This is a genomic window from Streptococcus sp. HMSC061D10 (assembly GCF_001808865.1).
Taxonomy (GTDB): domain Bacteria; phylum Bacillota; class Bacilli; order Lactobacillales; family Streptococcaceae; genus Streptococcus.
The window spans coordinates 22,121-67,254 of sequence record NZ_KV795018.1 but is presented as its reverse complement, the minus strand read 5'-3'; the positions used below and the strand labels follow the sequence as shown (position 1 = coordinate 67,254).

Annotated in this window: 42 protein-coding genes and 1 tRNA gene; 39 read left to right on the top strand and 4 right to left on the bottom strand. The window is 40.0% G+C overall.

From position 1 onward, the window contains the following. The first annotated feature begins 137 nt into the window (after positions 1–137). From gltX to rpmH, 3 genes are all read left to right on the top strand, one after another. Positions 138–1,598: a glutamate--tRNA ligase gene (gene gltX, locus HMPREF2728_RS05985; protein ID WP_075227342.1), complete on the top strand. Its 1,461-nt coding sequence runs from the start codon at positions 138–140 to the stop codon at positions 1,596–1,598. A gap of 692 nt (positions 1,599–2,290) precedes the next feature. Continuing rightward, positions 2,291–3,505, top strand: a complete 1,215-nt coding sequence (locus HMPREF2728_RS05980) for a pyridoxal phosphate-dependent aminotransferase (RefSeq protein ID WP_049548208.1) — start codon at positions 2,291–2,293, stop codon at positions 3,503–3,505. Between the two features lie 144 nt (positions 3,506–3,649). Next, on the top strand, positions 3,650–3,784 hold the full coding sequence (gene rpmH, locus HMPREF2728_RS05975; RefSeq protein WP_000831905.1) for a 50S ribosomal protein L34: 135 nt from the start codon (positions 3,650–3,652) through the stop codon (positions 3,782–3,784). A 182-nt stretch (positions 3,785–3,966) separates the two neighbouring features. Here rpmH and HMPREF2728_RS05970 read toward each other — a convergent pair whose 3' ends face one another. After that, positions 3,967–5,811, bottom strand: coding sequence for an APC family permease (locus HMPREF2728_RS05970; RefSeq protein ID WP_075227341.1), 1,845 nt, complete (start codon positions 5,809–5,811; stop codon positions 3,967–3,969). 154 nt (positions 5,812–5,965) lie between these two features. On the opposite strand from HMPREF2728_RS05970, the gene HMPREF2728_RS05965 reads away from it, so the two are divergent. The 18 genes from HMPREF2728_RS05965 to HMPREF2728_RS05880 all read left to right on the top strand — a co-directional run bounded on the left by HMPREF2728_RS05965 (position 5,966) and on the right by HMPREF2728_RS05880 (position 22,337). After that, positions 5,966–6,742 (top strand): TatD family hydrolase, encoded by a 777-nt coding sequence (locus tag HMPREF2728_RS05965; protein WP_075227340.1) that lies wholly within the window; start codon positions 5,966–5,968, stop codon positions 6,740–6,742. After that, positions 6,739–7,302: a ribonuclease M5 gene (gene rnmV, locus HMPREF2728_RS05960; protein ID WP_075227339.1), complete on the top strand. Its 564-nt coding sequence runs from the start codon at positions 6,739–6,741 to the stop codon at positions 7,300–7,302. Before HMPREF2728_RS05965 ends, rnmV begins: the two co-directional genes overlap by 4 nt. Before the next feature lie 132 nt (positions 7,303–7,434). Then, positions 7,435–8,862: an SseB family protein gene (locus HMPREF2728_RS05955; protein ID WP_075227338.1), complete on the top strand. Its 1,428-nt coding sequence runs from the start codon at positions 7,435–7,437 to the stop codon at positions 8,860–8,862. A gap of 89 nt (positions 8,863–8,951) precedes the next feature. Next, positions 8,952–9,665 carry a dimethyladenosine transferase gene (locus HMPREF2728_RS05950; RefSeq protein WP_075227337.1) on the top strand — a complete coding sequence of 238 codons (714 nt, stop codon included), beginning with the start codon at positions 8,952–8,954 and terminating at the stop codon, positions 9,663–9,665. A 19-nt stretch (positions 9,666–9,684) separates the two neighbouring features. Continuing rightward, positions 9,685–10,557, top strand: a complete 873-nt coding sequence (gene rsmA / locus HMPREF2728_RS05945; RefSeq protein WP_049509632.1) for a 16S rRNA (adenine(1518)-N(6)/adenine(1519)-N(6))-dimethyltransferase RsmA — start codon at positions 9,685–9,687, stop codon at positions 10,555–10,557. 1 nt (position 10,558) lies between these two features. Further along, positions 10,559–11,437, top strand: a complete 879-nt coding sequence (gene rsgA / locus HMPREF2728_RS05940; RefSeq protein ID WP_075227336.1) for a ribosome small subunit-dependent GTPase A — start codon at positions 10,559–10,561, stop codon at positions 11,435–11,437. Positions 11,438–11,447: 10 nt separating this feature from the next. Continuing rightward, complete coding sequence (gene rpe, locus HMPREF2728_RS05935; protein WP_075227335.1) at positions 11,448–12,104, top strand: ribulose-phosphate 3-epimerase; 657 nt, start codon at positions 11,448–11,450, stop codon at positions 12,102–12,104. Beyond that, entirely contained in the window at positions 12,067–12,729 is a 663-nt protein-coding gene (locus HMPREF2728_RS05930; RefSeq protein ID WP_075227334.1) for a thiamine diphosphokinase, read from the top strand. Before rpe ends, HMPREF2728_RS05930 begins: the two co-directional genes overlap by 38 nt. 1 nt (position 12,730) lies before the next feature. Next, positions 12,731–13,987: a DNA recombination protein RmuC gene (gene rmuC / locus HMPREF2728_RS05925; RefSeq protein WP_075227333.1), complete on the top strand. Its 1,257-nt coding sequence runs from the start codon at positions 12,731–12,733 to the stop codon at positions 13,985–13,987. Next, positions 13,977–14,918 (top strand): 3'-5' exoribonuclease YhaM family protein, encoded by a 942-nt coding sequence (locus HMPREF2728_RS05920; protein ID WP_000703215.1) that lies wholly within the window; start codon positions 13,977–13,979, stop codon positions 14,916–14,918. The genes rmuC and HMPREF2728_RS05920 overlap by 11 nt, the downstream gene beginning before the upstream one ends. Before the next feature lie 102 nt (positions 14,919–15,020). After that, on the top strand, positions 15,021–15,845 hold the full coding sequence (purR, locus tag HMPREF2728_RS05915) for a pur operon repressor (protein WP_049528290.1): 825 nt from the start codon (positions 15,021–15,023) through the stop codon (positions 15,843–15,845). A gap of 72 nt (positions 15,846–15,917) precedes the next feature. Continuing rightward, positions 15,918–17,171 (top strand): diaminopimelate decarboxylase, encoded by a 1,254-nt coding sequence (locus tag HMPREF2728_RS05910; protein ID WP_049529739.1) that lies wholly within the window; start codon positions 15,918–15,920, stop codon positions 17,169–17,171. Positions 17,172–17,304: 133 nt separating this feature from the next. After that, positions 17,305–18,099 (top strand): pyruvate formate-lyase-activating protein, encoded by a 795-nt coding sequence (gene pflA / locus HMPREF2728_RS05905; RefSeq protein ID WP_001287990.1) that lies wholly within the window; start codon positions 17,305–17,307, stop codon positions 18,097–18,099. Positions 18,100–18,308: 209 nt separating this feature from the next. Next, entirely contained in the window at positions 18,309–19,019 is a 711-nt protein-coding gene (locus HMPREF2728_RS05900) for an ABC transporter ATP-binding protein (protein WP_060627165.1), read from the top strand. A gap of 1 nt (position 19,020) precedes the next feature. After that, positions 19,021–19,806 (top strand): ABC transporter permease, encoded by a 786-nt coding sequence (locus HMPREF2728_RS05895; RefSeq protein ID WP_075227332.1) that lies wholly within the window; start codon positions 19,021–19,023, stop codon positions 19,804–19,806. Between the two features lies 1 nt (position 19,807). After that, on the top strand, positions 19,808–20,527 hold the full coding sequence (locus HMPREF2728_RS05890) for an ABC transporter permease (protein WP_075227331.1): 720 nt from the start codon (positions 19,808–19,810) through the stop codon (positions 20,525–20,527). Between the two features lie 62 nt (positions 20,528–20,589). After that, positions 20,590–21,276, top strand: coding sequence for a response regulator transcription factor (locus tag HMPREF2728_RS05885; protein WP_049528276.1), 687 nt, complete (start codon positions 20,590–20,592; stop codon positions 21,274–21,276). Further along, on the top strand, positions 21,246–22,337 hold the full coding sequence (locus HMPREF2728_RS05880; protein WP_075227330.1) for a sensor histidine kinase: 1,092 nt from the start codon (positions 21,246–21,248) through the stop codon (positions 22,335–22,337). The genes HMPREF2728_RS05885 and HMPREF2728_RS05880 overlap by 31 nt, the downstream gene beginning before the upstream one ends. A gap of 140 nt (positions 22,338–22,477) precedes the next feature. Here the strand turns inward: HMPREF2728_RS05880 and yidC are convergent, their stop codons facing one another. Both yidC and HMPREF2728_RS05870 read right to left on the bottom strand, forming a co-directional pair. Then, the gene (gene yidC / locus HMPREF2728_RS05875; protein WP_075227329.1) at positions 22,478–23,404 is read right to left on the bottom strand and encodes a membrane protein insertase YidC; all 927 of its coding nucleotides are present in this window, start codon (positions 23,402–23,404) and stop codon (positions 22,478–22,480) included. 77 nt (positions 23,405–23,481) lie between these two features. After that, entirely contained in the window at positions 23,482–23,760 is a 279-nt protein-coding gene (locus HMPREF2728_RS05870; protein WP_049502928.1) for an acylphosphatase, read from the bottom strand. Between the two features lie 33 nt (positions 23,761–23,793). Here HMPREF2728_RS05870 and HMPREF2728_RS05865 point away from each other — a divergent pair, with 33 nt between their 5' ends. The 11 genes from HMPREF2728_RS05865 (at position 23,794) to HMPREF2728_RS05815 (ending at position 32,970) form a co-directional block, all read left to right on the top strand. Then, on the top strand, positions 23,794–24,534 hold the full coding sequence (locus HMPREF2728_RS05865) for a TrmH family RNA methyltransferase (protein WP_075227328.1): 741 nt from the start codon (positions 23,794–23,796) through the stop codon (positions 24,532–24,534). Positions 24,535–24,587: 53 nt separating this feature from the next. Continuing rightward, entirely contained in the window at positions 24,588–25,271 is a 684-nt protein-coding gene (locus HMPREF2728_RS05860) for a Bax inhibitor-1/YccA family protein (RefSeq protein WP_049502926.1), read from the top strand. Between the two features lie 96 nt (positions 25,272–25,367). Continuing rightward, positions 25,368–26,360, top strand: coding sequence for an aspartate--ammonia ligase (asnA, locus tag HMPREF2728_RS05855; RefSeq protein ID WP_000747986.1), 993 nt, complete (start codon positions 25,368–25,370; stop codon positions 26,358–26,360). Between the two features lie 60 nt (positions 26,361–26,420). Next, on the top strand, positions 26,421–26,960 hold the full coding sequence (gene rsmD, locus HMPREF2728_RS05850; protein WP_075227327.1) for a 16S rRNA (guanine(966)-N(2))-methyltransferase RsmD: 540 nt from the start codon (positions 26,421–26,423) through the stop codon (positions 26,958–26,960). Further along, positions 26,950–27,438, top strand: a complete 489-nt coding sequence (gene coaD, locus HMPREF2728_RS05845; RefSeq protein WP_075227326.1) for a pantetheine-phosphate adenylyltransferase — start codon at positions 26,950–26,952, stop codon at positions 27,436–27,438. The genes rsmD and coaD overlap by 11 nt, the downstream gene beginning before the upstream one ends. Beyond that, complete coding sequence (locus tag HMPREF2728_RS05840; protein WP_075227325.1) at positions 27,422–28,459, top strand: SepM family pheromone-processing serine protease; 1,038 nt, start codon at positions 27,422–27,424, stop codon at positions 28,457–28,459. Before coaD ends, HMPREF2728_RS05840 begins: the two co-directional genes overlap by 17 nt. 56 nt (positions 28,460–28,515) lie before the next feature. Beyond that, positions 28,516–28,746, top strand: coding sequence for a DUF1146 family protein (locus tag HMPREF2728_RS05835; RefSeq protein WP_000615324.1), 231 nt, complete (start codon positions 28,516–28,518; stop codon positions 28,744–28,746). Between the two features lie 25 nt (positions 28,747–28,771). Continuing rightward, positions 28,772–30,058, top strand: coding sequence for a UDP-N-acetylglucosamine 1-carboxyvinyltransferase (murA, locus tag HMPREF2728_RS05830; RefSeq protein ID WP_075227324.1), 1,287 nt, complete (start codon positions 28,772–28,774; stop codon positions 30,056–30,058). Continuing rightward, positions 30,045–30,239 carry a DNA-directed RNA polymerase subunit beta gene (locus HMPREF2728_RS05825; protein ID WP_080979309.1) on the top strand — a complete coding sequence of 65 codons (195 nt, stop codon included), beginning with the start codon at positions 30,045–30,047 and terminating at the stop codon, positions 30,237–30,239. The genes murA and HMPREF2728_RS05825 overlap by 14 nt, the downstream gene beginning before the upstream one ends. Before the next feature lie 316 nt (positions 30,240–30,555). Continuing rightward, the gene (locus HMPREF2728_RS05820; protein WP_049503082.1) at positions 30,556–31,386 is read left to right on the top strand and encodes a DNA/RNA non-specific endonuclease; all 831 of its coding nucleotides are present in this window, start codon (positions 30,556–30,558) and stop codon (positions 31,384–31,386) included. 252 nt (positions 31,387–31,638) lie between these two features. Beyond that, a complete protein-coding gene (locus HMPREF2728_RS05815) occupies positions 31,639–32,970 on the top strand; it encodes a hemolysin family protein (RefSeq protein WP_075227323.1) in 1,332 nt (443 codons plus the stop codon). 86 nt (positions 32,971–33,056) lie between these two features. Here the strand turns inward: HMPREF2728_RS05815 and HMPREF2728_RS05810 are convergent. Further along, positions 33,057–33,127 (bottom strand) — tRNA-Cys (locus tag HMPREF2728_RS05810). A gap of 181 nt (positions 33,128–33,308) precedes the next feature. On the opposite strand from HMPREF2728_RS05810, the gene HMPREF2728_RS05805 reads away from it, so the two are divergent. The 7 genes from HMPREF2728_RS05805 to HMPREF2728_RS05775 all read left to right on the top strand — a co-directional run. After that, the gene (locus HMPREF2728_RS05805; RefSeq protein WP_075227322.1) at positions 33,309–35,288 is read left to right on the top strand and encodes a peptide ABC transporter substrate-binding protein; all 1,980 of its coding nucleotides are present in this window, start codon (positions 33,309–33,311) and stop codon (positions 35,286–35,288) included. Between the two features lie 65 nt (positions 35,289–35,353). Beyond that, the gene (locus tag HMPREF2728_RS05800) at positions 35,354–36,850 is read left to right on the top strand and encodes an ABC transporter permease (protein ID WP_049528232.1); all 1,497 of its coding nucleotides are present in this window, start codon (positions 35,354–35,356) and stop codon (positions 36,848–36,850) included. Further along, positions 36,850–37,776: an oligopeptide ABC transporter permease OppC gene (gene oppC / locus HMPREF2728_RS05795; protein ID WP_075227321.1), complete on the top strand. Its 927-nt coding sequence runs from the start codon at positions 36,850–36,852 to the stop codon at positions 37,774–37,776. Before HMPREF2728_RS05800 ends, oppC begins: the two co-directional genes overlap by 1 nt. A gap of 8 nt (positions 37,777–37,784) precedes the next feature. Further along, the gene (locus tag HMPREF2728_RS05790; RefSeq protein ID WP_049528226.1) at positions 37,785–38,852 is read left to right on the top strand and encodes an ABC transporter ATP-binding protein; all 1,068 of its coding nucleotides are present in this window, start codon (positions 37,785–37,787) and stop codon (positions 38,850–38,852) included. 10 nt (positions 38,853–38,862) lie between these two features. Beyond that, positions 38,863–39,789: an ATP-binding cassette domain-containing protein gene (locus HMPREF2728_RS05785; protein ID WP_061863809.1), complete on the top strand. Its 927-nt coding sequence runs from the start codon at positions 38,863–38,865 to the stop codon at positions 39,787–39,789. A 449-nt stretch (positions 39,790–40,238) separates the two neighbouring features. Continuing rightward, positions 40,239–41,222, top strand: a complete 984-nt coding sequence (locus HMPREF2728_RS05780; protein ID WP_061863810.1) for an acetylxylan esterase — start codon at positions 40,239–40,241, stop codon at positions 41,220–41,222. 375 nt (positions 41,223–41,597) lie between these two features. Then, positions 41,598–45,134, top strand: a 3,537-nt coding sequence (locus tag HMPREF2728_RS05775) for an SIALI-17 repeat-containing surface protein (RefSeq protein ID WP_075227320.1), incomplete at its 3' end; no start/stop codon positions are given.

Genomic DNA, 45,134 nt, shown 5'->3' with positions numbered 1-45,134 from the left:
CTGTCTAACTTTTGGGGTGCAGTACATTTTCCACTCTTTTTACTTTTTCTCGAAAAGAGAAATTGGACTCTGGCAAGACTTGTGATATAATATAGAGAGCAAAAAGGCAGACGCCTAGAGACTTTATAGGAGAAGATATGTCAAAAGATATTCGTGTGCGTTATGCACCAAGTCCAACAGGACTATTACACATCGGTAATGCCCGTACAGCATTGTTTAACTATTTGTATGCACGCCACCATGGTGGAACTTTTATTATCCGTATCGAAGATACTGACCGCAAACGTCATGTCGAAGACGGAGAACGTTCACAGCTTGAAAACCTTCGTTGGTTAGGCATGGACTGGGATGAAAGTCCAGAAACTCATGAAAACTACCGCCAGTCTGAGCGTTTGGAACTCTATCAAAAATATATCGACCAACTCTTAGCTGAAGGAAAAGCCTACAAGTCTTATGTGACAGAAGAAGAGTTGGGAGCAGAACGTGAACGCCAAGAAGCAGCTGGTGAAACACCTCGTTACATTAACGAATACCTTGGTATGAGCGAGGAAGAAAAAGCAGCTTATGTTGCAGAACGTGAAGCAGCAGGAATCATCCCAACGGTTCGTTTGGCAGTTAATGAGTCTGGTATCTACAAATGGCATGATATGGTCAAAGGTGATATCGAATTTGAAGGTGGCAATATCGGTGGGGACTGGGTTATCCAAAAGAAAGATGGCTACCCAACTTACAACTTTGCCGTTGTGATCGATGACCACGATATGCAAATTTCTCACGTTATCCGTGGAGATGACCACATTGCTAATACACCAAAACAACTTATGGTTTATGAGGCTCTTGGTTGGGAAGCTCCAGAGTTCGGTCACATGACCTTGATTATCAACTCTGAGACTGGTAAGAAGTTGTCTAAACGTGATACCAATACTCTTCAGTTCATCGAAGACTACCGTAAGAAGGGCTACCTGCCAGAAGCAGTCTTTAACTTTATCGCTCTTCTTGGTTGGAACCCTGGTGGGGAAGACGAAATCTTCTCTCGCGAAGAACTGATCAAACTTTTTGATGAAAACCGCCTTAGCAAGTCTCCAGCAGCTTTCGACCAAAAGAAAATGGACTGGATGAGCAATGAGTATATCAAGAATACGGATCTTGCGACCATCTTTGAAATGGCCAAACCATTCCTCGAAGCAGCAGGACGCTTGACAGATAAGGCTGAAAAATTGGTGGAACTCTACAAACCACAAATGAAGTCAGTGGATGAAATCGTTCCATTGACAGACCTCTTCTTCTCAGACTTCCCAGAATTGACAGAAGCTGAGAAAGAAGTCATGGCTGATGAAACGGTGCCAACTGTACTTGAAGCCTTCAAAGCCAAACTTGAAGCTATGTCAGAAGATGAGTTTGTGGTAGAAAATATCTTCCCACAAATCAAAGCAGTCCAAAAAGAAACAGGTATCAAAGGGAAGAATCTCTTCATGCCAATCCGTATCGCCGTTTCAGGTGAAATGCATGGTCCTGAATTGCCAGATACCATCTACTTGCTTGGACGTGAAAAATCAATTCAACACATTGAAAAAATGTTGGCTGAAATTGCGAAATAATCTGGCGAAATTAAATTTCGTTCTAGATATTTGTAGAAGTAAAATCTGAGAGAATCACCTGGTTCTCTCTTTTTTCTTGCCAAAGCAGAATCATATTCAATTAATACTCTTCGAAAATCTCTTCAAACCACGTCAGCTTTATCTGCAACCTCAAAGCCGTGCTTTGAGCAGCCTGCGGCTTTTCCTAGTTTGCTCTTTGATTTTCATTGAGTATAAATTTTTAAGTGACGCTTTAAAAAGAGTTCTTTTTATATGTACTTATTTGAAAATGCAAAAGTTTTAGTGTATAATACTAAGTGACAGGGCAAGGGAAAGAAGTCAGTGATATGGTAAAATTCTTTACAAACAGACTCGAATTAGCCCAGACATCGTCTATGTTGTTTGTTGAGTCGACTTATTTTTTCTTTGCGTTTTGCTGGACACAGGAAGAAATTCATGAGTTCATGCAACTATCATCCATAACGATGCCTTCGTTTTCGATTCGAAGTTTATATGCGAGACTTTAGATTTAGATGTATATCTTACTAGAGGTGCATATTTTTCTCTTTCTTCTCCCAAAAATAGAAAGAAATCGACCTTGCTCTGTTTACCTTGCGTTAAGCAAGGTTTTTTTGTGGAATAGTAGTGGGCGATTTACGATTTTTCTATCAAGTGGTATAATATTAACTATCCTGATGAATTGAGGAAATCAAATGAAAGAATTTAACAAATCAATCAAATTAGAGCATGTGGCTTATGATATTCGTGGACCAGTTCTTGAGGAAGCCATGCGTATGCGAGCAAATGGAGAAAAAATCCTCCGTTTGAATACAGGGAACCCAGCTGAGTTTGGTTTTACCGCACCAGATGAGGTTATCCATGATTTGATTATGAATGCGCGTGATAGTGAAGGTTATTCAGATTCAAAAGGTATCTTTTCAGCCCGCAAAGCGATTATGCAGTACTGTCAGCTCAAAAAATTCCCAAATGTAGGTATTGATGATATCTATCTTGGAAATGGTGTTAGTGAGCTAATTGTTATGTCCATGCAAGGTCTCTTGGACAATGGCGATGAAGTCTTGGTTCCAATGCCTGACTACCCACTTTGGACAGCTGCAGTTAGCTTGGCTGGAGGAAATGCCGTTCACTACGTCTGTGATGAAGAAGCTGAATGGTATCCAGACCTAGATGACATTAAGTCTAAGATTAGTTCAAATACTAAGGCTATCGTTTTAATCAATCCAAATAATCCAACGGGAGCCCTCTATCCTAAAGAACTCTTACTAGATATCATTGAGATTGCTCGTCAAAATGACTTGATTATCTTTGCGGATGAAATCTACGACCGTATGGTTATGGATGGCAATGTTCATACACCGGTAGCTAGTCTAGCACCAGATCTTTTCTGTGTCAGCATGAATGGTCTGTCTAAATCTCACCGTATCGCAGGATTCCGTGTGGGTTGGATGGTTTTGTCTGGACCTAAGAAGCATGTCAAAGGCTATATCGAAGGGCTTAATATGCTCTCAAATATGCGTCTCTGCTCTAACGTCCTAGCGCAACAAGTTGTTCAAACTTCACTAGGTGGTCACCAGTCAGTGGACGAATTGCTCTTGCCAGGTGGTCGTATCTACGAGCAAAGAAACTTCATTTATAATGCCATTCAAGATATCCCAGGTTTGTCAGCTGTTAAGCCAAAAGCGGGTCTTTATATCTTCCCTAAAATTGACCGCAATATGTATCGTATCGATGATGATGAACAATTTGTCCTTGATTTCTTGAAGCAAGAAAAAGTACTTTTGGTTCATGGACGAGGATTTAACTGGAAAGAACCAGATCACTTCCGTATCGTTTATCTGCCACGTGTAGATGAGTTAGCCCAAATTCAAGAAAAGATGACTCGTTTCTTGAAGCAGTATCGTAGATAAGGCTTTCATAGCAAAAAAGCTGGAAACATTTGCCAGAGCTATTGACAAATGCGAAAGAATCAGATAGAATAGTAAAGTATGTTTAGTAACTGATCACTTTATAGCCGGCTAAACGAATACAAAATCTATGAGGAGGTATTCATCGTGAAACGTACTTATCAACCAAGTAAACTACGTCGTGCGCGCAAACACGGATTCCGTAACCGTATGTCAACTAAAAACGGTCGTCGCGTATTGGCAGCTCGTCGTCGTAAAGGACGCAAAGTTTTGGCTGCATAATCCAAACGAATTCAACAAAGAAGTCAGTAGGAACTCGAGTCTACTGGCTTTTCTGTTGCCTAAAAAAGTGAATTTTCTAAAATACCTTTTTTAGAATAAAAACTTCAGCAGATGTATTGGAAAGACAGTATATAGAAAAAAGCTCAAAATCAGAAGGTGAATTTCTGATTTTGAGCTTTTCTTTATTCTTTCAAATGATAAGAGTAGCTAGCAACGACGACATCTTCGTGCCATCTGAGAGCATATTTCAATTTGAGGCTCATTTGATTGTGGAGGATATTTTGCCAAGGTTTGTTAGGGATAAATTGGGGTACTAGAACTGTAACTGTGTAGTTCTTTTTCTTGGCTTCTTGAGAGATTTTTCGAACATAGCGAACGGTAGGTGTGATGATATCGCGATAGCTAGTAGTAATGTTTTTTAGAGTGATATTTGGGAAGTAGTCGGCAAATTCTTGGAGGATTTCTTGGTCTTTTTCCTCTGTTTCTTTGGTGGAAATGTGCATGGCCAAAACCTCATCTCCAATACTTTGAGCATAGTTAATCGCTCCAACGCTGACTCGAGTAACATTTCCTACTAAGACAAGGACGACATTGCCATCGTAGGTTTTCTTTTGAATTCCTTCATAAAGTCGAAGCTGTTTGGCCACTTTTTGGTAATGACTGTGGATGGACAAGAAGAGGAAGGTTAGGACCAGGATAATAGGGAAGAATGGCCAGATATCTCCAAGTCTGAAGAAGAGTAAGATAAGAACGATAGCGTAACAAATGGTGGCTCCGAGGATATTTGCAAAAGCTGACTTCAAGAATTGAGAACCTTTTTCTTTTTTCCAGTGGCGAATCATCCCTGTTTGAGAAAGAGCAAAGGGGACGAAAACTCCGATTGTATAGAGAGGGATCAAGCGTTCTGTATTTCCGTTAAAAATGAGCAGAAGGATCATGGCGCCAAAGGCTAAGGTCAAAATACCGTTTGAATAACCAAGGCGGTCTCCTTTTTCCATAAAGAGATGGGGCATGTATTTGTTCTTAGCCATATTGTAAGCCAACATCGGAAAGGCAGAAAAACCAGTATTTGCAGCTACGGCAAGGATGAGGGCTGTTGAAAATTGGAAGAGATAATAAACAACTTGACCGAGAGCTGAATCCCCTAAAATTCCTTTAGCCATCTGTGAAAGGATTGTTTCTCCGTGTTGAGGAGTAATCCCCATCCAGTAGTTTAGGAAGGTAATTCCTGCAAAGAGAAATCCAAGAATAAGAGACATGATGGTCAGTGTTTGAGCTGCATTCTTTTCTTTTGGGGTCTTGAAAAATGGAACAGCATTTGAGATAGCTTCAACTCCAGTTAGTGAAGCTGAACCGCTGGTAAAGGCTCTTAAAATCAGGACGATTGAGAGACTCGGGACAGTTTGACCAATTGCAGAAGTTGCATGATAGCTGAGAGAACCAGTCAATAGTTGGAAGATACCAAACAATAAGAGGAAGACCGTGCTAAAGATAAAGAGATAGACAGGGATCATCAGAGAACTAGCAGATTCCCTCAAGCCTCGCAGATTCAAAAGCATGAGCAAACATACTAGAAAAATGGAGATGTGGAGGTTATAAGGATGGAGGACAGGAAGTGCAGCTGTGATCGCATCAGCTCCTGCAGCCACCGATACGGCTACTGTCAGCATGTAGTCAACAAGTAGACTTCCCCCAGTAATCAAACCTAACTCAGGGGAGAGGTTTTCTCGAGTAACCATATAGGCACCTCCACCTTGAGGGTAGGCATGGATGATTTGTCGGTAAGAAATGGTTAGACTAGCAAGTAGCAAGAGGACAAAAATGCCGATAGGGAGACTCCACCAAATAGCGAGGGGAGAAAGACTAGCCAAGACAAGGACGACCTGCTCAGGTCCATAGGCGATAGATGAAAGGGCATCGCTTGAGAGCATTGCAAGTGCCTGTGTTTTTCCAAGTAGCCCTCCCTCGCCTTCAGTTAAGGACTTAAGGGGACGACCAATAAAGGTATATTTTAATTTCGTAAACATTTTCTTTCCTTTTCTGAAAATTTCAACAAGAGTTATTATACTGCTATGAAAATAAGTCGTCAAGAAAAAGTGAGTGATTTTAAAATATTTTTTCCTATAAGGATAAGAGCAGTTTTTTGGTATAATAGAAGGTAGAAAAAACGAGGGAATATACATGATTTTTGATACACATACCCACTTGAATGTGGAAGAATTTTCAGGAAGAGAAGCAGAAGAAATAGCCTTAGCAGCTGAAATGGGTGTGACTCGGATGAATATTGTTGGATTTGATAAACCGACCATTGAACGAGCCTTGGAATTGGTGGAAGAATATGACCAACTTTATGCGACGATTGGTTGGCATCCGACAGAAGCAGGGACTTATACAGAAGACGTTGAGAAATACCTGTTGGACAAGCTCAAACATCCTAAAGTTGTTGCCTTGGGTGAGATTGGTTTGGACTATCACTGGATGACAGCCCCTAAAGAAGTGCAGGAGCAAGTTTTCCGTCGTCAGATTCAGCTATCTAAGGAATTAGATTTACCTTTTGTGGTTCACACCCGTGATGCGCTTGAAGATACCTATGAGATTATCAAAAGTGAGGGAGTCGGTCCCCGTGGTGGCATCATGCATTCCTTCTCTGGTTCCCTGGAATGGGCTGAAAAGTTTGTGGAGCTTGGCATGACTATTTCATTTTCTGGAGTGGTGACCTTTAAAAAAGCGACAGACATTCAGGACGCTGCTAAAGAGTTACCTTTGGATAAAATTTTAGTAGAAACAGATGCCCCTTATTTAGCCCCTGTACCCAAGCGTGGTCGCGAAAACAAGACAGCTTACACGCGCTATGTAGTGGACTTTATTGCAGACTTACGTGGTCTGACGACAGAAGAAATAGCTGCTGTGACAAGTGCAAATGCGGAACGAATCTTTGGATTGGAACGTAAATTATGAAAAAGAAAATTTCCCAAGTCATTGTAGTCGAAGGGCGTGATGATACGGCCAATCTCAAACGTTATTTTGATGTGGAGACCTATGAGACTCGTGGCTCTGCTATCAATGAGCAAGATCTTGAACGTATCCAACGTCTACACCAACGTCATGGGGTGATTGTCTTTACAGATCCTGACTTTAATGGGGAACGCATTCGTCGTTTGATTATGACGGCTGTTCCAACAGTTCAACACGCCTTTCTCAAGCGATATGAAGCAGTGCCAAAATCCAAGACCAAAGGACGTTCCCTAGGAATCGAACATGCCAGTTATGAAGACTTGAAAACAGCGCTGGAACAAGTCACAGAGCAATTTGAAGCAGAAAGCGACTTTGACATTAGCCGTAGTGACTTGATTCGTCTTGGGTTTCTAGCAGGCGCAGATAGCCGAAAACGCAGAGAATATCTAGGAGAAAGCCTTCGTATTGGTTATTCCAATGGGAAACAACTTCTCAAGCGTTTAGAATTATTTGGCATCAGTTTAGCTGAAGTTGAAGATGCCATGAAATCGTATGAGAATTGAGAAACCGTCCCAAAATGTAGGGGGAATATGATACAATGGAAGTAATCATATACGGTTTAATCAGGCTTGATAGCAAGCATTAGAAAAGTGCTCCACGGGATTAGCCTTGTGTGGAGTTAATGAGGAAAAGTTATGGGAATCTTTGATTTTTTAAAAAAGACGGAAACTGCAGAAGAAACTGAAATCACTGAAGCACAGAAAGAAACAGAAGAATCTAAAAACAATGCATGTATTGGTGTTCTAGATTTGTTCCCGCTGAAGGAAACGAATCAATTATTGATTGTTGGGAGTCTAGAAGGTAGTCTCAAGGTTGGAGATCAGTTGCAGTTTTGCAATCCCGACCAAGGAATGGAAAGTCTTGGTAGTGTAGAGGTTAAAAAACTCAGCAGTCAGAATAAGGATGCAGATAGTCTAACTGATGAAGTTCTTGCCCATCTAGTGGTTGATAGGATTCCTTCTTTGGATAAACTGAAAAAAGGAAGTGTGCTCTTTAGTTCGGGTGTTGATGAAGAGCAAAAATTATCTAGCTATTCAGATGCTCTTTATCGTGCTTTTGTAGCCATTCAAGAAGGTCAATTGACTAATGAAGACTATTTAGCAGCTAGTCTTGATGATAGCGTAGAGATTTTACGCCTCTTTTTATGGAAATGCCGTCAAAATCAGGAAACTGAAAGTGAAGAAAGCTATCAAGCTAACACCCGCAAGTTGGAGCGTCTAGCAGAAATTGTCAAGGATAAGTTGTTAGCAGCAGATTCAGTTTATGCAGTTTTCTCAGAAAAAACAGGCGAACCCTATCTTTTCTCAACGACCTATGACAGGGGAGAAGAGGGGTATCTCTGTACGGATCCCATGATCATGCTTTTGACGCCATCTTGGTATCGCCAATTCAAGGAAACCATTGATAGTCGACCAAACTCTGTCGTAAAACTGATTGAAAATACGGAAGATAAAAAAGGGATTGAGAATTTCCTTGGAACAGCCTTTTACTTAAATGGTGCCTTGGGAACAATCTTTAATTCCAAGGAAGTCAGCATCAGTGCCTCGGCCTTGGTTCAAAAACCAGATTATTCTAATTTGCCAGAAATACAAGTTCCTGTAATGAATCCTGACTTGGTAAGATGGATGCTGTTGATGGGGCAACTGGATAGTCCGACGACAGAAGATGAAGAAGTAATTTATAAGCTCTATTATAAGTTCTTTTCAGAAGCTATGCCGAAAGCAAAATTTCTAATTCCTTTAGATGCGGCTTCGGAATTTAAGGGCGATAGTCAGGAAGGAAATTCCTTCGTTTTAGAAAAAGATTCTAGTTTCAACATTCCGGTTAAAGAAGGAAAAGATGGGCGAAACTCTGTGCCGGTATTTACTGATTGGAAACGCCTGCGAATGGTCTTTGATGAAAAGTGGAATGGCATGATTGAAGAAGCAGGAGGCATGATTGAAGTTTTTGACTATGCCATTAATCCAACGGAATACTATGAAGCAGGTGCCTATGTTAGTCTAACAGCTTTTAAAGAGATGCAAGAGCTCAGTAAGGAACTAGAAGGCAGAGCTAAAGATTAGAGAGTTTCTTAACATTGGGAAACTATATAGTTTTATCTACATCCTACTTGAACCACCAACCTTTTTCAAAGATTGTGAAAGGAAATGATATGGCAAATAGAAGTTATATTTACTTAAAAAACGAAGATGAAGCTCGTATTCTAACAGAGGGAATTTACACAATACCCTATTTTTGGCAATTGTTTTGGGATGAAGAAGATTTAAAATCTCCTATTGCTCTCTGGGAAACAGCAGAAAAACTGGAAGAAGATGAAGAGCAAGCAGAAAGATTTTACCAAGAGCAGAATGTAGATATCTTGCTTTCTATTGAAAAATTCCAGCAGAATGCCCTCAAAAACCGATCTTTTTTAGAAGAGAATGCCCCGCAATCCGTGCAACTATATGATGACTTTGTCCGTTATATTCTTGCAAACATAAAAGATGGTGATGTGCTCGGATTTGATCTTTTAGATGTTGTTTTTATGGACCAAGTGTCTGTTGTTTCTGCTAAACTGTTAAAAAATATACGGGCTATTCGGGAAAATCAACCCAAAGATTTAGATTTTTCTTTGACAGAAGAGAACTTAATTGGTCTTGCTATGGGCTTTCCTGATTATTATGCTTCAGAATTATTGCCAGAAGACAATATTCTAGATTCGGTTGCCTATCAGGATGAACTGAAGAAAACGAACCCCCAAGAAGATAAGAAAGTGCATGATATGACTGGATCTGATTCAAAAGGGAACAAGTCTCGTGTTCTTTTAGTGTTTTGGATTTTGTTGGCACTAGGAATTATGTGGGTTTTATATATTATTTTTAGCTAATAAATAGAAAAGAGAATAAATGAGAATTGCAGATTATAGCGTGACCAAGGCAGTGCTGGAACGTCACGGTTTTACCTTTAAAAAATCCTTCGGGCAAAATTTCTTGACCGATACTAATATCCTTCAAAAAATTGTGGATACGGCTGAGATTGATGACCAGGTCAATGTCATTGAGATCGGGCCGGGTATTGGTGCTTTGACGGAATTTTTGGCTGAGCGTGCAGCTGAAGTTATGGCCTTTGAGATTGACCATCGCTTGGTACCAATCCTAGCTGATACCTTACGTGATTTTGACAATGTGACCGTAGTCAACGAGGACATTCTCAAAGTTGACTTGGCGCAACATATCCAGAATTTCAAAAATCCTGATTTGCCAATCAAGGTAGTAGCCAACTTGCCTTACTATATCACGACACCTATTCTCATGCACTTGATTGAAAGTGGCATTCCTTTTAGTGAGTTTGTGGTCATGATGCAAAGAGAAGTGGCGGATCGTATCTCTGCTCAACCAAATACCAAGGCTTACGGTAGCTTGTCGATTGCCGTTCAGTATTACATGACAGCTAAGGTTGCCTTTATTGTGCCTCGTACGGTCTTTGTGCCAGCACCAAATGTGGATTCAGCTATCCTGAAAATGGTACGTCGCCCAGAACCGGCTGTAGCAGTAAAAGATGAGAACTTCTTCTTTAAGGTTTCCAAGGCTAGTTTCACCCATCGTCGTAAGACCTTGTGGAATAATCTGACAGGTTACTTTGGCAAGACTGAGGAAGTCAAGGATAAGCTGACCAAGGCTTTGGACCAAGCAGGTTTGTCACCAAGTGTACGTGGTGAAGCTCTTGGCTTAGAAGAATTTGCCAGTCTAGCAGATGCGCTTAAAGGACAAGGACTCTAGGATGCAGGGACAAATTATTAAAGCTTTGGCCGGTTTCTACTATGTGGAAAGTGAGGGTCAGGTTTATCAAACACGCGCGCGTGGGAATTTCCGTAAAAAAGGTCATACGCCCTATGTTGGAGACTGGGTAGATTTTTCTGCGGAGGAAAATTCCGAAGGCTATATTCTCAAGATTCATGAACGAAAAAATAGTCTGGTTCGCCCACCAATCGTCAATATTGACCAAGCTGTGGTTATCATGTCGGTCAAAGAGCCTGACTTTAATAGCAACTTATTGGATCGGTTCTTGGTTCTTTTGGAGCACAAGGGCATTCATCCTATCGTCTATATTTCCAAAATGGACTTACTAGAGGATAGGGGAGAGCTGGATTTTTACGAGAAAACCTATGATGCTATTGGTTACGACTTTGTGACGAGTAAAGAAGAACTTTTACCCTTGTTGACAGGCAAGGTTACAGTCTTTATGGGGCAGACAGGTGTTGGAAAGTCAACTTTGCTTAATAAAATTGCACCAGATCTCAATCTCGAAACAGGAGAAATCTCAGATAGCCTGGGTCGTGGTCGCCATACTACTCGAGCTGTTAGTTTTTACAATCTCAATGGTGGGAAAATCGCAGATACACCAGGTTTTTCATCGCTAGATTATGAAGTATCGACGTCAGAAGACCTCAACCAGGCCTTCCCAGAGATTGCTAGTGTCAGTCGTGATTGTAAGTTTCGTACCTGTACTCATACCCATGAGCCATCTTGCGCGGTTAAACCTGCAGTAGAAGAGGGCATCATTGCCACCTTCCGTTTTGACAACTACCTGCAATTCCTCAGTGAGATTGAAAATCGTAGAGAAACCTATAAAAAAGTCAGCAAAAAAATTCCAAAATAAGGAGAAACCTATGTCTCAATACAAGATTGCTCCGTCAATTCTGGCAGCAGATTATGCCAACTTTGAACGTGAAATTAAACGCCTAGAAGCAACTGGGGCAGAATACGCCCATATCGATATCATGGATGGTCACTTTGTACCTCAGATCAGCTTTGGTGCAGGTGTAGTCGAAAGTCTTCGTCCTCATAGCAAGATGGTCTTTGATTGCCATTTGATGGTATCAAATCCCGAACATCATTTAGAAGACTTTGCACGTGCAGGTGCAGACATCATCAGCATCCATGCAGAAGCAACACCTCATATCCATGGGGCCCTTCAAAAAATTCGTTCTCTTGGTGTCAAACCTTCAGTCGTCATTAATCCTGGTACACCTGTTGAGGTGATTAAGCATGTGCTACACTTAGTTGACCAAGTATTAGTCATGACAGTTAACCCTGGATTTGGTGGGCAAGCCTTTCTGCCAGAAACCATGGATAAGGTACGTGAATTGGCTGCCCTTCGTGAGGAAAAAGGATTGAATTTTGAAATTGAAGTGGATGGTGGGATTGATGATCATACCATAGCTCAAGCCAAAGAAGCTGGCGCCACAGTCTTTGTAGCAGGGTCCTATGTCTTTAAGGGAGATGTCAATGAACGAGTGCAAGCTCTCAGAAAAGAACTGGACTAGGGTTGCAGTTTTTGCTGGTGGAGACCGTGGTCACTATCGAACAGATTTTGATTGCTATGTCGGTGTGGATCGAGGCTCGCTTTGGGTACTAGAGAAAAAACTTCCTCTTGCTCTTGCAGTTGGGGATTTTGATTCTGTGACTGTAGAAGAACGGCAGTTGATTCAAGCGAATGCCCAGCACTTTGTCCAAGCCCAGCCAGAAAAAGATGATACGGATCTGGAACTAGCGCTTTTAACGATTTTTGAAAAAAGTCCTCAAGCTCAGGTTACTATTTTTGGTGCCCTAGGTGGTCGCATTGACCATATGTTAGCTAATGTCTTTCTACCCAGCAATCTTAAATTGGCGCCCTATATGCGTCAAATAGAGATTGAGGATGGACAAAATTTGATTCGTTACTGTCCAGAAGGAACCAGTCAACTTGAACCACGTTCAGACTATGATTACCTTGCTTTTATGCCTGTGAGGGATAGTCGTTTGACAATACTCGGTGCCAAGTATGAACTGACAGAGGAGAATTTTTTCTTTAAGAAAGTTTACGCTTCTAACGAATATATAGATAGGGAAGTGTCAGTGACTTGCCCAGATGGCTATGTGGTTGTGCTGCATAGTAAGGACAGGAGGTAGGATGGAAAGTTTACTTGTTGTTTTATTAGTTGCTAATCTAGCCGGCCTCTTTCTTATTTGGCAAAGGCAGGACAAGCAGGAAAAATATCTGACCAAGAGCTTGGAGGATCAGGCAGATAACCTATCAGACCAGCTAGATTATCGATTTGAACAAGCTCGACAAGCTAGTCAGCTGGATCAAAAAAATCTTGAAGTGGCTGTCAGTGATCGTTTGCAGGAGGTGCGGATTGAATTGCACCAGGGTCTGACACAGGTGCGCCAAGAGATGAACGAAAACCTTCTCCAAACCAGAGATAAGACTGACCAACGATTACAGGCCTTGCAGGAGTCAAATGAGCAACGCTTGGAACAGATGCGCCAAACGGTCGAGGAAAAGCTAGAAAAGACCTTGCAGACACGCTTGCAGGCCTCCTTCGAGACGGTTTCTAAACAACTGGAATCTGTCAATCGAGGTCTGGGTGAAATGCAAACTGTTGCGCGAGATGTCGGTGCGCTAAATAAAGTTCTTTCTGGAACTAAAACGCGAGGAATTCTAGGTGAATTACAACTGGGGCAGATTATTGAAGACATCATGACGCCTACCCAGTATGAACGAGAATTTGCAACGGTTGAAAACTCTAGTGAACGTGTGGAATACGCCATCAAGTTGCCTGGACAAGGTGACCAGGAATATGTCTATCTACCAATCGACTCTAAGTTTCCACTGGCGGATTATTACCGTCTGGAAGAAGCCTATGAAGCAGGTGACAAGGAGGAAATCGAGCGCTGCCGTAAGTCTCTCTTAGCAAGCGTCAAGCGTTTTGCTAAGGATATTAAGAGCAAGTATCTGGCGCCACCTCGGACAACCAATTTTGGAGTCTTGTTTATTCCGACAGAAGGACTCTATTCAGAAATTGTTCGAAATCCGATTTTCTTTGATGATTTGAGACGGGAGGAGCAAATTATCGTTGCAGGTCCAAGTACCTTGTCGGCTCTTCTTAACTCCCTATCGGTTGGTTTCAAGACTCTAAACATTCAAAAAAGTGCCGACCATATTAGTAAAACCCTAGCTAGTGTCAAAACCGAATTTGGCAAGTTTGGTGGGATTCTGGTTAAGGCACAAAAACATCTCCAACATGCCTCTGGCAATATTGATGATTTATTAAACCGTCGTACTACAGCTATCGAGCGAACGCTTCGTCACATTGAGTTATCAGAAGGTGAGCCTGCGCTTGATTTGCTCCAATTCCAAGAAGATGAGGAAGAATATGAAGATTAGTCACATGAAGAAAGATGAGCTTTTTGAAGGCTTTTACCTGATCAAGTCAGCTGACCTGAGACAGACACGTGCTGGGAAAAACTACCTAGCCTTCACCTTCCAAGATGATAGTGGAGAAATCGAAGGGAAGCTCTGGGATGCTCAACCCCACAATGTTGAAACCTTTACAGCAGGGAAAGTAGTCCACATGCAAGGTCGTCGTGAAGTGTACAACAATACCCCTCAGGTTAATCAAATCACCCTTCGCTTACCACAACCTGGCGAACCAAATGACCCAGCGGACTTCAAGGTTAAATCTCCAGTAGATGCCAAAGAGATTCGTGAGTATATGGCGCAGATGATTTTTAAAATTGAAAATCCAATTTGGCAGCGAATTGTTCGAAATCTCTACACCAAGTATGACAAGGAATTCTACTCTTATCCAGCTGCTAAGACCAACCATCATGCTTTTGAAACAGGTCTTGCTTATCATACTGCCACTATGGTTCGTTTGGCAGAAGCAATTGCAGATATTTATCCTCAGCTCAATAAGAGCTTGCTCTATGCGGGAATTATGTTGCACGACCTTGCCAAGGTTATTGAGTTGACAGGTCCTGACCAGACAGAGTACACAGTAAGAGGAAACCTTATCGGTCATATCGCTCTGATTGATAGCGAAATTACCAAAGCGGTAATGGAACTTGGCATTGATGATACCAGAGAAGAAGTTGTACTTCTTCGCCATGTCATTCTCAGTCATCATGGTCTCCTTGAGTATGGTAGTCCAGTTCGTCCTCGAGTGATGGAAGCAGAAATTATTCATATGATTGATAATTTGGATGCCAGCATGATGATGATGACAACAGCTTTGGCCCTTGTTGATGAGGGAGAAATGACCAATAAAGTCTTTGCTATGGACAATCGTTCCTTCTACAAGCCGAAATTAGACTAGAAACTAAAAAAATGAACTTTATTTAGGCAATAAAGTTCGTTTTTTTGCTTTAGTGTGATATAATGAGAAAAAGACTAAATAAAAAAGAATGGTAAAAATATAATGAAATTAAGAAGAAGTGATCGGATGGTTGTCATTTCCAATTACTTGATTAACAATCCATACAAATTAACCAGTCTCAACACTTTTGCGGAAAAGTATGAATCTGCCAAATCGTCTATTTCTGAAGATATCGTCATCATTAAGCGTGCTTTCGAAGAAATTGAAATCGGTCATATTCAAACGGTGACAGGTGCTGGTGGTGGTGTTATTTTTACACCATCGATCTCTACCCTTGAGTCTAAAACGATTATCGAAGAGCTTCGTGATAAACTTTCAGAGAGTGACCGTATTCTTCCAGGTGGCTACATTTATTTATCTGACCTATTGAGCACTCCAGCTATTTTGAAAAATATCGGTCGCATTATTGCTAAGAGCTTTATGGATCAGAAGATTGATGCCGTTATGACGGTAGCGACCAAAGGGGTTCCGCTTGCGAACGCGGTAGCAAATGTCCTCAACGTACCATTTGTCATTGTCCGTCGCGACTTGAAAATCACTGAAGGTTCAACTGTTAGTGTCAACTATGTTTCAGGTTCTAGTGACCGTATCGAAAAGATGTTCCTTTCAAAACGTAGCCTCAAAGCAGGAAGCCGTGTCTTGATCGTCGATGACTTCTTGAAGGGTGGAGGAACCATTAACGGGATGATTAGCCTCTTGTCTGAGTTTGATTCAGAGTTGGCTGGAGTAGCCGTCTTTGCTGATAATGCACAGGAAGACCGTGAACAACAGTTCGACTACAAGTCACTCTTGAGAGTCACGAACATTGATGTGAAGAACCAACAAATTGCTGTTGAAGTTGGAAATATCTTCGATACAGAAAAATAAGAATTGACTTGAAATACAAAGGTTGGAACTTTCGTCCCAGCCTTTCTTTGATAATGAATATGAAGGAGTCCTATGAAAACACCATTTATTAAACGTGAAGCCTTAGAAAAGATTGTTGGGGAGTTTCCAACCCCTTTTCACCTCTACGATGAAAAAGGGATTCGCGAGAAAGCACGAGCAGTAAACAAAGCCTTTTCTTGGAATAAGGGCTTTAAAGAATACTTCGCAGTTAAGGCAACGCCAACTCCAGCCATCTTGAAAATCTTACAAGAAGAAGGATGTGGAGTGGATTGTTCCAGTTATGTTGAACTTTTGATGAGTCATAAACTAGGATTTACCGGTTCTGATATGATGTTCTCATCTAACAATACCCCAGATAGAGAATATACCTATGCTCGTGAATTAGGTGCGACGATTAATTTAGATGCCTTTGAAGATATCGAGCATTTGGAACGTGCAGCAGGTATTCCCGAAATCATCTCTTGCCGTTACAATCCTGGTGGAGTATTTGAACTGGGTACGGATATTATGGATAATCCTGGTGAAGCTAAGTTCGGGATGACTAAGGAACAGCTTTTTGAAGCCTTTGCCATCTTGAAAGAAAAGGGAGCTAAAACCTTTGGGATTCATTCCTTCCTAGCTTCCAATACAGTGACCCATCTCTACTATCCAGAATTAGCACGTCAGCTTTTTGAATTGGCAGTCGAAATCAAGGAAAAGTTAGGTATTTCACTGGACTTTATCAATCTTTCTGGAGGTATCGGTGTTAACTACCGCCCAGATCAAGAGCCTAATGATATCGCTTTGATTGGTGAGGGAGTTCGTCAGGTTTATGAAGAAGTCCTCACGCCAGCAGGACTTGGTCAGGTTAAGATCTTTACAGAACTAGGGCGCTTTATGTTGGCACCTCATGGAATTTTAGTCACAAAAGTAACTCATAAAAAGAAAACCTACCGTACATATCTAGGAGTAGATGCCTCAGCTGTCAACCTGATGAGACCAGCTATGTATGGTGCCTATCACCACATCACCAATATGATGCATCCTGATGGTCAGACTGAAGTGGTTGATGTTGTTGGTTCTCTTTGTGAAAACAACGACAAGTTTGCAGTTAATCGTGAACTACCTCAAACAGAAATTGGTGATTTGTTAGTCATTCATGATACAGGTGCGCATGGCTTCTCTATGGGTTACCAGTACAATGCCAAGCTTCGTTCGGCAGAAATTCTATATACAGAGGATGGTGGAGCACGCTTGATCCGCCGAGCAGAGCGACCAGAGGACTATTTTGCGACTCTCTATGGCTTTGATTTTGACAAGGATTAATAAATATTTTGAAAATCATGAAAGTTGAAAGTGAAAAACAGATTGTTTTCTAAAAAATAGGCAAAATCTGTGGTTTTTCTTTTCAGTCATGGTATAATAAAAACTATAAAACGTTTTCAAGGAAGGTAACGATATGTCTGAGGAAATAATTGACTATGGACAAGTGACAGGAATGGTGCATTCGACAGAGAGTTTTGGGGCGGTAGATGGCCCTGGAATTCGTTTTATTGTCTTTTTGCAAGGCTGTCAGATGCGTTGCCAATATTGCCATAACCCAGATACTTGGGCTATGGAAACAAATAAATCTCGTGTACGAACAGTAGATGATGTTCTAGAAGAAGCGCTTCGTTATCGTGGTTTCTGGGGTGACAAGGGAGGTATTACAGTCAGTGGAGGAGAAGCCCTCTTGCAGATTGATTTCTTGATTGCCCTCTTTACTAAGGCAAAGGAAAAAGGTATCCACTGTACCTTGGATACTTGTGCCCTTCCATTCCGTAACAAACCACGCTATCTAGAAAAGTTCAACAAGTTAATGGCCGTGACAGACTTGGTTCTCCTTGATATCAAGGAAATCAACGAAGCACAACACAAGATTGTAACCAGTCAAACCAATAAAAACATCTTGGCCTGTGCTCAGTACTTGTCAGAAATCGGTAAACCTGTTTGGATTCGTCACGTTCTTGTACCTGGATTGACAGACAGAGATGAGGATTTGATTGAACTTGGTAAGTTTGTAAAAACTCTCAAAAATGTTGATAAGTTTGAAATCTTGCCTTACCACACCATGGGTGAGTTCAAGTGGCGTGAACTTGGGATTCCATATTCCCTTGAAGGAGTTAAACCTCCAACAGCAGATCGCGTCAAGAATGCTAAGGAACTAATGGATACAGAAAGCTATCAAGATTACATGAAACGTGTACATGGATAAAAAAGAAGCCTGATGGAAACATCGGGCTTTTAAGTTTACACAAATAAATATAGATAAGACTAAATTAAACAAAATAAAATAAAATTTTTATGAGTTATATGACAGTACAGATTTTACAAAGATTTAAAATTCTGAAAAAAATCCGAAAATTATTGGTTAATATATACTTGTTTAAAACGATAAAACAAAAAATTGAACAGGAGACATCTATGGAACAAAGTATTGCCATTAAAAATCTATGTAAGTCATATGGTCAAACTCAAATTTTAAAAGATATTTCTTTTGAAGCAAAAGCAGGTAGAGTAACTGCTTTCCTAGGTCCAAATGGAGCTGGTAAAAGTTCAACCTTACGTATTTTATTAGGATTAGACAAAGCAACATCTGGACTTACCAAAATTGGAGATCAAACTTATAAGGAATTAAAATTTCCTCTAAAGACTGTAGGAGCTTCATTTGACAGTGTAGGTGCTCCTGATGATCGGACTGTTTATCAACATTTGAAAATTGTTGCTGCTAGTAATGGGATATCCAGTCAGCGAATTGATCAAGTCTTGGATATGGTGGATATTAGCCATAAGAAAAAATCTAAAATTGGGAAATTATCATTAGGAGAAGGACAACGTTTGGGGATTGCAACAGCTCTATTAGGAAATCCTCAGTATCTGATATTGGATGAACCGACAAATGGGTTAGATCCAAGAGGAATTCGGTGGTTTAGAGAGTTTATAAAAAAACAAGCTCAAGAAGGGAAGACCGTCTTACTGTCATCTCATATATTATCGGAAGTGGAAGCAGTAACAGATGATGTAGTTATCATAAATAAAGGCAAAGTTCTTATAAAAGGGACTTTACAAGAAGTGATGAAAAATCTTTCTTCACTAGAGGAAGTCTTCTTTAGTTTAACAGAGGGAGGGAAGTGACATGGGACTTATTTACTCTCTTCATTCTGAAATCTTGAAATTACTTTATAAGAGAGCTACTCATATTGTACTATTCTTGATACTGGTATTTCAAACGTTTTTAGCAAATATTGGTGCTTCTCAAATTGTTTCAGTTGGTATCCATGCTACACCAGAGGCAACCCCAGAGTTAGTAGAAGCTATTCCACCTATTGAATTTTTAGGATTTGATGTTACTCTAGTTGGCATTTTTTTTATGATTATCTTAGGCTCAATCTACGGAGCTGAAGAGTATAAAGGCTCTGCTATTCGCACAAGCCTCCTCTCTAATCCGAGTCGAATTACTCTCCTAGTTTCAAAGACATTAATTTGGCTGGTATTTTCTTTTGTCATTTCCTTCCTATCAATATTTCTGACGATTAACATGACACATTATGTTTTAGGACAAGATGGTTTATTGCTTTTTTCACTAAATGGGACAGTTTGGTTCTATATGTTTTTGGACAGTATAGCTTGGACATTGTTGGGGTTTTTAGCCTATATTCTAGCTTTAACATTTAAAAAAGCCCTTGTTCCCCTATTGTTTTTGCTTCCTCAAGTCTACAATTTAGGAACATTCTTAGCCGACCATATATCAATTGCAAAATTTCTTCCAGTTTCATTGAGCTATGGACTGATTGCTACATCTCCTCAAATGTTAGAACAGAATAGTTTACAAAATATTTTGCTTTTACTATGTTGGAATTTGTCATTCTTGGCTTTGGCAATCTACCGATTACTTCAGTCAGATATCGGAGGAGGTGAGTAAGTTGAAAGATCAACTTAAAAGTGAGTATCTCAAGTTTATGATGAATCCTTGGCACTGGTTGATTATAGGTGCTCTGTTACTTTGTGTTCCGGCGATGGTTATTTTTTTAAATAGTAAGCCAGACCAGTTGACACTAGACTTTGTTTTGGAACAGCTACTGCAAAGTCTCTATCTAGGACAGGCAGGTTTCATTAGTCTAGCTGTCCTATTTATAGGTCAAGAATTTACAGGTTCTAGCCTTCGTACCAGTTTTCTTATCTGTCCAAACCGTTTGAAATTTATAATATGTAAACTAGCTATTGTGTTATGTGTGGAAATTGTATTATTGTTAGCTGTAATATCAGTATGTATACTACTTGCCCAAGTATATTACAATATCAATCTTTTGAGCAATATTAAACATGTTCTAACAATTCTATTTCCAGCTTGTATTTCTATTCTAACCTTCGCTCTTTTAAGTGGTATTTTTGTATTTATTTCCCAGTCTTTTATCTTAATTTTGGGAATAAGTTTATCCCTTTTATTGGGGTTGGGACAAATGCTACTACAATTCAGTTCTTTTTTTAGAAATTTACCATTACTAGCTAGTATGAATTGTTTTTATACCCATCCCTTGTCGCTTTATTATCCAGTGTGGCAAGGCTTAGGGATACAAATAGTTTGGTTATTAATTGTTTTTGTAGTTGCTACACTGATACTTAGAGAAAGAAATGTACGCTAAAGACAGGGGATATCCTGTCTTTTTATCAGTTAATGATATAATATAATTTAGGAGCGTGAGTTATGGCTTATAAAATTTTAGTGGTAGATGATGATCTTGCTATTCTTCGCCTAATAAAAAAGGTACTAGAGTATGAAAAGTATGAAGTAGTCATACGAAATAACATAGAAGAGATTGATCTTTGTGATTTTACAGAATTTGACTTGATTTTGTTAGATATTATGATGCCTGTTAGTGGTTTAGAAATCTGTCAGATGATTCGCGATCAGATAACTGTTCCTATCTGTTTTATAACTGCTAAGGATATGGCTGAAGATTTGGTAGCTGGAATCAATGCAGGCGCCGATGATTATATTATGAAACCTTTTAGTATGCAGGAGCTTTTAGCACGTGTTAAAATGCACCTACGTCGTGAAGAACGGACTAAAGGAACTGTTCATCAGATAAAAAGCGGGAAGCTTGTACTATATACTGATAGTAAGGAACTATTTATAAAGAATGATAAGATTGCCTTGACAAGAAGGGAATTTGATATTGTCAGCCTTCTAGCAAGTCACCCAAATAAAATATACTCAATTGAGGAAATTTATAATTATCTATATCCACAAAGTTCAGAAGCTCTTTTACGTTCGGTTTCAGAGTATATTTATCAAATCCGTCAAAAGCTGAAACCTTATCAATTAAATCCGATTAAAACCTTGTACGGTGGAGGTTATCAATGGGTAGAATCAAAAGTTTTAGACAATTAATTCGAGAAACCTGTTGGAGAATTATTTGGCAGTTTAGTCTTGGTTTATTATTAGCTTATCTTATTCCCTTAGCTTCTGTATCTATACAAATAATGGAGGATGGAAAACCTCTTAAAAATAATGATGTTCAATCAATTTTTTTCAATGTGTCATCATGGATATATATTTGTGTTTTATTGATTATTCTAATAAGTTATCACATTGGTAAATTGTTGACAAAACTGAGTTATGAAATGAATTTGATTTATGAAAAGAGTATGTGGCTAGAAAGCGAATGTACAGAAAGATTAACAGTTAAGGAATTTCGTGAGACTGGAAATCGAATTATTGTGATGCAGGATCGTATTCGACAGCTATTAGATGATGAGAAGCAACAGAAAGAAGACTTGATGTTTCAGGTTTCAGCAGTGTCTCATGATTTGAAGACACCTTTAACTATCATCAAAGGGAATGCAGAATTTTTGCACACGTCCACTAAAGATGAGCAGTCTAAAGAATGTTTAGCAGATATAGTTCATGCTAGTCAACGCTTACTTGATTATTTTAATCAGTTGATTCATTATTCTAAAACTTACTATGATGATGAGACAGGTTGGACGGAGTATTCTTCTTCAGATTTTATCAATGAATTAGAGAAAGAAGTCTCTTTTTTGATAAAAAATCAGATGAAGTTTTCTTTTGAACAAAATTTGAAAGGAACTGAAAGCTATTATATAAATCCATCTCTTCTGATTCGTGCAATACAAAATATTTTAACAAATGCTTTGGAGTATGCAGATAAACAGAATCCTAAAATTAAAATTAGGGTAGAGCAAGAGGGGAAGGAATTGAAAATAGGGATATGGAATAATGGCTCTGAATTTCCAGAGGAAGTTTTAACTAATTTTGGGAAGCTCTTTTATCGTATGGATAAAGCTAGATCGTTTAAAGAGCAACATTATGGTATTGGACTTAGTTTTGTATGTAGAGTTGCAAAACTGCACAAAGGCCGAGTTGAGCTTAGAAATAGAGACGAGGGAGCAGAAGTTTTAATGATTCTCGATTGTATTAAATCAAAGTGATTTACTTACTAATTTGTTATCATAGGATTGAAATAAATTAAGATGTGAAAGTAGATAATAAAAACGAATGAATGATATCTAGTTCATGAAAACTATTTATCATTCATTCGTTTTTTAATTATTGGATAATATACGTAGCTTTATCTAGAATGTTGTTTTCCAGCATTGCGTTTTTTGTTTTTCTTCTTGTTAGAAGTTGTGATAGCTGTTGCTGGTTCAGGGGTTACATCTTTACGAGCGCCTGAAGATTTGCTTGCTTTTGGTGGGTTCTTAGCAAATTCTTCACGTACTTTTTTACGAAGATGTGGACGAACCATGTAGTTGATGATGAATTGTTGAAGGATCATCATGAAACCACCGACAACCCAGTAAAGCGTAACGCTGGCTGGTGAGAAGACAGAGAACATGACAATCATGAGTGGACTCATGTAAATCATCTTCTTGAGTTGTTCTCTTTGAGTCTCGTCTTCAACTCCATGTAGTGAAAGGAGTGATTGGACGTAGTAGAGAACACCTGCACAGGCGATAAGAATCCAACTTGGTGAGCCTAGAGGAATTCCTAGGTAGCTTGCTTGGGCGACTCCTTCAGTATGTTGGGCAGCAAAGTAGATAGCAGAGAAGAAAGGCATTTGAATGAGGATAGGGAAACATCCCACGCCGCCAAACATGCTGATGCCGTGCTCTTTTTGAGCAGCAAAGAGAGCTTGTTGAGCTTCTAGTTTTTCTTCTTGGGTTGTTGCTTCTTTCAGGCGAGTCTGATGTGGTTCAAGGACATGCTTGAGAGCATTCATCTTTTCAGAGTGAAGCGTTGCCTTCCATGATTGGTAGATACCAAGTGGGAGGATAATCAAGCGGACGATAATGGTTACGATGATGATCCCAACACCGAAACCGAGGCCTTGATCATTGGCGAAGTATTTGATAGCTTCTCCCATTGGAGCACCCAAGAAATCCCAAACGGGACCAGTTGGGAGTCCTGTTGATTTATCAACCTGGACACAACCTGTTAAGACTAATAGCATAGCCACTCCCATAGCCGAGAGAGCGATTCGTTTAATTGATTTCACTGTTTTTATTCCTTCTTTAAAAATTATACCTTTCTATTCTACTGTTTTTTTGGGAAATATACAATAGTTCTAGAGACCTAATTTGCGACTTTGAAGTCTGAATAAGATGGAAAGTTACTCATTTGCACATCTAGGTAGGTTACTTTAGAGAATGGGGTAGGGCCTTTTCGAATCTCTTGGATAAACTTAGCCATAATGGCAGAAGACTCTGCCTGGGCCAGAATCTCAACGGTTCCGTCATCGTTATTCCAGACACGACCCGTAATGCCACCTAGTTCTAGAGCTAGGGTATAGACACCCCAGCGAAAGCCCACTCCTTGGACGCGACCTTGGGCGATCATTTTAACCTTTTGCATACCAAACCTCCTTGATTGTGTTATAATATTTCTATGACTATTATAACCTCTAAAGCCAATTCTGTGGTGAAAAATGCCAAAAAATTACATCAAAAAAAATATCGGAAAACCTCTTACTTGATTGAGGGTTGGCACTTGTTTGAAGAAGCTGTTCAAGCTGGTGCAAAGATTGAGAAAATTTTTGCCCTTGCAGAGTATGGAGATAAACTGGTAGACTATCCTCAAACTGTTTTTGTAACCGAAGAAATTCTGCTTGATTTAGCAGATTCGCAAACGCCTCAGGGCATTGTTGCTATTGTTCAAAAGGAAGAGGAGCAGTTGCCGGATTTGACTTCAGGGAAATACCTTTTCTTAGAAGATGTGCAAGATCCTGGAAATGTTGGCACAATGATCCGAACGGCGGATGCGGCAGGTTTTTCAGGAGTCGTTGTTTCCAGCAAGTCAGCAGATATTTATAGCTTGAAGACTCTCCGATCCATGCAAGGCAGTCATTTTCATTTGCCGATTTATCGCATGTCTGTTGAAACATTCGTTGAAGAGGCTAAAAAGGGCAATTTACCAATTCTAGCAACTACTTTGTCCCAAAAATCTAAAGATTATCGTGAGCTTGTTCAGCTAGAAGATTTTGCCTTGGTCATGGGGAATGAAGGTCAAGGCATTAGTCAATTCATGACAGACCAGGCAGATCAATTGGTCCACATCAGCATGAAAGGGCAAGCGGAAAGTCTCAACGTTGCCATTGCTGCAGGCATACTCATGTTTTATTTGAGTTAAAATAGTTTATTTTTGTTATAATCAGTAAAAAGATTTCATAAGGAGAAAAAGATATGAATCAAACAATTATTCAAGAACGTTCTGGCTTGAATCAATTTTATGCAAAAGTCTATGCTTTTGTAGGGATTGGGATCGCCTTATCTGCACTTGTTTCAGCCTTAATGTTAACAACCTTCCAAGACCTTCTTGTTCAGTTGATGTTTAACGCCCGCATATGGCTAATCGTAACAGGAGTAGTTGAAGTTGCTCTTGTCATTGCAGCCAGTAATATGGCTTATAAAAATAGCCCAGCAGCTCTTCCGATGTTTCTCATCTATTCAGTAGTGAACGGTTTTTCACTGAGTTTCATCGTGTCGCTCTATCTACCAGGAACGGTTCTAACGGCCTTTATTTCCAGTGCAGCTCTCTTCTTTGTCATGGCTATTATTGGAGTTGTGATTAAAAAGGACTTGAGTGGTATCGGACGTGCTTTGATTGGAGCCTTGGTAGGTCTCATCTTGGCTATGATTGTTAATGTATTCTTAAACAGTGGTCTATTCGATTACATTATCAGTATTGTCATGGTTCTTGTTTTTGCAGGTTTGATTGCTTGGGATAACCAAAAGATTCGCTATGTTTATGAAGAATCAAATGGTCAAGTCGCTACAGGTTGGGCAATTTCATTGGCGCTTAGCCTCTATCTTGACTTTATTAACCTCTTCCTCAGCTTCTTGCGTATCTTTGGAAGTGACGATTAATACTTTTAGAGCTCAAATGAGCTCTTTTTTTAATTTTTACTTTTATTTTTACTGGCAAAAGGGTATAATCATCTTATTATTCAAAAGGAGAGATGTATGAAGAAAAGTTTTATCCATCAACAGGAAGAAATTTCCTTTGTAAAAAATACCTTTACCCAGTATTTGAAAGATAAATTAGAAGTTGTAGAAGTGCAAGGACCAATCTTGAGTAAGGTTGGGGATGGGATGCAGGATAACCTTTCAGGGATTGAACATCCAGTTTCTGTTAAGGTTTTGCAAATCCCAGATGAAACCTATGAAGTGGTGCATTCCCTTGCTAAGTGGAAACGCCATACCTTGGCCCGTTTTGGTTTTGGCGAGGGTGAAGGCCTCTTTGTTCACATGAAGGCCCTTCGTCCAGACGAAGATTCGCTAGATGCGACTCACTCAGTCTATGTAGATCAGTGGGACTGGGAAAAAGTTATTCCAAACGGACAACGCAATCTAGCCTATCTTAAAGAAACAGTAGAAAAGATTTATAAGGCCATCCGTTTGACAGAGTTAGCGGTCGAAGCACGCTACGATATTGAGTCTATCTTGCCAAAACAGATTACCTTTATCCATACAGAAGAGTTGGTTGAACGTTATCCAGATTTGACTCCAAAAGAACGTGAGAATGCCATTTGTAAGGAATTTGGAGCGGTCTTCCTAATTGGTATCGGTGGAGAATTGTCAGATGGGAAACCTCATGACGGACGTGCACCAGACTATGATGACTGGACAACTGAGTCTGAAAATGGCTATCATGGCTTGAATGGGGACATCCTTGTTTGGAATGATAATTTGGGTGCAGCCTTTGAATTGTCTTCAATGGGGATTCGTGTCGATGAAGACACTCTCCGTCGCCAAGTAGCTATCACAGGAGACGAAGACCGTTTAACTTTAGAATGGCATAAGGCTCTCCTAAATGGACTTTTCCCATTGACAATCGGTGGAGGAATTGGCCAATCTCGTATGGCTATGTTCCTGCTTCGTAAGAAGCACATCGGTGAAGTCCAAACCAGTGTTTGGCCGCAAGAAGTGAGAGATACTTACGAAAATATTCTTTAATCAATCGAGCCGTAAGGTTCGATTTTCTTTTTTTGATAAGAATTTGGTATAATATACCTTATGAAAATCGTATCAGGAATCTACGGTGGGCGTCCTTTAAAGACGCTGGACGGTAAAACGACAAGGCCAACATCAGACAAGGTTAGGGGCGCTATTTTCAATATGATTGGCCCTTACTTTGAAGGCGGGCGAGTGCTAGATCTTTATGCTGGTAGTGGTGGTCTATCCATCGAGGCCGTCTCAAGAGGAATGTCCAGTGCAGTACTGGTTGAGAAGGATCGCCGAGCACAGAATATTGTGGCAGAAAATATTCGGATGACCAAGGAAACCTCTAAATTTCAATTATTGAAAATGGGATCCAGTCGCGCATTGGAGCAAGTGGATGGTGTCTTTGATCTTGTTTTTTTGGACCCTCCCTATGCAAAAGAACAAATCGTGTCCGATATTGAAAAAATGGCAGAGAGAAATCTTTTTTCAAAGGATGTCATGGTGATATGTGAGACCGATAAATCAGTAGAACTTCCAGAAGAAATTGCTTGTTTGGGTATCTGGAAGGAAAAAATATATGGGATTAGTAAGGTGACGGTTTATGTCAGATAAGATTGGGCTATTTACAGGTTCCTTTGATCCAATGACAAATGGGCATATGGATCTCATTGAGCGTGCAAGTAAGCTCTTTGATCAATTGTATGTAGGGATTTTTTATAATCCCCATAAAACGGGATTTTTATCGATAGAGAGCCGAAAGAAAACTGTTGAAAAAACAGTAGCACATCTCAACAATGTCAAAGTCATAGCTTCTCACGATGAATTAGTCGTTGATGTTGCTAGAAGATTAGGTGCAGAGATCTTAGTGCGTGGTTTACGCAATGCTACAGATCTTCAGTATGAAGCTAGTTTTGATTTTTACAACCATAAATTAGCGGGAGAAATGGAGACAATCTATCTCCACAGTCGGCCGGAGCATGTTCACATCAGCTCTTCAGCTGTGAGAGAACTATTAAAATTTGGTCAAGATATCAGTGAGTATGTACCAAATGCTGTCCTAGAGGAGTTAAACAATGAAGAAAAAAACTAGATGGCCCCTATATCTCATTATTGGGCTCATTATCACTTTTATAGCTTTTACGGTGCCCCTGCCTTATTATATCGAGGTGCCAGGAACTTCTGAAGATATTCGAAAGGTTTTACAAGTTAATAACCAACCTGACCAAGAGGAAGGTTCCTACCAATTTGTGACGGTTGGAGTTAAGCACGCCAGAATGGTTGACTTATTTTATGCTTGGCTAACTCCTTTCACGGACATACATAGTGCCAAAGAAATGACGGGTGGTTCGTCAGATGCAGAATTTATGCGAATCAACCAGTTTTACATGGAAACTTCGCAAAATATGGCCAAATATCAAGGTCTGAAGACGGCGGGTAAGGAAATTGAGCTCAAATATCTGGGTGTCTATGTTTTGACTGTAACAGATAACTCGACTTTCAAGGGAGTTCTTAATATTGCTGACACCGTAACCGCTGTGAATGGCAAGACTTTTGAGAGCTCCAAGGAGATGGTTGACTACGTTAATTCTCAAACTCTAGGTGATCAGGTTAAGGTTACTTATGAGGAGGATGGAAAAGTCAAGACTGCCGAAGGAAAGATCATTACTCTAGAAAATGGGAAAAATGGTATCGGAATAGGCTTGATTGACCGCACAGAAGTATCTAGTGATGTGCCAATCAAGTTTTCAACTGCAGGCATTGGTGGTCCTAGTGCTGGGATGATGTTTAGTCTATCCATCTATACGCAAATTGCAGATCCCACTCTTCGAAATGGACGCATCATTGCTGGTACAGGAAGTATCGACAGAGATGGGAATGTTGGTGATATTGGTGGAATTGATAAAAAGGTTGTGGCCGCAGCTAAGAAAGGAGCAACTGTATTCTTTGCTCCTAACAATCCAGTAACTGAAGAAGCTAAAAAAGCAAATCCAAATGCCAAGAGTAATTATGACACAGCTCTAGAAGCAGCTCAAATGATTAAAACAGACATGAAAATCGTTCCAGTCAAAACGCTTCAAGATGCGATTGACTATTTGAAAAACAATCCCTAAACAGTAGGCGAATCCCTAAACTAGCTTAGAAAAAAAGAAGATGGTATAATAGGCAAATGATTCAATTGTTTTTTACCCTTAGTAGTCATATGTTTTTTGTCTACCTAGTCTTTCAGCTCTTGAAAGATTTGGTCAGATGGGATCAAATTTTGAAGGTGACAAAGGATAATGCGAAGAAGGTTCGACTCTTGGTAGTATTGTGTAGTATCGGTTTAGGATATCTGATTAGTTCCTTTTTCCTAAATCTCTACCAACTTTGGCAAGAAGCAGTTAGAACACTATTCTAAAATTGTAAGTGAAGGAAAATACTCTATGGAAAAAATTGTAGTTCAAGGTGGCGATAATCGTTTGGTTGGAAGTGTCACCATCGAGGGCGCAAAAAATGCAGTTTTGCCACTGCTTGCAGCAACTATTTTAGCAAGTGAAGGAAAAACAGTCTTAAAAAATGTTCCTATTTTATCGGATGTTTTTACCATGAATCAGGTGGTTCGTGGATTAAATGCGAAAGTAGACTTTGATCAAGAAGCACATATTGTTGAAGTTGATGCGACTGGAGATATCACAGAAGAAGCTCCCTATAAGTATGTCAGTAAGATGCGAGCTTCTATTGTAGTATTGGGGCCGATCTTGGCTCGTGTGGGACATGCTAAAGTTTCGATGCCAGGTGGCTGTACCATCGGTAGTCGTCCGATAGACCTTCACCTAAAAGGACTCGAAGCAATGGGGGCTGAGATCACCCAAACAGCAGGTTATATTGAAGCTAAGGCAGAACGCTTGCACGGAGCTCACATTTACATGGACTTCCCTAGTGTTGGAGCTACTCAAAACTTGATGATGGCGGCAACTCTTGCTAACGGCGTTACAGTCATTGAAAATGCTGCGCGTGAACCTGAGATTGTCGACTTGGCTGTTCTCCTAAATAAAATGGGTGCCAAAGTCAAGGGGGCAGGAACAGAAACTATTACCATTACTGGTGTTGAGCAACTACACGGTGCAACCCACAATGTTGTGCAAGACCGTATTGAAGCAGGGACCTTCATGGTAGCAGCTGCCATTACAGGTGGAGATGTCTTGGTTCTGGATGCTATCTGGGAACATAATCGCCCCTTGATTGCTAAATTACAGGAAATGGGTGTTGAAGTCATCGATGAGGACGAAGGAATTCGTATTCGTTCTCAACGTGAAAAATTAAAGGCTGTTCATGTTAAGACACTTCCACATCCAGGATTTCCGACAGATATGCAAGCGCAGTTTACTGCTCTAATGACCGTTGCTCAAGGTGAGTCAACTATGGTAGAGACTGTATTTGAGAATCGTTTTCAACATTTAGAGGAAATGCGTCGTATGGGTTTGCACTCTGAAATCATCCGTGATACAGCCCGTATTATCGGCGGACAACGACTCCAAGGTGCAGAAGTTCTATCGACAGACTTACGTGCCAGTGCAGCCTTGATTTTGACAGGCTTGGTAGCTGAAGGCGAAACAGTTGTAGGAAAGCTTGTCCATCTAGATAGAGGTTACTACCGTTTTCATGAAAAATTAGCCCAGTTAGGAGCTAAGATTGAACGGGTAAGTGTGGAAGCTGATGAAGATGAATAAACGATCCAAATATGTCTTACGTCGCTTTATCCTAGTAATTGTAGTATTACTACTAGGATTCTTAGCTCTTGCTATTGGTTTGATGATTGGCTATGGTATTCTAGGAAAAGGTCAAGATCCTTGGGCTATTTTAGCACCAGCAAAATGGCAAGAACTCATCGCAAAATTTACAGGAAAATAGAGAGTGGGACAGAAATCGGTAATTCGTTAGAATTCGATTTCGTCGTCCCACCTCCGCACAGTTGAGTAGGGCTGTAAAAGCTGATGAAATCAGCGTAGTAGAGCCCACTCAACCACTGCGTCTTGCTCGACAATCCAAAGACAATTGAGAGACTAGGACTTTTGTCCCAGCTTTTTTCTAGAAATTGAATGTAATACTCTGAAAATCAAAGAGCAAACTAGGAAGCTAGCCGCAGGCTGCTCAAAACACTGTTTTGAGGTTGCAGATGGAAGCTGACGTGGTTTGAAGAGATTTTTGAAGAGTACAAGGAGAAAATATGAATAAAAAAACAAGGCAGGCTCTAATTGGCCTCTTGCTCTTTTTGCTCTTGTCAGCAGGAAGCTACTATATTAAACAAATGCAGTCTTCCAACACTGCACCACAAACACGAGTAAAACAAAAATCACAGTCGTCTGATACTCCAAGTCAAGAACTGGCTGAAAGTGTACTGACCGATTCAGTTAAAAAACAAATTAAGGGCACTCTAGAGTGGAATAGCGCAGGAGCCTTTATCGTCAATAACAATAAAACCAATCTAGACGCCAAGGTTTCAAGTAAACCCTATGCGGATAATAAAACAAAGACTGTAGGAGGAGAGACAGTTCCCACAGTAGCGAATGCAATCATGTCAAAAGCGACCAGACAGTACAAGGACCGTGAAGAAACTGGCAATGGTTCAACATCTTGGACGCCTGCGGGTTGGCATCAGGTTAAGAATCTAAAGGGAAGTTACAACCATGCGGTCGATAGAGGGCATTTGTTGGGCTATGCCTTAATCGGTGGTTTAGATGGCTTTGATGCTTCTACTAGCAATCCTAAAAACATTGCCGTACAGACAGCTTGGGCCAACCAAGCGCGTGCAGAAGATTCGACAGGTCAAAACTACTATGAGAGCTTGGTTCGAAAAGCCCTAGATCAGAATAAACGAGTGCGTTACCGTGTGACGTTGCTCTATGCGACTGAGGAAGACTTGGTGCCGTCCGCATCGCAGATTGAAGCCAAGTCCTCTGATGGGGAGCTGGAGTTTAATGTCGTTATTCCAAATGTCCAAAAGGGAATTCAGTTAGATTACCGAACTGGTGAGGTCACAGTCACAAAAAATAGCTAATTGATCAAGAGGTTGAGGAAAAATCCCAACCTCGTTTTTTATTAGTCATGAACTGTAGAAACGATTGCTTGTTTTTTGCACTTCTGATTTTAAAGAGCTTTTTTAAAGATTCACAAGGCTTGAACTAGGGCGTCGAGACTTGGATTGCGGCTCTCTATTCAGCGCCCCTTTATCATAGAAATTGAAAATTAATGTGTAAAAATTGGAAAATATGGTATAATGGTTTCAATTATACTTTTTAGGAGAAGGAAAATGGAAGACCCGAGCAGTCAGGATTTGTTACTGCAATTTGTTTTATTAGTTGTTTTGACCTTTTTAAATGCCTTTTTCTCTGCAACAGAAATGGCCATGGTTTCACTTAGTCGTTCACGTGTTGAGCAAAAAGCTGAAGAGGGAGATAAACGCTATATCCGTTTACTAAAGGTACTTGAAAACCCCAATCACTTTTTATCAACCATTCAAGTTGGTATCACCTTAATTACGATCTTGTCAGGGGCTAAACTAGCAGATTCACTTGGAGAGTTGATCGCCTCTTGGATGGGAAATAGCGAAACTGCCTATGCGGTAGCTAGCTTCTTATCATTAGCTTTCTTGACCTATATTTCTATTGTTTTTGGTGAGCTTTATCCTAAGCGAATTGCTCTAAATCTTAAGGATGCCTTGGCTATCCGAACAGTACCGTTTATTATTGCTCTTGGTAAGATTGTGAGTCCCTTCGTTTGGATGCTCTCAGCATCAACTAATCTCTTGAGTCAATTGACACCGATGACATTTGACGATGCAGATGAAAAAATGACTCGTGATGAGATTGAGTACATGTTGTCTAAGAGTGAAGAAACCTTGGATGCTGATGAAATTGAAATGTTACAAGGGATTTTCTCGCTAGACGAGCTCATGGCACGTGAAGTCATGGTTCCTCGAACCGATGCTTTCATGGTAAATATTCAGGATGACACTCAAACCATTATCCAAAGTATCTTAAAACAGAATTTTTCTCGGATTCCTGTTTATGATGGGGATAAGGACAATGTTATTGGATTGATTCATACTAAGAGTCTCCTTAAAGAAGCCTTTGATAGCGGGTTTGACAATATTGTCTGGAAGCGAATCTTACAAGATCCACTCTTTGTACCTGAAACTATTTTTGTGGATGATTTATTAAAAGAGTTTAGAAATACTCAAAGACAGATGGCTATCCTTCTGGATGAGTATGGAGGTATGGCTGGTCTAGTTACGCTGGAGGATCTCCTTGAGGAGATTGTCGGTGAAATTGATGATGAAACTGACCGAGCTGAAGTTTATGTTCATACAATTGGCGAAGATACCTATATCGTCCAAGGGACAATGAATTTAAATGACTTTAATGCTTACTTTGATGTTGAACTTGAAAGTGATGATGTAGATACAATCGCTGGTTACTATTTGACCGGTGTGGGAACTATTCCAACATCAGAAAAACTTAGCTATGAGTTAGAAAGTAGCAATAAGCATATCACCCTAACTAATGATAAGGTCAAAAATGGACGTGTAACCAAGCTTAAGGTTCAAATTCAAGAACTTGAATCAGAAGAAGAAACAGAATAAAACAAAAGCTTTATCAGAGCAGAACTGATAAAGCTTTTCTAGTAGTTAAAAGAAAAAGACTCCTGTAGGAGTCTTTGATAATATAGAGGCGGTAGACGGATTTGAACCGACGATCAAGCTTTTGCAGAGCCGTGCCTTACCACTTGGCTATACCGCCTTGACTTTTATTATTATACCTTTTAAATTAAATCTCGTCAATAGTTTCTTTTCTGAAAATGTAAGTTTTCCTGCTTTCAAAAGGCATGCGACAAAATATTCTGAAAATTCGTTTACTTTTGAAAGGGAGTGTGGTATAATTAACAGTATCTCATTAATTTTAATAGAGGAGTTAACTAAACATGAAAAAAATTCGGATTTTTGCGGTAGCAGGGGTTGCCCTACTCGCAACAGGCGTTCTCGCAGCTTGTGGTTCTTCAAAATCATCAAATGCTGAAGCACCAAAAGCCTATGGCTATACTTATACTGCTGACCCAGAAACATTGGACTACCTTATCTCTGGGAAACAAAGTACTAAAGTTGCCACTTCAAACGGTATCGATGGACTCTTTACAAATGATAAGTATGGTAACCTTACTCCTGCAGTCGCTGAAGACTGGTCAGTGTCTCAAGATGGATTAACATACACTTATAAGATTCGTAAAGGTGTAAAATGGTTAACATCTGATGGTGAAGAATATGCAGAAGTAACTGCAAATGACTTTGTTACAGGTTTGAAACACGCAGCCGACAATAAATCAGCCGCTCTTTACCTAGCACAAAATTCTGTTAAAGGATTGGCTGACTATGTATCAGGGAACAATACAGACTTCTCTGCTGTAGGTGTAAAAGCTGTTGATGATTACACTCTTCAATACACTTTGAACCAACCAGAACCATACTGGAATTCTAAATTGTCTTACGCAATCTTCTGGCCTTTGAACGCAGAGTTTGAAAAATCAAAAGGTAAAGACTTTGGTAAGGCGACAGATCCAACATCATTGCTTTACAATGGTCCATTCTTGCTTAAGGGATTGACAGCTAAGTCTTCTATCGAATTTGCAAAGAATGATCAGTATTGGGATAAGGACAATGTTCACATCGATACTGTAACACTTTCTTACTATGATGGTTCAGACCAAGAGTCACTTGAGCGTAACTTTACAAATGGTGCATACAGTTATGCCCGTCTCTTCCCTACTAGCTCAAACTATTCTAAGGTAGCAGAAACATATAAAGACAATATTTACTATACTCCACAAGGAGCTGGTATTGCTGGTTTGGGTGTTAATATTGACCGTCAAAGCTATAAGTACACATCAAAAACAACTGACGAAGAAAAAACATCTACTAAGAAAGCCCTTCTTAATAAAGATTTCCGTCAAGCTTTGAACTTTGCTTTTGATCGTACTGCTTATTCAGCTCAGCTAAATGGTAAGGATGGAGCAGCCCTTGCTGTCCGTAACCTCTTCGTAAAACCAGAATTTGTTTCAGCAGGTGAAAAAACATTTGGTGACTTGGTCACTGAGAAAGTTGTTTCTTATGGTGATGAGTGGAAAGATGTAAACTTTGCGGATGGCCAAGATGGTCTTTACAATGCTGATAAAGCTAAAGCAGAACTAGCTAAAGCTAAAAAAGACCTTGAAGCAGATGGTGTGAAATTCCCAATCCACTTGGATATTCCAGTTGACCAAACATCTAAAAACTATATCGCTCGTATCCAATCATTCAAACAATCTGTTGAAACCGCTTTGGGTACAGATAATGTAGTTATCGATATCCAACAAATCACTACGGATGAATTACACAATATCACGTACTACGCTGCTAGTGCGGCAGCAGAAGATTGGGACCTTTCAGGTGCTGTTGGATGGAATCCAGACTATGATGATCCATCGACTTACCTTGATATCTTGAAATCAACTAATAGTGAAACAACTAAGACCTACATGGGCTATGACAATCCATCAAACCCAGCGGTTGCTCAAGTTGGTTTGAAAGATTACGACAAATTAGTTGATGATGCAGCTAGTGAAACAAGTGACCTTAACAAACGTTATGAGAAATATGCAGCAGCTCAAGCTTGGTTGACAGATAGCTCACTCTTCCTTCCAGCTATGTCATCTTCAGGAGCAGCACCAGTTATTTCTCGTGTAGTACCATTCTCAGCCTCTTACACTCAATCTGGTGATAAAGGTTCAGATGTATACTTCAAGTACCTTAAATTGCAAGCTAACACTGTAACAACAAAAGAGTACAAGGAAGCTCGTGAAAAATGGCTCAAAGAAAAAGCTGAATCAAACGAAAAAGCTCAAAAAGAGTTAGCGAGTCATGTGAAATAAATAATGCTCATCAGAACTTTCTCTCCTAAAGGAGAAGGTTCTTTTGGGATTTTAAAGGAAATAATATGAAAAAATATGTTTTTATGCGTATCTTGCGGTCGTTGGTTTCTATTTTCTTAGTAACGACCTTGATTTACACAATCATCTATACGATGGTTCCACGGAAGTTGATCTTCAAACAAGATACTAACTACAATAAAATTGCGACAACGGCTGATAAACGAGATAACTATGAAAATACTGTCTTTGAGCGTATGGGTTATATCGAATATTACGATACGAAAGAGTTGCAGGAAAAAGCTAGTAGCATTGACTCTTCTGTTACAGTAGATGCAAATGATACAAATAAAGCAATCTATGAAAAATATATCCAACAACTTGGGAATGGTTGGACTCTAGGTGAGTTTACAGAGAGTGGACAATTCTACGCTACACGTGAAATTCCTATTTTTGAACGTGTGTTCAAATTCTATGCAAACTTGCTTGATATTGACCATACAAACAAGATTCAAGACCCAGAAAATCCAAACTTAGAGCGTTATTTGCGCTTTGAGAATGACCCTGCGATCGGTTGGTCTCTTGTGGGTTCAGGTACTAAACATAAATACCTCTTGTACTTCAATAGTCAGTTCCCATTTGTTCACCAAAACTTTGTCAACTTGAACCTAGGAGATTCTTATCCAACTTATGCCAATACTCCTGTTCTTCAAGTTATTACACAAGGACAAGGACAAACCAAGACTTCTGAAGTTCAATTCCCAACTGGTAAGAAAACATCATCAGTTAATATTTACTCAAGAACTTATAAATCTCCGAGTCAAGCTGATGCTCGTGAAGTAGCGAACTACGGTAAAGATGATCCTTATACAGCTACTGAGAGCAACTATCAGTACCCATCTATGATTGCAAGTTCTGCTATCACTGGTTTGATTGGTCTTTCGATTTCATACGCGATTGCGATTCCTCTTGGTTCAGCAATGGCTCGTTTCAAAAACACTTGGATTGATAGTTTCGCTACAGGGACTCTAACTTTCTTGTTGGCTCTTCCAACGATTGCCCTAGTCTATATTATTCGTTTGATTGGTTCTTCAATCGGCTTCCCAGATTCATTCCCAATCTTGGGTGCTGGTGATTGGCGTTCTTATGTCCTTCCTGCTGTGATTTTGGGCTTGTTAGGAGCACCTACTATGGCAATTTGGATTCGCCGTTATATGATTGACTTGCAATCACAAGATTTCGTTCGTTTTGCTCGTGCAAAAGGTTTGTCTGAGAAAGAGATTTCTGATAAGCATATCTTTAAAAATGCTATGGTACCACTTGTTTCTGGTATTCCAGGTGCTATCATTGGTGTTATTGGTGGAGCAACTCTTACAGAAACAGTCTTCGCCTTCCCAGGTATGGGTAAAATGTTGATCGACTCTGTAAAGGCTTCAAACAATAATATGGTAGTTGGTCTTGTCTTTATCTTCACTTGTGTCTCAATCTTCTCAAACCTTATTGGTGATATTTGGATGACGATTATTGACCCACGTATTAAATTGACAGAGAAAGGAGGCAAATAATGTCTACAATTAGTAATGAAAAATTTCAGTTTGTAAAACGTGATGATTATGCCTCTGAAGCAATTGATGCTCCTGCCTACTCATACTGGGGTTCTGTCTTTAGACAGTTTTTGAAGAATAAATCAACAGTAATCATGCTAGGTATCTTGATTGCAATTGTTTTGATGAGTTTCATTTACCCAATGTTTTCTGATTTTGACTTTAATGATGTAAGTAAGGTAAACGATTTTAGCGCTCGTTACATTAAGCCAAATGCTGAATATTGGTTTGGAACAGACAGTAATGGTAAATCTCTCTTTGATGGTGTCTGGTTTGGGGCTCGTAACTCTATCTTGATTTCGGTTATTGCTACCTTTGTTAACCTTTTTATCGGTGTTGTCATTGGTGGACTTTGGGGGATCTCAAAATCAGTTGACCGTATCATGATGGAAGTCTACAACGTTATCAACAATATTCCATCACTTTTGATCGTTATTGTTTTGACTTACTCTATCGGGGCAGGTTTCTGGAACTTGATCTTTGCCATGAGTGTAACCACTTGGATTGGTGTTGCCCATTCAATTCGTATCCAAATGTTACGTTACCGTGATTTAGAGTACAACCTTGCTTCACGTACCTTGGGAACACCAAGTTATAAGATTATTGTGAAAAACATTATGCCCCAATTGGTATCTGTTATTGTTACGAGTACGTCGCAAATGCTTCCAGCCTTTATCTCATATGAGGCTTTCCTATCATTCTTTGGACTTGGCTTGCCCATCACAGTACCAAGTTTGGGACGTTTGATTTCAGATTATTCTCAGAACGTAACAACCAATGCATATCTCTTCTGGATTCCATTGACAACTTTGGTCTTGGTATCCTTGTCCCTTTTCGTAGTAGGTCAAAACCTAGCGGATGCTAGTGATCCACGTACACATAGATAGGAGTAGACATGATAAAAGGAAAAAATGTAATTTTGACTGCTCAAGATATTGTCGTGGAATTTGATGTTCGTGACAAGATTTTGACAGCTATTCGAGGTGTCTCCATCGATTTGATTGAGGGAGAGGTCCTCGCCTTAGTTGGGGAGTCAGGTTCAGGTAAATCAGTTTTGACAAAAACATTCACAGGAATGTTGGAAGAAAATGGTCGTATTGCACAAGGTAGTATTAATTACCGTGGACAAGATTTGACAGCCTTATCTTCTCATAAAGAATGGGAAAGTATTCGTGGTGCGAAGATTGCAACTATCTTCCAAGATCCGATGACCAGTCTAGACCCAATCAAGACAATCGGAAGTCAAATCACAGAAGTTATTGTTAAACACCAAGGCAAGACTGCTCAAGAAGCTAAAGAGATGGCTATTGACTATATGAATAAAGTTGGTATTCCAGATTCTGAGAAACGTTTTGACGAGTATCCATTCCAATATTCAGGGGGAATGCGTCAACGTATTGTTATCGCGATTGCTCTTGCCTGTCGTCCAGACATTCTTATCTGTGATGAGCCGACAACAGCTCTTGACGTGACCATTCAGGCACAGATTATTGATTTGTTGAAGTCACTTCAACACGAATACCACTTTACAACAATCTTTATCACCCACGACCTAGGTGTTGTAGCAAGTATCGCTGATAAAGTTGCAGTTATGTATGCTGGTGAAATCGTCGAGTATGGTACTGTTGAAGAAATCTTCTACGACCCACGTCATCCATATACATGGAGCCTCTTGTCAAGCTTGCCTCAACTTGCGGATGACAAAGGTGAATTGTACTCAATCCCTGGGACACCTCCATCGCTTTATACTGAATTGAAGGGAGATGCTTTTGCTCTTCGTTCAGATTATGCTATGAAGATTGACTTCGAGGAAAAAGCACCTCAGTTTGCAGTATCTGATACTCATTGGGCTAAGACATGGTTGCTTCATGAACAAGCTCCAAAAGTTGAAAAACCATCGGTGATTGCAGATTTACACGACAAGATTCGTGAAAAGATGGGCTTTACACATCTTGAGGACTAGGAGGAAGGAAATGTCTGAAAAATTAGTAGAAATTAAAGACTTAGAAATTTCCTTCGGTGAAGGAAGCAAAAAGTTTGTCGCTGTTAAAAATGCGAACTTCTTTATCAACAAAGGAGAAACTTTCTCACTTGTTGGAGAGTCTGGTAGTGGTAAGACAACAATTGGTCGTGCTATTATCGGTCTTAATGATACTAGCAAAGGTGATATCATCTTTGAAGGTAAAAAAATTAATGGTAAAAAATCACGTGAAGAAGCTTCGGAATTAATCCGTCGTATTCAAATGATTTTCCAAGACCCTGCTGCAAGTTTGAATGAACGTGCAACGGTTGACTATATCATTTCTGAAGGTCTTTATAACTATCATTTGTTTAAAGATGAAGAAGAAAGAAAAGAAAAAGTTCAAAATATCATTCGTGAAGTGGGACTTTTGGCTGAACACTTGACACGTTATCCACATGAGTTTTCAGGTGGTCAACGTCAACGTATTGGGATTGCCCGTGCCTTGGTTATGCAACCTGACTTCGTTATTGCGGATGAGCCAATTTCAGCCTTGGACGTTTCAGTACGTGCCCAAGTTTTGAACTTGCTCAAGAAATTCCAAAAAGAATTAGGATTGACTTATCTCTTTATCGCCCACGATTTGTCAGTAGTTCGTTTCATTTCTGATCGTATTGCGGTAATTTATAAGGGTGTTATTGTTGAAGTGGCTGAAACTGAAGAATTGTTTAATAATCCAGTTCATCCATACACGCAAGCACTTCTATCAGCTGTTCCTATTCCAGACCCAATCTTGGAACGTAAAAAAGTTTTGAAAGTCTATGATCCAGATCAACATGACTATGAAACTGATAAACCTTCTATGGTAGAAATTCGTCCAGGTCACTATGTTTGGGCAAACCAAGCAGAGTTGGAACGCTATAAAAAAGATTTGAAATAAGAAAGAGTTTTGTAATCTTGGTAGAACAATTCTATTAAGATTATGAAACTTTTTTATTTTTTGTAGAAAACTAGTTTAAAGATAGACAACTATATACCCGAAAACATGCTAATACTCGATGAAAATCAAAGAGCAAACTAAGAAGCTAGCCGCAGGTTGCTCAAAGCACGGCTTTGAGGTTGCAGATAAAGCTGACGTAGTTTGAAGAGATTTTCGAAGAGTATAAGATAAGACTAGTCTTCAATGACTCTTGGAGGAGAGACCAAAGAAGCTGTTATTCTTTGAAAGTGTATTGAATTTATACAGAATGGAATGGATAAAACTACTTTCAGATAAGCTTTTATGAATCTTCAAAATTAAAATCACTTTCTATTTAAAATATCAGTCTTGCATTGCCTTCCTTTATGTGCTAGAGTTATGGTAACGGTTACAAAATTAAGGAGGGTTTTATGAGAAATCCAGCACTAATAGAAGAAATGAAAACTTACAGAGGGCGAGATGAAGTTCCGCAAGACTTTGACGATTTTTGGGATGGGGAGATTGAGAAGGTTTCGGTCTTGCCAGATTACCAATTAGAGGAACGTGATTTTCGTATTCCAAATGTGAAGTGTTATGAGCTAACTTTTAAAGGTACACGTGATGGGCTCGTTTATGCGAGAGTGGTCTTACCAAAATCAGAAAAGAAAGTACCTGTCATTTTCCACTTCCATGGCTATATGGGACGTTGTTGGGATTGGACAGATATGTTGGCCTTTACAGTCGCTGGTTATGGTGTTGTATCTATGGATGTCCGTGGTCAGTCTGGTTACTCACAAGATGGCTTGCGCTCACCTCTCGGAAATACAGTTAAGGGCCAAATCATTCGTGGTGCAGTAGAAGGAAAAGAGCAACTCTTCTATAAGGATGTTTATCTTGATATTTATCAATTAGTTGAGATTGTAGCTAGTTTCCCACAAGTGGATGAAGGCCAATTAGCAAGCTATGGAGCTTCTCAAGGAGGAGCGCTGGCTCTGGTGGCTGCGGGGTTAAATCCACGGATTAAGCGAACCGTAGCTATTTATCCATTCTTGTCAGACTTTAGACGAGTGATAGAGATTGGAAATACTAGCGAAGCCTATGATGAGCTCTTTCGTTACTTTAAGTTCCATGATCCATTCCATGAGACAGAAGAGCAGATTATGGAAACACTTAGCTATATCGATGTAAAAAATCTTGCCCATCGTATTAAGGGGGAAGTTCGGATGATTACTGGACTTGATGACGATGTCTGCTATCCAATCACTCAGTTTGCTATTTACAACCGTTTGACTTGTGAAAAGAGTTATCGTATCATGCCTGAATATGCTCATGAAGCCATGAATGTTCATGTCAATGATCAAGTTTACAACTGGTTGTGTGGTAGTGAGATCCCCTTTACCTATCTTGGTCACTAAAAATTGAAAAAAAGCTCTGTAGTTTCGAATGAACTACAGGCTTTTCTTTATGTGACCCAACCCAGATAATGAGAAAGTAGTTTCAGGTGGTTTGAAACTTCTAAATATCTTTGAAAGTATAATCTATTATAGATTATAAAGTCTAAAATTTAGAATATTTATTATATAATATGATTAAGATAAAAAGTGAAAGGAGTATAGCTAGTTGCGAATCTTTTAACTTGGAATTTATAAAAGCGCAACAGCATTTCATTTACAAAGAATGGCAATTTCATTCAATAATACAGTTTCTTATTTGCAGCTAGTCTGAAAGGCTAAAAATTTTAAGCAAAAAAGAAAGCGCTTTATTTTTTAAAAAATAACGGAAGGGAACACATGAATCAGAGAGATTTTGATAGAAAACAGAGATATGGAATTCGGAAATTTGCAGTTGGAGCAGCTTCAGTAGTGATTGGAGCGGTTGTTTTTGGTGCTACACCGGCTTTGGCTCAAGAGGCACCATCAACGAATGGTGAAACAGCGGGGCAATCTTTGCCAGAATTGCCTAAGGAAGTAGAGACAGGAAGTCTAGCTAATTTAGATAAGGAGCTTGCAGGCCAAGTAACCACAGTAAATAATAGTGGAACAGAAGTGAGCCGTGAAGAGTTGCAAGCAAACCCAGCGTCTGAAAAACCAACCGGAACAGAAACATCAAACGAAACTCCAGCTACAGAGAGTAAAGACGAAGAAGAAGTTGGAAACATTCCGCGTGACTTTTATGCAAGAGAGTTGGAAAATGCCAATACTGTTATAGAGAAAGAAGATGTTGAAACCAATCCTTCAAACGGTCAAAGAGTTGACATGAAGGAGGAGCTCGACAAGCTTAAAAAACTTCAAAATGCGACCATTCATATGGAGTTTAAGCCAGATGCATCTGCTCCACGTTTTTACAACCTCTTCTCAGTTTCTAGTGATACCAAAGTAAATGAGTATTTCACTATGGCCATCCTTGATAACACAGCTATCGTTGAAGGTCGTGATGCAAATGGAAACCAATTCTATGGTGATTATAAAACTGCTCCTTTGAAAATTAAGCCAGGTGAGTGGAACTCTGTAACCTTTACAGTTGAAAGACCAAATGCAGACCAACCAAAAGGTCAGGTTCGCGTCTATGTAAATGGTGTCTTGTCGCGCACAAGTCCTCAGTCTGGTCGCTTCATCCAAGACATGCCAGATGTTAATCATGTACAAATCGGTACCACAAAACGTACAGGTAAAAACTTCTGGGGTGCTAATCTTAAAGTCCGTAATCTAACGGTTTATGACCGTGCTCTTTCTCAAGAAGAAGTTAAAAAACGTAGCCAACTTTTTGAAAGAGGAGAGTTAGAGAAGAAACTTCCTGAAGGAGCAGAAGTTACTGATAAACTGGATGTTTTTGAAGGTGGTGAGAACCGTAAGCCAAATAAAGATGGTATCGCAAGCTACCGCATTCCAGCCCTGCTGAAAACGGATAAAGGAACCTTGATTGCTGGTGCAGATGAGAGACGCTTGCATCACTCTGACTGGGGCGATATCGGTATGGTTGTTCGTCGTAGTGATGATAAGGGTAAAACATGGGGAGATAGAATTGTCATCTCAAATCCTCGTGATAATGAGAATGCCAGAAGAGCTCATGCGGGATCACCAGTCAACATTGACATGGCTCTAGTCCAAGATCCGAAAACTAAGCGAATCTTCTCTATTTTTGATATGTTCGTAGAAGGTGAAGCTGTCAGAGATTTACCAGGAAAAGCACCACAAGCCTATGAGCAAATTGGTGACAAGGTTTACCAAGTTCTGTACAAAAAAGGTGAAGCAGGACGTTATACAATCCGTGAAAAAGGTGAAGTCTTTGACCCTGAAAATAGAAAGACAGAATACCGTGTTGTAGTTGATCCTAAGAAACCAGCCTATAGTGATAAGGGTGATTTGTATAAAGGTGAAGAACTGATTGGTAATGTCTACTTCGATTATAGCGACAAGAATATCTTTAGAGTTTCAAACACCAACTATCTCTGGATGTCTTATAGTGATGACGATGGAAAAACTTGGTCTGCACCAAAAGATATTACATACGGTATTCGTAAGGACTGGATGCATTTCTTAGGAACAGGACCTGGTACAGGTATTGCCTTGCACTCAGGACCTCATAAAGGGCGTCTGGTTATCCCTGCCTACACTACAAATAACGTATCCTACCTAAGTGGTTCTCAGTCTTCACGCGTCATTTACTCAGATGACCATGGTGAAACTTGGCATGCTGGTGAAGCGGTCAATGATAACCGTCCAGTAGGTAACCAAACAATTCATTCTTCAACTATGAATAATCCAGGTGCTCAAAATACTGAGTCAACTGTTGTTCAGTTGAATAATGGGGATCTCAAACTCTTCATGCGTGGATTGACAGGGGATTTGCAAGTTGCAACGAGTAAAGACGGTGGAGCAACTTGGGAAAAAGATGTAAAACGCTATTCAGATGTCAAAGATGTCTACGTTCAAATGTCTGCCATTCATACGGTACAAGATGGTAAGGAATATATCATCCTCAGTAATGCAGGTGGGCCAGGACGTTACAATGGTCTGGTGCACTTAGCGCGTGTGGAAGCCAATGGAGACCTAACTTGGCTCAAGCACAATCCAATTCAAAGTGGTAAATTTGCTTATAACTCATTGCAAGATCTTGGGAATGGCGAATTTGGCTTGCTTTATGAGCATGCAACTGCCACTCAAAATGAATACACCTTGTCTTATAAGAAATTCAACTGGGATTTCTTAAGCAAGGATAGAATTGCTCCAACAAAAGCAACTGTGAAAAATGCTGTGGAGATGAGCAAAAATGTCATTGCTTTAGAATTTGATTCAGAAGTATTGGTGAATCAACCACCAGTTCTTAAATTGGCAAATGGTAGCTTTGCTGCTTTCTTGACGCAATACGATACCAAAACATTGTTATTTGCAGTAAACAAGGAAGATATTGGTCAAGAAATTAAAGAAATCATTGATGGTGCAATTGAGAGCATGCATAATTTGCCTGTAAGTCTTGAAGGTGCAGGAGTCCCTGGTGGTAAAAATGGAGCAAAAGCAGAAATCCATGAAGTCCCAGAATTTACAGGTGCAGTCAATGGTGAAGAAGGTGCCGTTCATGAGGCTCCAGCCTTTGATGGTGGCGTCAACGGTGAGGAAGCAGCCGTTCATGATGTACCAGCCTTTGAAGGTGGTGTGAACGGCGAAGAAGCCGCAGTTCATGAAGTTCCAGAAATAGAGATTGAAGAAAATCCACCAGGAACTATTAACGAAGTTCCAGCCTTCGAAGGTGGGGTTAATGGTGCCGAAGCAGCCGTTCATGATGTTCCAGCCTTTGAAGGTGGTGTGAACGGTGAGGAAGCCGCGGTCCATGAAGTTCCAGAAGGTAGTCTAGTAGAAAGCTCAAAAGGAGAGTCTGCCGTTCATGAAGTACCAGCCTTTGAAGGTAGCGTCAATGGTGAGGAAGGAGCTAAAGCAGAAAGTACAGAGTTCGAAGGCGGTGTTAATGCAGTAGAATCTGCTAAGTTAGAAGCGCCAGAGTATACAGGTGGTGTTAATGGAGTAGAATCTGCTAAGTTAGAAGTCCCAGAGTACACAGGTAGCGTCAATGGAGTAGAATCCGCTAAGTTAGAAATCCCAGAATACACAGGTAGCGTCAATGGAGTAGAATCTGCTAAGTTAGAAATCCCAGAGTACACAGGTGGCGTCAATGGAGTAGAGGCCGCTAAGTTAGAAGCGCCAGAATATACAGGTGGTGTCAATGCAGTAGAATCTGCTAAGTTAGATTCTCCAGAATACACAGGTGGCGTCAATGGTGAGGAAGGAGCTAAGGCAGAAGTTCCAGAGTATACAGGTGGTGTTAATGGAGTA

Bases quoted from the DNA above. Each gene is read 5' to 3' on its own strand.
- HMPREF2728_RS05885 (WP_049528276.1), top strand. From the start codon at position 20,590: ATGGCTTATAAAATTTTAGTGGTAGATGATGATCTTGCTATTCTTCGC.
- HMPREF2728_RS05980 (WP_049548208.1), top strand. From the start codon at position 2,291: ATGAAAGAATTTAACAAATCAATCAAATTAGAGCATGTGGCTTATGAT.
- HMPREF2728_RS05965 (WP_075227340.1), top strand. From the start codon at position 5,966: ATGATTTTTGATACACATACCCACTTGAATGTGGAAGAATTTTCAGGA.
- HMPREF2728_RS05835 (WP_000615324.1), top strand. From the start codon at position 28,516: ATGATTCAATTGTTTTTTACCCTTAGTAGTCATATGTTTTTTGTCTAC.
- HMPREF2728_RS05820 (WP_049503082.1), top strand. From the start codon at position 30,556: ATGAATAAAAAAACAAGGCAGGCTCTAATTGGCCTCTTGCTCTTTTTG.
- HMPREF2728_RS05825 (WP_080979309.1), top strand. From the start codon at position 30,045: ATGAAGATGAATAAACGATCCAAATATGTCTTACGTCGCTTTATCCTA.
- asnA (WP_000747986.1), top strand. From the start codon at position 25,368: ATGAAGAAAAGTTTTATCCATCAACAGGAAGAAATTTCCTTTGTAAAA.
- HMPREF2728_RS05900 (WP_060627165.1), top strand. From the start codon at position 18,309: ATGGAACAAAGTATTGCCATTAAAAATCTATGTAAGTCATATGGTCAA.
- HMPREF2728_RS05780 (WP_061863810.1), top strand. From the start codon at position 40,239: ATGAGAAATCCAGCACTAATAGAAGAAATGAAAACTTACAGAGGGCGA.
- pflA (WP_001287990.1), top strand. From the start codon at position 17,305: ATGTCTGAGGAAATAATTGACTATGGACAAGTGACAGGAATGGTGCAT.
- HMPREF2728_RS05815 (WP_075227323.1), top strand. From the start codon at position 31,639: ATGGAAGACCCGAGCAGTCAGGATTTGTTACTGCAATTTGTTTTATTA.
- rmuC (WP_075227333.1), top strand. From the start codon at position 12,731: ATGGAAAGTTTACTTGTTGTTTTATTAGTTGCTAATCTAGCCGGCCTC.
- coaD (WP_075227326.1), top strand. From the start codon at position 26,950: ATGTCAGATAAGATTGGGCTATTTACAGGTTCCTTTGATCCAATGACA.
- purR (WP_049528290.1), top strand. From the start codon at position 15,021: ATGAAATTAAGAAGAAGTGATCGGATGGTTGTCATTTCCAATTACTTG.
- gltX (WP_075227342.1), top strand. From the start codon at position 138: ATGTCAAAAGATATTCGTGTGCGTTATGCACCAAGTCCAACAGGACTA.
- HMPREF2728_RS05880 (WP_075227330.1), top strand. From the start codon at position 21,246: ATGGGTAGAATCAAAAGTTTTAGACAATTAATTCGAGAAACCTGTTGG.
- HMPREF2728_RS05865 (WP_075227328.1), top strand. From the start codon at position 23,794: ATGACTATTATAACCTCTAAAGCCAATTCTGTGGTGAAAAATGCCAAA.
- HMPREF2728_RS05950 (WP_075227337.1), top strand. From the start codon at position 8,952: ATGGCAAATAGAAGTTATATTTACTTAAAAAACGAAGATGAAGCTCGT.
- rsmD (WP_075227327.1), top strand. From the start codon at position 26,421: ATGAAAATCGTATCAGGAATCTACGGTGGGCGTCCTTTAAAGACGCTG.
- murA (WP_075227324.1), top strand. From the start codon at position 28,772: ATGGAAAAAATTGTAGTTCAAGGTGGCGATAATCGTTTGGTTGGAAGT.
- HMPREF2728_RS05955 (WP_075227338.1), top strand. From the start codon at position 7,435: ATGGGAATCTTTGATTTTTTAAAAAAGACGGAAACTGCAGAAGAAACT.
- HMPREF2728_RS05970 (WP_075227341.1), bottom strand. From the start codon at position 5,811: ATGTTTACGAAATTAAAATATACCTTTATTGGTCGTCCCCTTAAGTCC.
- HMPREF2728_RS05805 (WP_075227322.1), top strand. From the start codon at position 33,309: ATGAAAAAAATTCGGATTTTTGCGGTAGCAGGGGTTGCCCTACTCGCA.
- rsmA (WP_049509632.1), top strand. From the start codon at position 9,685: ATGAGAATTGCAGATTATAGCGTGACCAAGGCAGTGCTGGAACGTCAC.
- HMPREF2728_RS05800 (WP_049528232.1), top strand. From the start codon at position 35,354: ATGAAAAAATATGTTTTTATGCGTATCTTGCGGTCGTTGGTTTCTATT.
- HMPREF2728_RS05840 (WP_075227325.1), top strand. From the start codon at position 27,422: ATGAAGAAAAAAACTAGATGGCCCCTATATCTCATTATTGGGCTCATT.
- HMPREF2728_RS05785 (WP_061863809.1), top strand. From the start codon at position 38,863: ATGTCTGAAAAATTAGTAGAAATTAAAGACTTAGAAATTTCCTTCGGT.
- HMPREF2728_RS05930 (WP_075227334.1), top strand. From the start codon at position 12,067: ATGAACGAGTGCAAGCTCTCAGAAAAGAACTGGACTAGGGTTGCAGTT.
- oppC (WP_075227321.1), top strand. From the start codon at position 36,850: ATGTCTACAATTAGTAATGAAAAATTTCAGTTTGTAAAACGTGATGAT.
- HMPREF2728_RS05895 (WP_075227332.1), top strand. From the start codon at position 19,021: ATGGGACTTATTTACTCTCTTCATTCTGAAATCTTGAAATTACTTTAT.
- HMPREF2728_RS05920 (WP_000703215.1), top strand. From the start codon at position 13,977: ATGAAGATTAGTCACATGAAGAAAGATGAGCTTTTTGAAGGCTTTTAC.
- HMPREF2728_RS05790 (WP_049528226.1), top strand. From the start codon at position 37,785: ATGATAAAAGGAAAAAATGTAATTTTGACTGCTCAAGATATTGTCGTG.
- rpe (WP_075227335.1), top strand. From the start codon at position 11,448: ATGTCTCAATACAAGATTGCTCCGTCAATTCTGGCAGCAGATTATGCC.
- rnmV (WP_075227339.1), top strand. From the start codon at position 6,739: ATGAAAAAGAAAATTTCCCAAGTCATTGTAGTCGAAGGGCGTGATGAT.
- HMPREF2728_RS05870 (WP_049502928.1), bottom strand. From the start codon at position 23,760: ATGCAAAAGGTTAAAATGATCGCCCAAGGTCGCGTCCAAGGAGTGGGC.
- HMPREF2728_RS05860 (WP_049502926.1), top strand. From the start codon at position 24,588: ATGAATCAAACAATTATTCAAGAACGTTCTGGCTTGAATCAATTTTAT.
- HMPREF2728_RS05910 (WP_049529739.1), top strand. From the start codon at position 15,918: ATGAAAACACCATTTATTAAACGTGAAGCCTTAGAAAAGATTGTTGGG.
- rsgA (WP_075227336.1), top strand. From the start codon at position 10,559: ATGCAGGGACAAATTATTAAAGCTTTGGCCGGTTTCTACTATGTGGAA.